This is a genomic window from Ferrimonas pelagia (assembly GCF_039543565.1).
Taxonomy (GTDB): Bacteria; Pseudomonadota; Gammaproteobacteria; order Enterobacterales; family Shewanellaceae; genus Ferrimonas; species Ferrimonas pelagia.
This window is the reverse complement of record NZ_BAABJZ010000024.1, coordinates 57,179-113,935: the sequence shown is the minus strand read 5'-3', so window position 1 is coordinate 113,935 and position 56,757 is coordinate 57,179. Positions and strand designations below refer to the sequence as shown.

The following is a 56,757-nucleotide window of genomic DNA, read 5'->3' as shown; positions in this document are numbered from 1 at the left end:
AAGTGCTGGCCACTTTACGCAATTAACATTTAATCCTAGAATTCTGAATTAAGTTTCAAGCGTTTTATCCTACTGAAAGGAATAATACTATGGCGCTGATTGGCAAGCCTAAGCCCGATCCAACTCTGGAGTGGTTCCTGTCCCACTGCCACATCCACAAGTACCCAGCGAAAAGCACTCTGATCCACGCCGGTGAAGAGTCTGACACCCTGTACTACATCGTAAAGGGCTCTGTCGCGGTACTGATCAAGGATGAAGAAGGCAAGGAGATGATCCTGTCTTACCTGAACCAGGGTGACTTCATCGGCGAACTGGGCCTGTTTGAAGAGCAGCCAGAGCGTACTGCCTGGGTGCGCGCGAAATCCCCGTGCGAGATCGCCGAGATCTCCTACAAGAAGTTCCGTCAGCTGATCCAGGTTAACCCTGACATCCTGATGAAGCTGTCTGCCCAGATGGCCAACCGCCTGCAGTCCACCTCTCAGAAGGTCGGCGATCTGGCGTTCCTGGACGTTGCTGGCCGCATCGCCCAGACCCTGCTGAGCCTGGCACGCCAACCGGATGCGATGACGCACCCAGACGGCATGCAGATCAAGATCACTCGTCAAGAGATCGGTCAGATCGTTGGCTGCTCCCGCGAAACCGTGGGCCGCATCCTGAAAATGCTGGAAGAGCAGAATCTGATCCAAGCCCACGGTAAAACCATCGTGGTCTACGGCACCCGCTAAGGCGCGTTGCTCGATCAGACAAAGGCACCCACTGGGTGCCTTTTTGCTATCTGAAACCAACTCGTCGGAGCTTATTACTGACCCAGCCCCGAACCTCGCTCCCGAACCTCGGCGCTAACGCGCGTCCGTTGACTCAAAGATCTTATCCGCCGACGCCGCCACAAAGCCGCTGTACAGCTCGCCGTCCGCTTGCGGGTAACGCCGGGCAAACTCATAGAAACAGGCCGGAATGTACAAGCTCGCGTCACTGAACGCCACGTCCACCTTGTCCGCCAGGGTTGAGGATTGCTCCAACAACACCTGAGGCGATCCCTTGATCTCGCCACCACTGGCATTGAGCGCAAAGCCCGCCGCCTTGAGCGCCGCATTGACCGACTCTAGGGTTTCAAACCGGGATAGGGCATTGACGTTGACCGTAAAGTGATTGGCCCGATAACCAAATGCCGCCAGCCAGGCTGCGTACTCACTCTCCGCCAGCAGCGCTTGATACTCGGCTTGAGACACCCGCCACACTGCACCGCTATAGAGAAAGTCATCCGCCTTGGCCGCCTCCGCTGGTAACTGCGCCACCAGCGACTTCACCGTACGCTGCAGCGCCTCGGAGCACTGCCCCAGCAGCAGCTCGGAGATAAACACCTTAGGCGCGCGAGGATCCGGATGCTCGAAATGACGAGCAAACAGTTTCTTCTGCTTAAACTCGTACTCGCCTTTGGCCTCATAGCCCAAGGCCAGAAAATGCGCCGCCAGCGCATCCAGACCGATCCCCGGCAAAGCGAAGGTACGAAAGGCGACGTGATCGTTAAGCAGCGCCTCACCGCCCCCGAGCAACCGGTGCACCTTGGCGGCCGACGGGCATTGCTGCAAGTAATCCTGCCACAGCGCTTCAAACAGGGAACTAACCGTGTGTTTCATCCATTGGACTCCTTGTCGTATGCCGAGGACTTACAGCGTCAGGCCGGGGGCGAGTGTGGCCGGCAGGCTGACCGCATCGGCCTCCATCGACGCCACCGGGTAGGCGCAATAATCCGCCGCGTAATAGGCGCTGGCGCGATGGTTGCCGCTGGCGCCAATGCCGCCAAACGGCGCCGAGCCTGCCGCGCCGGTGATCTGCTTATTCCAGTTGACGATCCCCGCCCGACTGCGCGGCAGGAAATAGTCCCACTCCTCGCGGCTGTCCGCCAGCAAGCCGGCGGATAAGCCAAAACCGGTGTCGTTGGCCAGCGCGATCGCCTCATCGAACGTGTCGTAACGCACCACCTGCAAAAGCGGCCCGAAGTATTCCTGATCCGGCAGCTTGGCAATGCCGGTGACGTCGATTATCCCCGGGCGGACTAGGCCGGTGCCCGCTTTGATCAGCGCCAGCGGCTCCAGCACCACACCGCCCAGCGCCACCAGGCTCTGCTGCGCCGCCAGCATGCCTTGCGCCGCTTCGGCCGAGATCATGCTGGCAATAAACGGCGCCGGCTCGGCGACGGGCTCGGCCACGCGGATCTGCGCCGTCGCTACCACCAGTTGAGCCAGAATGGCGTCGCCCTGAGCGGTGCGGGGCACATAGAGCCGGCGGGCACAGGTGCAGCGTTGGCCGGAGGAGATAAACGCCGACTGAATGATCTCGTGCACCGCGGCGGTTGCATCGGCCACCGCCCGCACAATGAGCGGATTATTGCCGCCCATCTCCAGCGCCAGGATCTTGCCCGGCTGACCGGCGTACTGCTGGTGCAGCAGGTGGCCGGTGCGGGAGCTGCCGGTAAAGAACAGGCCGTCGCTCCCCGGATGGGCCGACAGCGCCTTGCCGGTCTCCACCTCGCCCTGCACCAGGTTGATCACCCCAGCGGGCAGACCCGCCTTCTGCCACAGCTGCAGCGCCATCTCAGATACCTTCGGCGTCAACTCCGAGGGTTTGAGCACCACGCAATTGCCCGCCAACAGCGCCGGCACGATATGGCCATTGGGCAGATGCCCAGGGAAATTATAGGGTCCAAACACCGCCACCACGCCATGGGGCTTGTGCCGCAACACCGCGCGACCGGCGGGCAGCGCACTGCACTTATCGCCGGTGCGCTCCGCCTGCGCCTTGATGGACAAGTCCACCTTGCCCATCATTGCCGCCACCTCGGTGCGGGTCTCCCACAGGGGTTTGCCGGTCTCGTCGCTGATCAGCCGGGCCAGTGGCTCCTTGGCCTGCTCCAGCTCGGCCTTGAACGCCTGGATCACCGCGATGCGGGCCTCTAGGCCGGACAGAAACCAATCCAGCTGCGCCGCTCGAGCGGCGCGCACCGCGCTGTCGACCTGCTCGGCACTGGCGCTGGCACCCTGCCAGATCGTCTCGCCGTTGGCGGGATTGAGAGAAGTGAATGCGGCGCCCTGGCCGGCAAGCCATTCACCGTTGATCAAATGGGTCATGCGGGTTTCCTTACTGGCAGGGCGGCCGCCGTCAACGGCGGCAACACCATGGGGTTATAACGGCAGGATCCAAACCGGATCATCCACCTTAATGCCGAGACTGGCCAGGCTCTCCGCGCTCAAGCCAACCGGCCCGTCCGCTTCGGTGAGATGGACGGCGGCGCGGATCACCCGGTAATCCGGCAGACGGCCATTGCAGATCAAATAGTCGCCGGCCAAGTGTGGTTCATCGACCGCCTGGACAGGGCGGCGCTGCACCTGTTGCACCGCCAGGATCTGATCGCGCTGGCACTCGACCGTCGGGCCGGCATCGAAGATATCGACGTAATTGTTGAAACGAAACCCCTCGTGCTCCAGCAGCGACAGCGCCGGGGCGGTACTCTCGTGCACCTGCCCCACCACCGCCTGCGCCTCGGGGCTGAGCAGGTTGACGTAGATGGGGTGGCGCGGCATCAACTCGGCGACAAACACCTTATCGCCGATCCCGGTCAGGTAATCCGCGGTGGGAAAATCGATGCCAAAGAAATGGGTCTCCAGCCACTGCCAGAACGGCGAGCGCCCCTGCTCATCGGACACGCCGCGCATCTCGGCGATCACCGTGTCACCAAAGCGCTCAGCAAAAGCGGCCAACATCAAAAAGCGGCTGCGCGACAGCATCCGACCGATCTGATCCCGCCGCCATTGGGGCAGCAGGAACAGGGTGCACAGCTCAGAGGCGCCGGTGTAGTCGTTGCAGAGGGTGAGGATCTGCACCTCACGGCGGATCCCCAACCGCTCGGACACATGCACATCCTTGCCCAGACGGTAGTGGTAAAACGCATCGCTGCTGCCCACCGCCGCCTCGATCCCGCAGGTGCCCACCACCTTGCCGTCGTCCTCCAGCACCATCAGGTAGCCTTCGTCCCCCGGCTGGCTCACCGGTTTGGCAAAGCTGGCTTCACTGCGGGCGATCTTGCGCTTAAGCAGCGCCTCATCCACCGGCAGCGAAGTGAAACCGTGACCGGACGCCTTGGCGACCGCCAGCAGGGCCGAATAGTCCGCCTGAGCAATAGGCCGAATGATCAGCATCGGCTCAACCCTGTACGATCTGAGCCACCGCGCGCTCAAATCGCGCCAGCCCTTCCGCGACATCCGCTTCGCTGATCACCAGACTCGGCGCAAACCGCACCACGCTGGCACCCGCGACCAAGCACATCAGGCCGGCCTCGGCGCTGGCGATCAGGACGTCCCGCGCCCGACCCTGGTAGGCCTCACTGAGCTCGGCCCCCAGCAACAAGCCCATGCCACGCACCTCGTTAAACACAGCGTACTTGGCGTTGATCGCCTCCAGGCCCGCGCGAAACTGAGCCGAGCGCGCCTCCACGTTGGCCAGCACCTCGGGTGTGTTGATCACGTCGATCACCGTCTGCGCCACCGCGCACGCCAGCGGGTTGCCGCCGTAAGTCGAGCCATGGGTACCGACCTTCAAGCTGGCCGCCACCTTGGCGCTGGTCAGCATGGCCGCCACCGGGAAGCCACCGCCCAGCCCCTTGGCCGAGGTCAGCAGATCCGGCACCACGCCGAAATGCTCATAAGCATACAATTTGCCGGTGCGACCGGCGCCGGTTTGCACCTCATCGAAGATCAGCAGCGCGTTGTGCTTGTCGCACAGCGCCCGCACCCGCTCGATAAAGGCCTGATCGGCCGGGATGATCCCGCCTTCCCCCTGCATCGGCTCCATCATCACCGCACAGGTCTTGTCGCTGATCGCCGCCTCAAACGCTTCGATGTCGTTAAACGGCAGGTGATCGATGGCGCCCGGCTTCGGGCCAAAGCCGTCGGAGTAGGCCGGCTGGCCCCCGACGGTGACGGTAAAGAAGGTCCGGCCATGGAACGCCTGCTTAAAGGCGATGATCTGCTCTTTGCCCTCGCCGTAATGCTCCAACGCATAGCGGCGCACCAGTTTCAGTGCGGCCTCATTGGCCTCGGCGCCGGAGTTGGCAAAATAAACCCGCTCGGCAAAGGTGCTGTCGACCAAGGTCTTGGCCAGCTTCAGTGCCGGCTCATTGGTGAACACATTGGACAGGTGCCATAGCTGGCTGCCCTGCGCGTTGAGTGTCGCCACCATCGCCGGATGGCAATGGCCTAGGCTGTTCACCGCAATGCCACCGGCAAAGTCGACAAACTCGCGCCCTTCGCTGTCCCACACCCGGCTGCCCTCACCGCGCACCGGCACGATGTCGGCCGGGTTGTAGTTCGGCACCATCACTTCATCAAACAGAGCCCGAGTCACGCTGTTTTGCTCACTCATTACGCACATCCTCCCGCCGGGTCGACCGTTCCTCAACCCGAAGCAATCCATTATCTTTAACAACAAACCTTATAAAAACACACATCCGTAGTCAAAACGACGGCCTAAGGGGCATTTTCATAAGTTTTGCTTAACCATTCAGGCGAACACTCTACCGCAAAGCCATCCAGCCCACCGCCAAAACTTTTATTTTTCCTTAAATTACAAAGCAGTGAGGTTGATTGGTGTTTTTCCTCCGTGGACACAGCTCAGGGCAATTAATAAACAACGAAAAACATATATGCTCAGTTCGTGGCGTTCTATGCACAAAAAGAATTAATGAGGCACTGGCAAGTGAACGAGACACGGGAGCGCAGGGCTCCCGTGCCGTAAGCGGCTAGTTCAATGCACGCTCAAACAGCGCGTAGATCCGGCGGTACTCATCCAGCCAGCTGTAGGGCTGGCGAAAGCCGTGGGGCTCCACCGGATAGATCGCGGTTTCAAACATGGGTTTCTCCAGCTCGATCAGGCGCTGCACCAAGCGCACGCTGTCCTGGAAGAACACGTTATCGTCCATCACCCCCGACATGATCAGCAGCGGTTTTTCCAACCCCTCAGCGTGGTAGATCGGCGAGCTGCGCTGATAGGCCAGGTGATCCAGCTCTGGGGTATTGAGGATATTACTGGTGTAGCCGTGATTGTAGTGCGCCCAATCCGTCACCGGCCGCAGTGCCGCCCCCGCTTGGAACAACTCCGGCTGCTTGAACAGCGCCATAAAGGTCAGAAAGCCGCCATAGCTGCCACCATAGGTGCCCACCCGCTCGGGATCCACCGACGCGTTGGCCGCCATCCAGTGGATGCCATCGCGCAGATCCTCCACCTCCGGACGGCCCATGTCGCGATAGATGGCGGTGCGCCAATCCCGGCCATAGCCCTTGGAGCCGCGGTAATCCATGTCCATCACCACATAGCCTTGCTGAGCCAGCAGATTGTGGAACATGAACTCACGGAAGTAGCCGGAGAAGCCATAGTGGGCGTTTTGCAGGTAGCCAGCACCGTGATTGAAGATCACCGCCGGATAGCGTTTGCTGTCGTCATAGTCTTGGGGCAGATACACTCGGGCGTAGACAGGTTGGTCCTGATAACTGGAAGGCACCGCCACCACCTGAGGTGCCTGCCACGGATAATCCAAGAAGGCGTCACTGGTGGTGTGAGTCAGCTGCGTGGCCTCGCCGCCCAGCGCTTGAACGTACAGCTCCATCGGCCGGATCCGGCTGGAGTACTCCAGCAGCAGTTTCGACTCGTCCGGGCTCAGCTGAAACGTCAGCATCCCTTTCAGATCGGTCAGCTGCTCTGGCTCGCCACCCGCCGTCGCCACCCGAAACACCTCATACTGACCCGGGTGGTGCGGGTTAGCCTTGTAGTAAAGGTGACGCTTATCGGCGGACAGCACCGGCGTGCTTACCACCTGCTGACCGGTGGTCAACGCCCGCACCTTGCCCTGTCCCGTCCCGGCGCCGGACTTGAGATACAACTGAGAGTAACCGCTTTGCTCCGACAGGAAGTAGAGGGTGTCCGCGTCCAGCCAGCCGAAATCGTTGTAGGTGTAGTTGATCCAAGCCATGTCGTGCAGGCGGTGCTCGGTCACCAGTTTGCCTTTGGCCAGATCCACCGTCGCCAGCCAGCGATCCTTGTTGTCGATGGACTCCAACATCAGCGCCAGCTTGTCCTCCTGCTCATGCCACTGCGCCGCGCTTTGCGACCAGGTCCAATCCTGGATCAAACGGATGTCCCGCACTGCCTTCTCAGACACATAGGTCTCGCCGCGGGCCTCGGCGTTTTCACGCTTAACCGACGCCAGCACATCCTCGTCGTAACCCGGCAGCCCTTCGACCGTCACCGCCGCCTGAGTGCCTTTTTCCACATCCAGCACAACGAAACGCTGACCGGCCGGCTTGGCCTCAGCCACCCGGGCGCGCACCTTCACCGCATCCACGTAGCCGCGCGGATCCAGATAATTGGGCATGATGTCGTGCTCGCCGCGCCAACTGGCGTCCTTATCGGTCAAGGCCACCAGCAGGTAGCGACCGGAGGGCGACAAGGAGAGCTCACTGACGCGCTCCGCCTCCCCCAGATAGAAGGGCTCGGCCGCCAGGGCGGGATCCGCCGAGATCCGGGCTGTGCGCAGCGCCTGCTTCTCGTTGGCGTGGCGATAGCCCATGTCCACGTACTGGCTCAATTTGCGCTGCTCTGTGGCCAGATAGCCCTCCGGCGCCTGCGCCTTCGGGGCATTGTTCATGCTCAGCTGTGCCAGCAAGCGGCGCTGGCCGCCGTCCAAGGCGATGGTTTCCACCGCGTGTTCACGCCAGAACGCGATGCGGCCATCATTGAGAAAACGAAAGCCGCGGATCGCCTCAATATCCTGAGTCAGCTGGCGGATCTCCCCGGCCACCGACACAAACAGCTGACCTTCATACAGCCACGCCTTCTGGCTTCGATCCACATTGTATTGGCCCGGTTGGGACTGAGCGCTCCACTGCGCCAGCGCCAGTTTCTCCGGCGCGCCATCCAGTGCGTGACGGTAGCGATCCGCCAAGGGACTGCCGGAGCGTTTGCGCGCGTACAGCACCGAGGCGCTGTCATCGCTCCAATAGGCTTGGCTGACGCCCCGCCCCATCCAGTCGGGATCCGCCATGATCTGTTTCAGGGTTAAGGGTTGAGACGCCGCGATCGGAGCGGGCAGCGCAATCGTCGAAGCGGATGAGGCCGTCGCCGGGGAAGTGGGGACAGACTCGGTCTTCGCCACCGAGCCCACACCGGCACAGCCGAGCAGAGCCGTGGACAGACCAAAGGCCAGGAGCCGTGTTTTCATTATGATTCTTTCCGTGATTTTTCATTTGGTTGTTTGGCAAATGTTATATCACGGTGACAAAGGCAAACAAACGCCCGGGCGGCCATTGGAACCGGCGCACTTGTGTCGTTTCAATGACGCCCTGCGCCGGCGCAAACAACAAAGGCGGCCCAAGGCCGCCTTTGTGCTTCCTGCGCCGATCTTAGCCTTGCGCCATTTTTGTCACTTCGCGCAGCTGCGCCTCGCTCCAGTCAAACGGCGAAGCCAACGACAGCCACTCGCTTTCCAGCTCAGTCTCAATGCACATGGACTCACCGCTGATCGGATGGGTAAAACGCAATGCCTTGGCGATCAGCCAAAGTCGATTCAGTTCGAAATGACTGCGGAAGAACTTGTTCTGCTTGCCATCGCCATGGGTGGTATCGCCAATGATGGGGTGGCGCAGGTGGGCCATATGGCGGCGCAGCTGATGCTTGCGGCCGGTTTGCGGGCTGAGTTTGACCAAACAAAAACGGCTGCTGGGGTACCGGCCGGAGCTGAATGGGATCTCGGTATTGAGTAGCGGCGCGTAATCGGTGACCGCCTCCTGGGGTGGCTTGTCGGTGCGCGCCTTTTTGTCGGCGATGTCATCCAGCTCCACCTTCAGCGCGTAATCCAGCGTGGCGCTGTCGTGCATATGGCCGCGCACCAGCGCTACGTACTCCTTGCTCACCCGATGTTGTTCAAACTGCTCACACAGAGCACGGGCGACTTCCGAGCTTTTGGCAAACAGCAACACCCCGGACGTGGGGCGATCCAGCCGGTGGACAGTAAACACATGACAGCCGATCTTATCCCGGGTCAGCTGCATGGCGAAAAAGCGCTCCTTGCGCGCCAAATAGCTGCGATGCACCAACAGCCCTGCTGGCTTATGAATGGCCACCAGATGGTCATCTTCATATAACACCTCGATCTCCGGCGCCGGCTCCTCCCCCTCTTCGGGCTCACCCGGCTCAGACTCAAGCCAGGCGGCATCGGCGGGATCCACGCCATAGTGTTTCGATTGCGGATCTTGTGTCGTCATACTGCTGTGTCCATTAAAAAGAGGCTATCGAACCAATTACTTTGTAAGCCGACGCTTGGTAAGCCGAAGCTTTGTAAGCCAAAGATTTGTAAGCCGAATGTTTAGTAAGGCGGGCGCCACCGGGCCATCAGGGATCAGGCCGGCTTCGCGTGTTGCGTGAGAAAATTACCGAGCAGCGCCAAGCCCTGTTCAGTCAGGATCGATTCCGGGTGAAACTGCACCCCTTCGATCGGCAGCGTCTTATGGCGCAGTCCCATGATCTCCCGCGCGCCGCTGGGCGCTTGGCACCAAGCGGTGATCGCCAGACAATCCGGCACCGTGGCCGGATCCACCACCAAAGAATGATAGCGGGTCACGGTTAAGGGATCGGCCAGCCCAGCAAACACCCCGACGCCCTGGTGGTCGACGGCGCTGGTTTTGCCGTGCATCACCCGCTCAGCCCGCACCACCCGCGCGCCGAAATGCTGGGCGATGCTCTGATGACCCAGACACACCCCCAGGATAGGCAGTCGGCCGGCGAAGTGACCGATCGCCGCCAGTGTCAGCCCGGCCTGATCCGGATCCTTTGGTCCGGGCGAGATCACCAGATGATCCGGCGCCAGCCGCTCGATCTCCGCCAGCGTCGTTTCATCGTTGCGCCGCACCACCACCTGCTGGCCCAGTTGCTGAAAATACTGCACCAGGTTGTAGGTAAAAGAGTCGTAGTTATCGAGCATCAAGAGCATAAGTGAGGATCTGCAACGCGGGCCAAAGTGAAAGTGGCCGGATCCTATCAGATTTCGCCCCTCAGGGCAGGGCCAGGCCCACAACCGCCGGCTCAGTCCAGCGCAACCGAGGCCGCGACGTCGGCCCGCTCACCGACCGTAGGCGGATCACACGGGTAGGGCTCATCGCAGTCCTGCAGCTGCGCTTGCAGATCCCCCGCCAGCGCCCGATCCAGCGACTGGCCACAGCGCTCCACGATGATCAATGCCACCCGCTGGCACTGTGCGCTCAGGTTGGCGAAGTTCAACCAAACCGGCGCCGGCGTCGCCGCATTCAGCAGGTAGTACGCCGCCGGCGCCGCCCCTTGGGCATCGTCCCCCCAATCCACTTCCCCTTGCTGCCGGTAGCTTTCGACCGCGCCGTGCGCATCAGCCAAGTTGGTCCAGCGCGTGAAAGAGGAGGCCGAGTGGACGGCGTCATGGGCTTTGCGATTAAACCAAAGCGGCTCAGCACAGGTGGCTATCATGCCACGGGTCTGCGCCACCGCTTGGCTCCGATCAGGTGCGGGCTCCGCCAGTGACACATAGTAAGCCCCCCGCTCAAGGTTCTGGGTCGATGCCACGCCGCCCGGCACCGTATAACTCGGCTTCAAGTTCTGCGGATCCGTCAGTCCCCACTGGTACTCCCAGTAATACAAAAGCTTCAGCTGTGTTTGATAGTTCGGCTGATTGGTCACAACCCGATAAGAAGAGCTCTGATGGATAACAAACTTACCACCACAGAGCTCGATAATGGCGCTGTTGCCCTCCCTATCCGATATGGCCAAATGGATCATTGCGCTACGGGCCAACTCGGGCGACACCGCCTCCGGCACCCATTGCGCAATGATGCAGGGCGGCGTGGTGTCGTAGTACGCCACCGCCTCCGCCACATTGGCAAATCGGTCCAATAGGTGCTGCGGCCAACACAATGCCCCCAAGCAGTCCCGGCTGGCCGGAGTGACCGGCGCAAAGCTGGCGTCGCTGTCAAACAACGCACAGACCGTGAGCCCTTGATCATTGATCCCGTCGACACTGGCATAGCCCAGCTGTCGATCCCCCAGCATGGACACGATGCTGGCGTACTTCGCCCGCCATTTCAGTACTTGCCTGGACTTCAGCACCAGATCTGGGGATACCTGCTGCAGATTTGCCTGTGACAGGGTGCGCTGCGCTGGGGTCAAACCGGCCCGCCTTTCCCCGCGAGGCATGCGGTACAGATGGCAATTCAAGGGGCGAGCCCAATCCATATTGCGGCCGACCACGGCAAACTGACGATTTAAGTTATTGAGTATACGAGTGCACATTCGATCATCCTTGATAGCGGTGCTTGTTCTAACCTTGTCATAACTTAGTAGACAGACTCGACAGCAGGAAGCTTTCTCGTGTCACATACAGCGCCAACAGCAACAACCGCAGCGGATCATGCGTTTCGATCCCGGGTACTGATAGGGATCTCACTCACCACCCTACTGCTCTCCGGCCTATTGGGGGTGAGCAATGTAGGCCGGGGTGCCGCCGTGATCTATGGTGCCGTACAACTGGGCTATGCGGGCTTATCCGGCTATGTTTGCTGGGCTGCGATCAAACAACGATTGCCAAACTGGGTGGTCTACCTCTACGCGTTAACGCTGACCGGCTTGGTGCTTAGTGGCACAGCGATATCATCAATACAAGCCTACAACGTCGTTTGGGCGCTCACCCTGCCAACCATCAACTACCTGTTGTTTGGCCAGCGCATCGCCCTTCCCCTGTCCCTATTCGCCTTTGCGACCACCCTGTACACGTTAAGCCTGAAAGAGTTCACCTTCGGCACCCCACCGTTTAATAATTTGATGCTCTCTTATCTACTTGTCTGGGGGATCAGCCACTCCTATGAAGCCAATCGTGCCCGCAACGAGCAGCAACTACGCCGGCAGGCCCTCACCGATCCGCTGACCGGAATAGGCAATCGACTGGCCATGCAGCAAACCTTTGCCGAGTTACAACGCGCCCCCGCCAGCGCGGGCCTGGCACTACTACTGATCGACATCGACTGGTTTAAGCAGGTCAACGACAGCTTTGGTCACGAGGCGGGGGATACGGTGCTGAAAACATTGAGTCGACGCCTTACCCAGCAGGAGCCGGACAGCGCCCTGTTTCGCATAGGTGGCGAAGAGTTTTGCCTGTTTATGTACTCGGATAAGCCAGCAACGGTTGCCGCCAGAGCACGGCAATTGTGCGAGGTGATCCGCGCCACACCGATCACCACCCATACCGGCCCTATCCCCGTCACCATCAGTATTGGCGTAACGCTCAGCCCGCCGGAGCCAACGCTATCCATGTTATTGCGCGATGCCGATACCCAACTGTATGTCGCCAAGGGCGCCGGGCGGGATCAGATCAGCATGCTCGGCCTGGTCGAGACGCCCAACAGTCAAGCAGCGGCACATCAAGGTCGCCGGCGCGCACATCGCGACCAGTCCGTGTCCGGATCAAGCCTAGATGCAACCGCCACACCGGCTCGCAAAGCCGGCACCGGCTAAGCCGTAAACGCGCAGAGGGGTCCGCACAGCGCGAGGCCTCTCCCGACCGCTGCCCCTGTTCGCCCCTCGCATCCAACCTGCACCCTCTGACTTACGACTCCCTAGCCATCGCCCGGCTCAATTGCTCACGTAGCCAAGCATGGGCGGGATCATTGTGCAGGTTCACACTCCACAATAACGACATACCCAATTGGGGCATGGGCAGCGGCGCGTCGACGTAAGCAAAATCCCGAAACAGGTGATGTGCCATAAAACGCGGCAGTGTGGTGATCAACGCCGTCCCCTTCATCAGGCGTGCTAGCGCAGCAAAGTCTGGTGCGATCAGCCGGATCCGTCGCTGCCGGATCGAATGAAGCAACATCTCATCCACCAGGGTCGTCGGGTTGGGCCCCATCTGTACAATAGCGTGCGAAGCGTCAAAAAAGTCCTCCAGACTCTGCGGCGCCGAACGCACCGCCGGGTCAAAGAAGGTAACGTAGTCAGCCCCCGCCAGCGACATCGGCCGAACGTGGACATGCTGACTGTCCGGCACAAGATGGTCGACCTCGATGATCAGATCCACCCCATTATGAAGGCTGGCCTCCAAGGCCCGATGGTTGTGCCGCTGGATCTGAAACACACAGTTTGGTGCCCGCCGCAGCAACTCCGGCAGCACCGGCTCGATGCATTCCGCCAGACCCGCATGACTGCCCGCCAGAACGAAGTGGCGATCACTGTGCGCTGGCTCAAACATCGCCCCCTGCGCGATCCGCCGGATCTGTCGATGTGCCGGGCACCACGTACTCAGCACCTCCTTGGCCAGTGCGCTGGCGATCATCTGGCCACCACTTCGGGTAAAGATCGGATCATTAAAGCTTTTACGCAGCTTTTCCAGGCCATAACTGGCCGAGGACTGACTGATCCCCAGCGCGCTCGCCGCTTGCGACACCGAGCCGCTCTGCATGACCGCTTCCATCAACGCCAGATCCTGCAAGCTTAAGGCGCCAAAATCGGATTTTTTAATAGTCACTATCCGCCTTTCTCCATTGTGAGAGTGCGACGATGCGCGCTAAATATTCCCAACGCCATCATAGCCATCCGTGGTGCCAATGCGATCTCGCCCAGTGGAAACCCTCGAGATCTGCAGGCCCAACCACGAACCTGGCTCAGCCGGGCGACGCACCTGCAGATGGCGACGCAGGCCACAACATCTGACACTGAACAAGGAGCAACATCATGGGACGGATCACGCGCTTGACCACAACCGCCATCGCCTTAAGCAGCCTCACCTTCGGCGCCCAAGCATTTGACGCCGAGCACGGCGACTATTATCGCCACGCCAAAGGGGATGTCGTATTCCATACCTACACCACCCCAAATGCGATGGGAGCCTCTGCCGCGGTCGTCATTGAAACCCCCAATCAATTGATCCTGCAGGATGTGATGGCAACGGCGATCAATAATCAAGAGCTGCTGCGCCTGATCGCCAGCCTCGACAAACCGCTCAATCGCATCTACATCTCACACGATCACGATCATCACTGGTTGGGATTGGAAATGTTTGATGGCGTGCCTGTGTACGCCGCCAGCAATGTGCGCGCCAGCATTGAGATCAACGGCGAAAGTGCACTCAACAGCAACCGACAGCAATATGGTGGGGATGCCATTCCTTATCAGGCCACCGTCACGCCGCAGCATGTGCAAAAGCCCGGCAGCATCACCATTGATGGCGTCGAGATGGTATTCGGCACCCCCTTTATGGACATGACCGGGCCGGTCACCTTCATCGAGTTCCCGCAACAAAAGGTGTTGCTGCACCATCACTTGGCCTACGCCGACGTGCACATCCCGATGCCGCCAGCCGGTCCTCGGGCACAAACCCTCAAGCGCCTGCATGAACAAGGCTATGAGTACATGATCGGTGGCCACGGCACCCCCATGAATGGCGACGCCTTCTTTGCCACCACCACCCAATACTTCGATACGGTCGAGCGTGTTGTTGCTGATACCGATAGCCCGGAGCAAGGCATCAAAGCGATGAAAAAGGCGTACCCAGCTTGGGGGGCATTGCCTCTGCTGGAGATGATGATGCCGGCTAACTACCCTGCAGAAGACTAAGACACAGCGGCTAATGGGCGTTCATCTCGGCGCCCATTGGCTTATGCAACACTAATCAGAAGGCACGGCTTTCCGGTAAGTGTTGCGGCTAAGCTATCGGCTACGGCTGCCCACGTATCGCCCTTGCGCGGCTGAGACCAGGTCTACCCTTTCACTTGTGCGCGTCCACGCCAACGCGGTCCCTGCCTCCAATTGATTGCCAACTATTGGTTTGTTACCTTGCTCGCTCTGATAAGCGCAAAGCCCCAGTTGGCTGCCCATTTCGCCCCCCACGCTCCATCGATACAAAGCAGTGCATCATTTATGTCAACTTATCTCGCTGGTTTCACCTTAGGTCTGTCACTGATCCTAGCGATCGGCTCCCAAAATGCCTTTGTCCTCAAACAGGGCATTCGCAAACAACATGTGTTTGTTGTCTGCGTCGTCTGCGCCCTTTCTGACGCACTGTTGATCGGCTTTGGTGTGGCCGGGTTCGGCGCCATCGTCAATCAATTTCCGCAGATAGAGGTTGCAGCCCGCTACGGCGGCGCGCTCTTTTTGGCGATCTACGCGTGCTTGAGCTTCAAGTCAGCGCTGACGGTGGATCACGCTTTAACCACCCAGACACCATCGAATGACTCCAAGCTCAAAACGGTCGTGATGTGCCTGGCATTCACCTGGCTCAATCCCCACGTTTACCTCGACACAGTGGTGCTGCTGGGCTCAATTTCAACCCAGCATCATCCCAACCAAATGATGTTTGCGACAGGCGCGATCTCTGCCTCCTTGGTCTTTTTCTTCGCACTCGGGTATGGCGCACGGCACTTGGCACCGCTGTTTCAGCGCCCAAGAGCATGGAAGGTACTGGAGTGCGCTGTCGGTGTAACTATGGCCACCATAGCCCTGTCTTTAATTCTCTGATCCCCTTTGCCCAGCGGCCAAGCTGAGGGTACACAGACCGGATGTGATCGCGCCAGGGCTCACACTGCAGCATTGCCACATCCCCCTCCATCCACGTAACCTAAGCTGCCAAGAACTTACCTCCCCAGAGAACAACAAAGGAACGCTGCATGAGCTCAACTCCCTACCCCGTCGGCACGGAAGGCCAACCTTGGACCCTCCAGCACAAGCTCCAGTGGTTGGCACAAACCCAGCTCAAGCGCAGCTACGCCGATGAGGTGCTGGCGAAAGTGGAGGAGTTGGGGGAGCGCTTCGAGCGCATCAAGTACGGCGCGCTGCCGATCGATGCCGAGCGTTACCCGCTGTTTGCCCTGCGCAGTCACGATTGGCAGCAGGGCAAACCCAAGGTTCTGATCACCGGTGGCGTACACGGCTATGAAACCAGTGGGGTACAGGGCGCCTTGGCGTTTGTGGACACCCTTGCCGAGCGCTACGCCGATCACGTCGACTTGCTGGTGCTGCCCTGTATCAGCCCTTGGGGCTATGAAACCATCAACCGCTGGAACCCCAATTGCGTCGATCCCAACCGCTCCTTTATGCCGGACAGCCCATCCGAGGAAGCCGCGGCGGCCATGGCCTTGGTGGCCGCGCAGAGCGTTGACTGGCTGGTGCACCTGGATCTGCATGAAACCACGGATTCGGACCGCGATGAATTTCGCCCAGCGCTGATGGCACGCGACGGTAAGCCGTTCGATCTGGCCAGCGAACATATTCCCGACGGTTTCTATACCGTAGACGACACCGGCCGCAGCCAGCCGGCGTTTCAACAGGCGATCATCGAAGCGGTCAGTGCCGTTACCCACATCGCTCCGCCGGATGAAAAAGGCGAGATCATCGGCGCCGCCGTGCAACAAGAGGGCGTGATCCATTACGACAAGAAAACCCTGTTCCTGTGTGGCGGCATGACCGACGCCCCCTACGTCACCACCACAGAGGTCTACCCGGACAGCCCCAACGCCAACCCTGCGCAGTGCAATGCCGCGCAGATCGCCGCCATCATCGGTGCGCTGGATTTTGTCCTGGCCCAATAACCCCTGACCGCTCCGGGGCCGAGTCATGGCCCCGCTGCGCAACATCGCGCACACGGCCCCACGCGCCCCCCCCCCCCGCCTCTGCCCTTGCCGCTTCATCGTCATCACCAGCGAAAATGGTGCAGCAACGAATGCATAAAACATCACATAAATTGCATAAGTAGACAAATAATACTTGCGCACCCTGCCTTGGCTGTTATTATCCCCCCAACAAAGCATTGATATGCATATTTTAAGAATACATATTCATCGAGAGAGCAGTACGATGACAGAACAAGCCCTAGCGAAAAACACCGAACAGACCCAGGACAAGTCGGTGCACAGCACCCGCAACATCCTGATGTTTGCCCTACCGTCCCTGTTGGGGCTGATCTTCTTCTTGGCGCCACTGACCGTTGATGGCGACTTCACCTTTCCACTGGCACTGATGGCCTCCGGCCTGAAGAGTGTGCTGGGTGATGCCATCTTGCCGCTGGTGACCGGCGTGATCTGCGTGACCGCCCTGCTGAGCACCGTGGCCAGCCTGGCCAAGCCCAAGCTCTTCACCCAGTCGGCGCTATTGACCCGCCTGTTTGTGGTATCCACCCCATGGCTGGTGGTACGGATCCTCGGTGGCTTGTTCACCCTGCTGGCCCTCAACGAAGTCGGTCCGGAGATCATCTGGTCCGGCGACACCGGCGGCCTGGTATTGAATGACCTGCTGCCATCCCTGTTCGTCACCTTCTTCTTCGCCGGCCTGCTGCTGCCGCTGCTGCTCAACTTCGGTTTGCTGGAGCTGCTGGGCACCCTGATGAGCAAGATCATGCGGCCCGTGTTCCGTCTGCCTGGCCGGGCGGCGATCGATTGCCTATCCTCCTGGTTAGGTGACGGTACCGTCGGCGTGATCTTGACCTCCAAGCAGTACGAAGAGAAGAAGTACACCGAGCGGGAAGCCGCCGTGGTCGCCACCATGTTCTCCATTGTCGGGATCTCCTTCTCCCTGGTGGTATTGACGCAAGTGGGCCTGCAGAACTACTTCGTGCCCTTCTACGCCGCCATCTGCCTGTCTGGTTTCGTCGCCGCTGCGCTGATCCAGTACCTGCCGCCGCTGTCGTACAAGAAAGACGTCTACATCGATGGCACCGCACCAAACCGGGAAGATGAGCTGGTGCCAGAAGGCATGTCCGCCACCCGTTACGGCTACCAACTGGCACTGCAACGGGCCTCTCAGGTGAAGAGCCTGGGCAGTGTGGCCAAGCAAGGTCTGCACACCGCACTGGATATGGTCATTGGCGTACTGCCTGTGGTCATGGCCGTCGGCACCATCGGTCTGGTGATCGCCGAAGCCACCCCGCTGTTTGCCTGGTTGGGTGCGCCATTTGTGCCGGTACTTGAGTTGTTGGCCGTGCCACAAGCCGGTGAAGCGGCGCAGGCGGTGATGGTGGGCTTCACCGACATGTTCGTGCCATCCATCCTGGTCACCGGCCTGGAATCCGACATGACCCGGTTCATCATCGCCGCGCTGTCCGTGACCCAGTTGATCTTCATGTCCGAAACCGGCTCGGTGATCTTAAGTTCCAAGATCCCGCTGAACATCTTCGAGCTGATCGCCGTGTTCATCCTGCGGACCCTGGTGACCCTGCCCATCATCGTTGGTGTTGCTCACCTAGTGTTCTAAGTCTGCTAAACAAAAAACGCCCCGCAGCGTCTGCTGCGGGGCGTTTTTCTTGTCAGAGGGATAGCCCGCCGATTTACGCAAAGCCTTCCAGTACGATCTTGCCCTTGGCCTTGCCACTCTCCAGCAGTGCGTGAGCACGGCGCAAATTTTCCAGGTTAATGGCGCCAAAGTGCTGATCCAGCGTGGTCTTCACCAACCCCGCGTCCACCATCTCCGCAACCCGATTGAGCAGCACTTGCTGCTGACGTTTATCCTCGGTATCGAACATCGAGCGGGTGTACATAAACTCCCAATGCAACGAGATGCTCTTGCGCTTGAGCGCCAGCACATCAAAGGATTGCGGATCGTCGATCAGTGCCAATCGGCCCTGCGGCGCGATCACCTTCACGATCTCTTCGAGGTGCTGATCGGTGTGGGTCAGGCTGATCACATCATCCACCTGAGCAATGCCCGCCGCCGCCAGCTGCTCGGACAAGGACTGGTGATGGTTGATCACCCGATCCGCCCCCAACTCACGCACCCACTGCTGGGTCTCGTCACGGGATGCAGTGGCGATCAGGGTGACGTTGGTCAGGCGCTTGGCCAACTGCAACAACACCGAGCCAACGCCGCCCGCCGCGCCGATCACCAGCACAGTGCGCGGCGCATAGGCATCCGCCTTGTCCAGCTGCAGTCGATCAAACAACAGCTCCCAAGCGGTGATGGCGGTCAGCGGCAGCGCTGCCGCTTCGGCAAAACGGAGCGACTTAGGCTTGCGCCCTACCAGCGCCGAGTCCACCAATTGGAATTCGGCGTTGCTGCCCGGACGGGTCAAGTCGCCGGCGTACCAGACGGCGTCCCCAACCTGAAATTCGGTCACCTCGTCGCCCACTTCGGCCACCACACCGGCGGCGTCCCAACCCAGTACCACCGGCTCAGCGCCAGCCGGAACCGGACGCTGACGCACCTTGGTGTCGACCGGATTGACCGAGATGGCCTTCACCGCCACCAGGATATCGGTCCCGCTGGCCTGCGGACATGGCAGGTCAAGTTCGCTTAACTGCTCGACGCCGCCGGCCTGTGTCAAACCCAATGCTTTCATGCTGATCTCCTGTCGGACACCCAAGTCCGTTGATCTGTTTCGATACACCCATTCTAATTGCGTTATTATTTTGAAAAACCCTCAAGCCAAAGCAACTCTTTCAACGAGATATTGAAAATGAAAGCCCTGCAGGATCTGAAGATCTTCCTCCATACCGCCCAGCATGGCAGCCTCTCCGCCGCGGCTCGTCAGTTGGGGATCTCCCCCGCCGTAGCCAGTGCCGCGCTGAAACGGCTCGAAACCGAGCTGGGCACACCCCTGCTGATCCGCTCCACCCGCCAGCTGCGCCTGACCCAGCAGGGTGAAGCGTTTTTGCAGCACGCTCAGCAGGCCGTGGCCCTGCTGGAGCAAGGCATGCGCGGCCTGCAGGGCGAACAAGCCCAATTTCGCGGCGTGTTGCAACTGTCCGCGTCCTCCGGGCTGGGCCGGCACCAGCTGCAACCCGTGTTAGCCGCACTGCACCGAACCCACCCACAGATGACGCTTAAGCTGCAGATCAGCGACCGGCTGGCGGATCTCTATGCCCAGCCGGTGGACGTGGCGCTGCGCTACGGCGATCCGGAGGATTCGGATCTGATCGCCCAGGCCGTCAACCGCCACAACCGCCGGGTCCTGTGCGCGGCGCCCAGCTATGTCGATGAATATGGCGAGCCGGACAGCCTGGACGCGCTCAAGCAGCACCGCTGCTTAAGCTATATGTTGGCAAACAGTCACTATGATCGCTGGCGCATTGAGGAGGGCGGCAAACGCCACAGCATCAAGATCAACACAGTGCGCTACGCCGATGACGGCGATGTGGTGCGCCAATGGGCCTGCGAAGGCGCGGGGATCGCCTATAAATCCGAACTGGAGATCGCCGATGACGTCCAAGCCGGGCGCTTGGTGACGTTAAGCCCCGAGCGCTGGGGTGAGCCGGCCCCGCTGTATCTGATCAGCCCCGGCCGCCATCAGCTCACGCCCATTGTCCGTGAGCTGCATCAACGATTGCTGGCGGCATTGGCATGAGACCCCGAAGGCCAGAGTAAAGGTCAGTATCTCGCTGCTAGGGGTAAAGTCGAGGATCGAGATCTGGCCCCTTAACCCACCACATCCAACTCGCGACGCTTAAAGCGGGCGCCGCACGCTTCGACGATGGCCTGACAAGCATCGATGTCCACGCCTTCAAGTCCGTCGATGGCGGACACTTCGACACTGTCGATGTACTTCGGCGCCAACTCGATAAATTCGCGCACCGCGGCATACGAACCCTTCAACTTTGGTGCACAGTGTTTCAGGTAGGTGGCTTCATCCTGGGCATTGAGCGAAATGGAGAGCGCATCGACGCAGGCCGCCAGCTCCGGCAAAATATTGCGGCGGTGGAACAGATTGCCCAGCCCGTCGGTATTGAGCCGCACCCGGCCGCCGCGCGCCTTGATGTCCTTGGCCACGGTTAGCAGGGTATCCAGATTCAGGGTCGGCTCGCCGTAACCACAAAACACGTATTCATCGAAATCCTGCACCTTGCCCAATAAACGGAAGAGCTCCGCAGGCTTAGGCTGACGGTCCAGCGCCAACTGGTAATCATGCACCTGGGTGCTGCCGTTTTGCTTGGGGCAGAACTGGCACTGCAAGGTGCAGCGACCGGTGATATTAAGGTAGCGGCTGTTGCGGATATCGTAGACTAAGGTTGGCGTGCTCATGGGGACTCAATCAAGGAGAAGAGCACACCAGCCTACCGCCTATTGCCCACTCAGCAATGTCGCCCTATCGCCTTTATGACCCAGATCGCACCGCGCCGACTTTAACAGCAGGCGCAACTGCAGCAACGCGTCCAACTCCCAATTTTCTCCCTCCCTTACGAAGCTTTCTCTCTTACGCAGGCTCAGAGCGATGAGTGGATCGCAAAAGCAGAAACCGCAATCCATTTTCGGAAACTTTCCCACTATTAAGCACCAAAATAGCTGTTGGGTGTAGATAACCAATCGAAAAGGAATGCAGATGAAATCGTTCAAACTGCTGGGTTTATCCCTGCTGATCAGTGCCAGTTTTGCCACCCAAGCTGGCTGGGATGGCAACCCGCAAGGGGGGCTGGGACTGGTCAATGTTGATCCCAGCGGCCGTGCGCCCCTGACTGCGCTGATCGAGCTTAACGGCGCCCACAACGTCAGCGATGTCCGCATTCATGTGGCGGGCAAAGGGGAGGGTGGCGTGGCAATCGACTACCCAGTGCAGGACAACTCGGTGTTGCACTACGATGGCATTCCTGTGTTTGGCCTCTACCCGGATCACCTCAACCAAGTCACCGTCCACTATCAACTCGCTGGTGAGCCGCGCAGTGACCGCTACCAGATCCTGACCCAGCCGGTGTTCGGCCCATCAATCGACGGCAAGGTGCGTAACTATCCGGAAGTGCAGCCGGTGCACGTGGAACCTCAGTTCAAAGATCGGCTCTACTGGGTCAATCATCTGGTCAAAGAGAACACCAAGCCCATCGATCTGCAGTGGGGCAACGGCGGCGCACTGCAGTGGAGCTGGGCTCCAGTCAACTTCATTACCGACACCCAAGGCGAGGTACGCTGGTATCTGCCGCATCAGGCGGTTTGGGATCCCACCGATCCCAGCAAGACCGGCGCCTTGATGGGGGTCAAACAGCTGGACAACGGCGATGTGATCTTCGGTCAGGGTCAGCGCTACTACCGCATGGATCTGCTCGGCAATATTGTGTTTGATCGCGCCCTACCTCGCGGCTTTGCCGATTTCTCTCACGAGATCCGCGAGATGGACAACGGCCATATGCTGATGCGGGTGGCGCGCAAAAACTACCTGCGTCCAGACGGCGAACGGGTCACCACAGTGCGCGATCACATCATCGAGGTCGATGTCCACGGCAAGCTGGTGGAGGCGTGGGATCTCAACACCATTCTGGATCCACTGCGCGACGATCTGCTCAAAGGCGCGGATCGCGGCGCCATCTGCCTGAATCTGGATCTGGAGCATGCCGGTGAAGCGGTGATCATCGAGCCGGACGCGCCGTTTGGCGATATCCCCGGCGTCGGCACCGGCCGCAACTGGGCCCACGTCAACTCGGTCGATCACGATCCGACCGACGACAGCATCGTCCTGTCGGTCCGCCATCAGGGCATTGTGAAGATCGGCCGCGATAAGGAGGTGAAGTGGATCCTCGCCCCTGCCAAGGGCTGGCGCGGCGATCTGGCCGACAAGGTACTGACCCCACTGGATAGCAACGGCAACAAGCTGCGCTGCGCCACTGGTCACTGTGGTCCGGACTTCGAATACAGCTACATGCAGCACACCGCTTGGCTGGCGAAAGAGAAAGGCACTCTGATGACGTTCGACAACGGCGACGCCCGCAATATGCGTCAGCCGATGTTTAAGAAAGAGAAGTACAGTCGGGCGGTGGAATACAAGATCGACGAAGCCAATATGACGGTTTCACAGCAGTGGCAATTCGGCAAGGAGCGCGGCTACGACTGGTACTCCCCCATCACCTCCTCGGTCAACTACCAGGCCGATCGGGATACCCAGCTGATCTACTCCGCCTCCGCCGGCCTGTTTGAGAAAGAGATCCAACCATACTCCCTGCTGGAAGTCGGTTACGGCAGCGACGAGGTCAAAGTCGAGCTCAATATCTTGCCGATGGGCAAAGCAGAGCCCAGCTACCAAAGCGTGCTGATCGAAGCCGACAAGCTGTTTTAAACCCGGCTTCATCAACAAAAAACGCTCTCCATCTCTGTGGAGAGCGTTTTTTTGTTTGGGCTAGGGCAACCTCGGCTTGGGCGTGTCCTCAAAGAGGTGCTGCAGCGGCACCACCTCTTCGAGTTGGCTGTTGATATAGCCGCAAGCGCCACCGGAATAGAGCCAATGCTCACCGTGGCGAGTTGTCCCGCTCCCGGGACAACTCGCCACGACACACCTTGGCATGACCATCAAAGAAGTACCCAAACCAACGGTAATTGGTGGCCTTGACCACATCCATCATCGGGTTAAAAAGCACCACATGACCGTCCACTTCGGTGGCATCCACGCCGTGCTTAAATGGGCGACAGCCGTTGTCCGTGAGAAAAGCACTGCGGCGACCCAGACCATTTTGATTGATATCATACCAGCCGCGAGCAAACTCTGAGGTGGCCAGCATGCACGCCATGCCCGAGTCATTCCAGCGGATCCGCGCCAGAAGATCCGGTTCAAGTCGGAGCAATCCGGACGGTTCCAGCGCCCCACAGTGTTCGGCTTGAATGTCCGCTCCACCCCGCTCCCAATAGACACACGCCACGGGCTGCGCCAGGGCGGGCACAGCCAGCATCAGGGCAAAAGTCAGAACAGTCCATCGCCCGGCTCCCAAAACATCCATGTAAACACTCCGTTTAGCTCGGCCTATGGTGTCTCCCAAAGCCAAGCATTGCCCCTGCCAACAACCGGATAAGGAGCGCCCTTAGCCTCTCGCTAGCCTGCTCGACTGCCATTGGGCAGGGCCACTTCCGGCATCGCCAGGCAAGGGGTCAGCTTGTCGGCATAGCCGATATCAAACAGCATGCCCTGAGACAGCTCACCGGCCATCTTACGCTCCGGCAGATTGACCACAAACAGCGCCTGCTTGCCCGCGATCTCGGTGGGATCGTCCCGCTCCTGCTTGATCCCCGCCAGGATCGAACGTTGATGATCGCCAAAATCCACCATCAGCTTCATCAACTTATCGGACTTGGCCACTTCCGTCACGCTGACAATGGTGCCAACCCGGATATCCAGCTTGTCGAAATCCTCAAAGGTGATCGGATCTTTAATGGGTGCAGGTTGCATACCATTTTCCTTGCTCTACATAAGTGGTCAGTCAGTTTGCAACGCCCATGGCACTAGCTGCGTGACCGTGCCATCACAAAAAGAAAGTTTGGCTGAGTGGTCAACCGCTTATAGACCTCAGCATTGCGCTGGCGCAGCCGCTCCGTAGCCGTCCCCTCCTCCAATGCGGTGATCACAAAGCCATTGTCGGTCAACGCGCCGATCTGCTCGCTTAAGCTGCGGCGATAGAACACCACCTCCACCGGTTCTCCGACCGTATGCCAAGTGTCACAGATCGCCTCACGAGCATAGTAGTTGCCGCTGGGCGAGAGTTCGGCGTCCGCCACCGGGCTATGGGTGGAGAACAGCAGTCGAGCACCGGGTTTGAGCCCCCGGGCACACTCGGCAAACAGCGCGTGCTGATCGGCGATGTAGTGCACCATCAAAGAGCTCAGCACCAGATCGTAATGATCGTCGCGCTCCTGTGGCAGACCCAAGCTGATATCCTGGCCATAGCAGTGCAGATCGTCACGAGCGCCAAAACGCTGCTGTACCAGTTCCACCATGGGCTCGGAAACGTCGATCGCCGTCACCTCGGCACCGCGCGCCAGTAACTCGGCCACGTACTCACCGGAGCCGCAGCCCAAGTCCAGCACCCGAAAACCGGTCAGATCCCCCAGCGCCTTGTCCAGCATCGCCAGCGTGGTGGGCCGCTCATACTCGGCCCAGTACTTTATAAAAGCCGGTCGTTGTCTTTCACCGCCTCGGCGTAGGCTTTGGCGTGTTTACCGTACAACTCACTCATGCGCTGCGGCTGTCTTTTTCAGAGCGTAGCAAGCCATCGGCTTCGGCCTGATCCAACTTGCCCTCCAACACCTGCCACAGCGCCGGAATGCCCTTGCCAACCCGGCGGTTGACGTTAAGCACCATCTCCTTGGTGACATCGTGATTGCGCCAGCTGTGGCCGTCATCGTGCAAATTGTGCAGCAGCGGCGGCACCCGATCGATCGCCTTGGCAAACTGAGCATCGGCCGTTGCGCCGTCCTCAAACTCGCGCCACAGCTCCAGGTAGCCCTCGGCCACGGACTCCGGCAGCAGGCTCAGGATCCTTTTGACCCCATTCTCTTCCGCCAACTTATTCTCCGGCGTTTCGCTGGCGTAGATGATGGTGTCACCGGCGTCGATCTCGCCCAGATCGTGGATCAGCAGCATGCGGATCACCCGATCGATGTTAACCGGCTCGGCGGCAAAATCCTTCAGCATCAACGCACTCAAACACACATGCCAGCTGTGCTCGGCGGAGTTCTCGTAGCGCTTGAGGCCGACCGGACGGGTCTTGCGGTGAACGTCTTTGAGTTTTTCGATCTCGACCATAAAGTCGAGGATCAGCTGGATCTGGCTGTGCATGGTGACTCCCGAGGATCAAAACGGCCCCCATTCTAACGGAACTTGCCCCTTATCTACGCCTCAAATCGCCAAGGCGCTTGATCCGATCCCGCGCTAAGATCGTAAGGATAGGGCTCAACGTCACAGCAGTAGAGGGGAAGCGTTATGCAGATCACGCAGATCAAACCCGGCATGGTGATCGAGTGCCACCACGGGATCGCCACCGTCGTCGCCATCGATACCCACAACCACACGGTACTGATCGAACGCCAGGACAATCACGGCCATATCAGCGTCCCCGCCCGCGACATCGAGGGCGAGCCGAGGCTCGACTCAGGATACGACCGGGAATACTGAAGCCGTCCATAGCCACTTCAATGCAGGGACAAGGGGAGCTGTCCCTGCAGAGGCGATGCTAGCCGCTCAATTGCTGCAACGCCGCCAAGGCCCGCTCGGCCACGGCACTCTGCACAAAGATATGGTCGTGGTAGTAACCGGCCACCACGTTGGCGCTGATCCCCGCTTGGTTCAGACAGGCGGAGAAGGCCGCAGTCAGCCCCACCGCTTCCAAACTGGAGTGCACCAGCAGGGTGATCTGCCGATAGCTGCCCTCAAACGCAATGCCTGCGGCTTGGGCGCGCGCTTTAGGCAAGATCAACGTCAGCCCCTCGGGCTCTTGAAAACTGGCCAGCGGCGCCAGCGTCACGTACTGGCTCAAAGGCCCCGCCACCGTGCAAAACACAAACTCGCCGTCCATCAGCTGCGGCCGCATCGAGCGCAGCAGTACGTCCAGCTCTGTGATCCCCGCCATCGCTTGGCACTCCTCGGTCCGGTTACCCCAAAATGAGGGCCGCCCTTTACCCTAGCAGAGCCTGGCCGCCATCCAAGCCAATGCTCTGGCCATTGACGTAACGAGAGCCATCACTGCACAGCTGGACGACAAAACGGCCGATGTCCTGCTCGCATTGGCCCACTCGGCGCTGCGGGATCCCATCCAGGAAGGCTTGCGCTTCCTCCGGGTTTTTCTTCATCCACCAAGCTAGGCCCGGCGACTCGGCATGCGGCAAGATCACATTGGTGCGGATCCCCTCCTGGCCCCACTCGCAGGCCGCGGCCCGGGACAGCGAGCGGATCGCCTCTTTCACCGCTGCGTAACCGCCATAGCCGGCCATATCCCAGCGTTTGGCCGCCGAACTGGCCAGATTGACGATGCAGCCATCCCCTTTGAGGTGGGGATAGCACAGTTTCATCAACCGAAAGGTGGCCATGGGGCCGGACTGCCAGCCCGCCTCCAATGTCTCATCGCTCAATTGCTCCAAACTGCCCAGACACACCTCCTGGGCGTTATTGACCAAGATCTGAATGCCGCCGAAACGCTCCACCACCTGCGCCACGCAGTGCGCTAACGCATCCGCCGCTTTGACGTCGCACACCAGTGGCAGCGCTTCGCCGCCACGCGCGGCGATCAGCTCGCAGGTTTTTTCCAGCTTGCTCAAGGTCCGTCCCGTGACCGCGATCTTAACCCCCCGCTCGGCCAACGCCAGGGCGATCCCCTGTCCCACGCCTTGCCCTGCGCCGGTGATCAGCGCCACTTTCCCTGTCAGTTCACTCATACCCACTCCCTAGTTCAATGACTCGGCCTCAACAAAAAATGCCGCAAAGCCGTCGCTGGCCTCGACCAGTTTGCCCTGCTGGTAATCGAAGGTGAGCATGGCGAAACGGCCCAGGGCGATCACCTGTTCGCCCCGGCGGATCCGATACAGAAAATCACAGCCATAGCGGTGAAAATTGGCCACCGCGAACTCGCCGTTCAAAGTATCGAAGCAGCGCCCTTCGCCCAGCAACTTGAGCGACAGTTCGCCGTTGATCAACTGCTGGCCCAACACATCAAACCCCTGCAAGCCGCGCTGGTGAAAATAGCGCAGTGCGATCTCACCGCACAGCTCAACAAAGTGGTTATTACCGACATGATCGCCGCGATTCACCTGATTCGAGCCAATAAGGAACTCAGTCGTAAACAGCGGGGTGTCGGGGAAATCGATCTGGACGCGGGTGCTCATCCGCTCCTCCTAAAACCATCACAGAAAAAGAGGGCCGACCGCCTGTTCAATGCCAGGCTGGATCGACCCTAATGTGGGAGCTATTACAGTCGGACGTAGTCGGTCAAGCGGGCCTGACGCTGCGCCGCAAAATGCGCCCGGCACTGAGCTTCATCACTAAAGCTCGGCTCGGCGAAACGCTGCCAGCCATTGCCGCGACAGTCTGCCGCGCCCTGCTTGATCACCAGCACGCTCTGCGCCGCCGCTTTTACCTGCTCTGGCGTGAACGGCAATACCGCAAACTCCTTGCGGGCAAACTTGTCGGTCATATCCCGATAGTGCGGCGAGTCCGGGTTGGTGGAGATAGAGTACGCCAACACGCCCTGGGCCTTGACCCCGCGCGGGGTAAACTCGGTCACCATCAGCCAGCTGTAGCTGGACCCATCGATGTCGGGATAACCGGCGCTGCCCTGATAGCTGGCCTCCGCCTTGTTAAACACGCCGACGTTCTCCGGCCCGCCGTGCATCGGGATCTTAACCCCATCCTTGCTGGCAAACTGCAGATCGCCCAAACGTGCGTCCAGCGCAATGCCATCGGCATTCAAGCGCTTCACCGCTTTGGCCAGCGCCTCAAGCACCTTGGGGTTGTCCTGGGTGTCCAGGCCCCGTGGCGTGTTGAGGATGTCATTGGCGTCAAACGGCACCGCGTAGTTAAACTGCGGCGGCAACCAACGGTGCTTGTGCTTAAGCTTGGCGTCCTTGAGCGCCTCAGCGATAAATTCCCGGAACAGATGGGCGCCGCGACTGTCGAGGTTGTCGTGCAAGTCCCAACCGGCCAGCGCGTCACAGGCGGCGCCAAGCGACACGGCCTCGCCCGCCACAGAGACGGTGTCATTGGCCCGGCACAAGGTGACTAAATCATCCCGCAGCAGCTGCCCCGCCGTGTTCTGGTTGGACAGCATCAGCGCCTTCAGGCTGGTGAGATCAAACTTCTCACCCGCCGCCAGATGATTCTGGATCATCAACAAACCGGAGCGGGTACGCAGGCTGCGCTCGGTCCCCTGGGTGCCCAAACTCTGACGGAAGCCATCCAGCGGCTGTTTGGGGTTAGGCAACCAGTAGCTGTCGTTGGAGTTAGTGACGAAATCGCTGCGCAGCGCGTGAGGCTGTTCGCTTGGCCCCAGCAGGCCCGGCGCACTGGCGTCCTCGGCGTTACCCCAGTGACAAGCACTGCGGCTGCCATCCAGCGCCTTGCCGTAGAAGGCACTGCAGGTTTTGAGCTGCTCGTCGGTCAGGTTGGCCACCGGGCCCACATCGGCGTACAGCACTTCGCCGTGCTTATCGGCGGCGATCAAGTTAACCGGGGTAAACTGATACTTCTCCTGCGCGGCCTGCACGTCGCGCACGCTCCTGGCCTTGTAGTAATCCAGTGTGCCGCCCTGCATGCCGCGGGCGCCCTCGTCGGCGATGCGGATGGCGAAGGCGATCTGCTCGTTCCAGGGGAACTGGCCGATCAGATAGCCAAACTCGGTTTCATGGAACACATGATGGTGCGCGGCCAGTGTGCCGTCCGGCTGTCTCACCTGCACGCTCACCGGAATTTCCGTCATCGGCTTGGCCTGCCCATCCACCACATAGCTGAAGGGATCGCCGGGCTTAAGCGCCAGCTGATAGAAGCTAAAGCGGGTGGCGGTCGACACCGTGTTGGTCCAGGCCACATGCTCATTGGTGCCAAACCCCACGCTGGCGCGATCGATCGCGTTGGCGCCCAACACGTTCATCACCCCGGGAATGGTTTGATGCATCGGATAAAAGCGCCAGGACTCGTCCCAGTTCATGTGCGGATTGGCAAACAGCACCCCGCCACCACTGACGCTGCCCTCACGGCCGATGGCCACGCCGTTGGAGCCCTTATCCTCCAGGCTGGTGATCTCATCCACCGCGGCAAACATGCTGTCCAACGCCAAAGCGTCACTGCGCGCGGTCGGCGTCGAGGGCGGTTGCGCGCTGATCAGCAGATCGCGGAAATTGGGCAGGAAAAACGGCGTCAAGTGAATGCGCTTAACCAGCTCAGCACTGATCGGCTGCACCCACTCCGCGCCGGCGCAGCGCTTGTCCGGCCATTTCGCCTCTGGCGTGTCGATCAGATAGCGGTTGTAACCGGCGGCGTAGCCGTCGAACAGCGCCGCCATCTCCAGCGAGACTTGGGTGTCATAGCGGCCACTTTGGATGATCAACTGCTGCACCAGATCCGTGCCCAGATTGTTATCCTGAGGGCCAAAATATTGCGACAACTGGCCCTGATATTTCAGGAAGTTTTTCGCCAGGTGGCAGACATTATCCTGCGCCGCCGCATAGCCGGTGCCAAACCCCAGGCTGGCAAAATCCGGCGCTTCGATGTGGGGAAAACCGCCGGCGGTGCGGGTGATCTGCGCCTGATAGGTCGGCAACGGCGTCAGCTGCGTTGTCACTCGCACCGATTTATCCCCGAGGCAACCGGTTAATGCCGCGCTGGCCGCCAGCACGGCCGCCAGCTTGAAGGGGTGGATATGGATCATTGGATCTCTCCCCAAAATAGGTCACGGCGGCATTCGCCGGGGGTGTTATGGCAATGAGTGAAGTCCACGCCGGCTTGGATCATCAAAGCCGGGGGCTCGGCATCGACCGGCCCCGGGCCCGGCTTGGACAGCTCACTGCAACCGCCCAGCGCGATCACGCCAAGCCCCACAACTAGCTCGCGATAATGTCCGTTCATTTGGCCTCCCTGATGGCTTTCGTTGTGCTCTGATCCAAGACGCGGATCCTGACGGACTGACACGCCTCGCGAACGCAACCTGAGCTATTCGATAATGGCCGGATTGGCCTGGGCCGGTCCGCCCAACATAGGACGATGCGACGGTGGCTGGATGCCGCCCACATCGGTCACGCCCAGCTCTTGGGCCAGCTCGGCGGCAACCCACACCTGACCGCTGCGCTCGAGCAGATCGGCCTGCTCGGCCAGCGCGGCGATCACCCGGCCACCAAACTGGGGCGATTCCGCTGCCGCCGCCAGATCCGCGTACTTGTCCGGCTCGGCTTCGAACACCCGCTGGGTTCGCTCGGTCGCCACCAGCCCCAGCCACAAGGAGATGCAGCTGACGTTAAAGGGCTTGAGATCCACCGCCATGTCGGCGGCAAACTTGTCCACCGCCGCCTTGCCCGCGCCATAGGCTGGGCCGTGCATGTAGCAACGACCACCAAAGGAGGAGGTGTTGACGATCAACCCCGAGCCCTGCTCGCTCATGATCTTGGCGCCGTAGTAGCTGGAGACGTAGCTGGAGCGCATGCCGACATTGAGAATGTCGAGCATCTTCAGGCTCTTTTGGAAAAACGGACCTGGCTGGACCAGCTCATCCGGCAGGGCAATGGCGTTGTTGACCAACACATCGAGCCGACCGCTGTCCCGTTGAATTTGGCCAAACAGAGCTTCGACCTGGCCGTCGTCGGCGTGGTCACACACCACGGCAATGCCGCGTCCGCCGCTCTCTTGTCCGGCCTGATCGATCGCTTCGGCGGTGGCAAACACCGTGCCCGGCAGCGGCGCATCGCCCTCCTGCTGGCTGCGGCCGGTGACGTAGACGGTGTAACCCGCCTCGCCCAGCGCAATGGCGATCCCCTTACCTACGCCCCGGCTCGCGCCGGTCACGAGGGCGACTTTTGCTGCCCTGTTTTCTGCATAGTTTGACTGACTCATGCGACCGCCTCCGCTGTCTCAGAAATGCCCTTGGCGCCGCACTCGGCCTGGCGGGCTTGAATGTGATTGGCCGCCAGATAACCGAAGGTCATGGCCGGGCCGATGGTGGAGCCCGCGCCCGGATAGGTGGGCCCCATTACCGAAGCGGCGGTGTTGCCGATGGCATACAGCCCCTCGATGGCCGCACCGGACTCGTCCAGTACCCGCGCGTCCACGTCGGTCTGCAATCCGCCTTTGGTGCCGATATCGCCGGCGTCGATCCGCATGGCATAAAACGGCCCCTTGTCCAACGGTGCCACACAGGGATTGGGCTGCACATTGGGATCGCCGTAGTAGCGATCAAACAGGGATTCGCCTTTGCCAAACTCCGGATCTTTACCGACTTTGGCGTGTTGATTGAACTGACTCACCGTTTGCGTCAGTGCCGCCGGCTCGATGTCGATCATGGCAGCCAGCGCTTCCAGCGTGTCGGCTTTTTCGAAGCAGCTGCGATGGCGCTTGGACAGCGCACTGTCGGGCTTGGCGTAGCCGGGAATGAGTGGTCCCGCCGGGTATTTTTGGCGGAAGGTGGCATCAAACACCATGTAGCAGGGCACGCCGCCGTTGCCGGCCTTATGCGACTTGTACATGGCATAGCCGATGTCGTTATAGGGCGCACCTTCGTTGACGAAGCGCTTACCGGCACTGTTGACCAAGATACAGCCGGGCAGGTTACGCTCGACAAACACCGCCCGTTGCTTCTCTTCGCCGGGCACATGCACCGTCGGTGCCCACCAGCTGTGCTCCATCAGCGCCGTGGCCGCGCCCTGCTGTTGACCGGCGACGATGGCATCCCCGGTGTTGTGCAACGGAGTGGCGCTCCACTGAGCTTGGGTCGGCTGCGGCAGGTACTGCTCGCGCATCTTCTGGTTGCGCTCAAAACCGCCAGCGGCCAGCACCACGCCGTGACGTGCCTGGATCCGCTGGCTTTGACCGTTTTGCTGGATCACCACGCCGATCACCTTGCCGTCCTGTTTCACCAGCTCGGTCATCGGGCTACCCAACCAAAGCGGAATGCCTTTCTGCGCCATTGCATGGCGCAGCGCACCCACCAGGGCGTTGCCCAGACACAGGTAGCGATCGCGTTTGGACTTGCCACGCCAGCGCAGATCTTTGTAGTAGCGCCAAAGGATCTGCAGCGTCACCTTAAGCCAGCCTTTGCCGCGGCACATCAGAATGCGCGCCTCTTTCATCCCTAGCGACATGCGGCCCATCATCAGGGTGCCCGGCGAGGGCTCGCGCAGGTTGTGGAATTCCGCGCCGAGCTTGGCGGCGTTAAACGGCTTAGGATCCATCGAGCGATAGCCCGGCATGCCGCCTTTCAATTCTGGGTAGTAATCCGTGTATTCCGATTGCGCCTCAAAATGGACGTCGGCATCATGGCGCAGGTAATCCACCATGCGGGTGGCGTTGGCGACATAGGCTTCGATCCGGCCATCCTCATTGATGGCCTCATCCTGCCCCTCCTCACGCATCACGGTTTTGATGTATTCGATCGCCGCGGCGTCGCTGTCCTGTCCCCCCAACGCCGTAATGCGATGGTTATTGGGCACCCAAATGCCGCCGCCGGACACCGCCGAGGTGCCACCGTACTGATCGCTCTTCTCCAGCACCAGAACCTCCTGGCCCAGATCGTTGGCCCGCAGCGCCGCCGTCATGGCACCGGCGCCGGAGCCCACCACTACCACATCGACACTGTGATCCCATTGCTGCTGTTGCTGGGTTTGATCCTTCATGTTCAAGTCCTTCGATCCTTATACGTGGTAGCCGCCATCGACGACGATGATCTGGCCTGTGGTATAGGCACTGCGTGGGGACGCCAGAAAGGCAACAGCTTCCGCCACCTCTTCGGGCTGGCCAAAGCGCGGCAGGCACAGGCTGGCTTTGACCGCCTGCTGCCACGCTTCATCAAAATGGGCCTCTTTCAGGCGCAGGAAAATGCCGGTTTCGATCACCCCGATCGCCACCGAGTTGGCGCGAATGCCGAAGCGCCCCTCCTCCTTGGCGATCCCCTGGATCAGCGATTCGATCGCCGCCTTGGGCGCCACCGAGAGCATGTCTTTGGGCGGGTAACGAAACAGGCCCGCCGAGCTAACGTGGACGATGCTGCCCCCAGACTCGCGCAGATGGGGCAGCGCGGCGTGAATGGTTCGGTAGAAACCGTGCAAGTCCGAGGCGATCACCCGCTCAAACAGCGCCGGTGAGGTGTCGCCGATGTACTCCTGGGGAATGTCGAAACCGGTGGCAAACACGATGCTGTGAATGCGGCCGTGGCGTTCGGTCAGATCCGCCAGCAGCGCGGCGATGCGCTCGCCGTCAGCCATCGCAAGTTGATGCGCCTCGGCGCAGCCCCCGGCGCCGCTGATCGCGGTCACCACCTCATCGGCCCGGACCGCATTGCTGTTGTAGGTCAGTGCCACCTTGCTGCCACCGTGGGCCAGTCGCTGGGCGATCACCGAGCCGGTGCCGCCACTGCCGCCAAGCACCAGAGCGATCCCATCAGTGGGAAACTCCGCCATAAAATTCATTGATCTATCCCAATCTGTGGCCGACGTTTTATGAAATCGAGCGGCAATATCCATACCCCCATCGTCGTTCTCCAAAGGGAAAAAATAATCGTCTAAAGGGACTAGCGCGGCAGGGAATAGCGGAACGTCTAACTGAGCGAAAGGCGCTGCCAAAACGGGATTGGCGAGCGACAAAAAAAAGCGGGCGCCCATATGGCGCCCGCTCCCTGTGCTGACACTGGAGGTGACTTAAAACCCGCCCTTGAGCGACACGCAGCGCACCCCGCCGGGCAACGCCATCGACGGCACGCACAGGTTGCAGTGATCGCACTGATTGGGGTAGCTGGCGCCGTCGGCAGAGGCCTTGTTGATCATCTCTGGATCGCGGATCAACGCCCGGCCCATGGCGACAAAATCAAAGCCCTCGTCCATCGCCCGCACCATGCTGTCGCGGCTGGACACCCCGCCCAGATAGACCAACGGTACCGACACCGCTTCGCGCATCTGCTTGGCCTTGTCGAGAAAATAGAGCTCTTCAAACTTGGAGGGGCGGAACAGCTTGGGCCCGCCGATCTTCATCATAAAGGCCATCACCGGGTTCTTTTCGGTCTGGATCATCTGCTTAAGCGGACTGCCGCCACGGAACAGGTACATCGGAGTGCGGGCGGTGAAGCCACCGCTCATGACAATGGCGTTGATCCCGGCCGTTTCCAGCAGCTTGGCGCACTGGATCGAGTCCTCGATCTTAATGCCGCCACGGAAGCCGTCGGCCAGATTGAGCTTGGACAGGATGGGGAAATCTTCGCCCACCGCTTTGCGCACCGAGGCCAACACCTGCAGCGGCAAGCGCATGCGGTTTTCCAGGCTGCCGCCATATTCGTCCGTGCGTTTATTGGAGTAGGGGCTGATGAACTGACTGAGCAGATAGCCGTGACCCATGTGGATCTCCACCGCATCGAAACCGGCCCGCTTGAGCAGCGCCGCGGCGTCATGGTATTCACCCAGGGTCTTCTCAATGTCGGCATGGGACATGGCGCCACCGATCGGCAGTCCGGAGAAGGCGCCATAGTGATTGAAGGTCACGCTGGGTCCGCGGGGGCGGGGGATGTTCTTCGGCTTATTGCGCGAGAAGAAGCCGCAGTGGGACAGCTGGCCGGAGATCTTACCGCCCTCGGCATGCACCGCATCCGCCAACTGCTTGAGCCGATCGAAAATGCCTTCGTGCATCCACATCTGATCTTCAAACGTCAGCCCGTCCGGCGATACGCCGCAATAAGCCACGGTGGTCAGCGCCGCGCCCCCGGCGGCGATCCCGCGGTGGTGTTCGATCAGCGCATCGCTCGGGATCCCTTTGGGCGTCATACCCTCAAAGGTCGCGGTCTTGATCACTCGATTGCGCAGGCTCGCCCCTGCAAGCTGGACCGGTGCAAACACATTGGCCGCGGCTTTTGCCTGATTCATGATGCAGTTCCTTCTAATGCTAAGGCGCCAAAGGCGACAAATTCTTCCACTTCCATGTCATACCCGGAGATCGCCGTGAAGCTGACCGGATCATTGAGCAAGCGCAAGCGGCGCACCTTCAGATCCCGCAGGATCTGTGCGCCCACGCCCAGGGTGCGGTGTTTAAAATTGGGCGGCGTCGGTAGCGGCGCCGAAGGCTGGGCATAACGCGCCAGTTGACCCAGCACGGCCTTGGGGCTCTCCTGCGCCGCCAGCAGCACCAGCACGCCACTGCCCGCCTCGGCGATCGCCTGCAAGGCCCGGCCCACGTCCCATTGCTCCGGGCCGCTGTCGGAATGGGCGCCCAGTAAGTCACGCACCAGTTGGGCCGACTGCACCCGCACTAACACAGGTTGGTCCGGCTCTATCTCGCCCTTGATCAACGCCAGATGCAGTACGCCTTTGTACTTATCCTCATAGGCCACCACCTCAAACTCGCCGTATTTGGTGGGCAGCACGTACTGCGCATCGCGCCGGATGGTGCCTTCGTGCAGCAAGCGGTGGTGGATCAGATCGGCAATGCAGCCAACGGCCAATCCGTGCTGACGCGCAAACGCCAGCAGCGCCTCGCCCTGGGCCACCTCCCCCTCATCATTGAGGATGGAGACCACCACGCCGCCCTCTTTCAGGCCCGCCAGCCGGGTCAGATCGCACGCCGCCTCCGGCGCCGCCGAGCAGCTCATCACGCCACCGGGCTGGGCCATCACCGGAAAGATATGCCCCGGCTGCACCAGATCTGCCGGGCCAGCCCCCTCGGCCATCGCCGCCTCGATGGTGCGGGCGCGATCGCCGGCGGAGATGCCGGTGGTCACGCCCTCGGCGGCTTCGATGGAGACGGTAAAATTGAGCCGGTTGGGCGAGCGGCCCGCCGCCATCAGCGGCAGTTTCAACTGGGCACAGCGCGCTTCATCCAGCGCCAGACAGATCAAGCCGCGGGCCTGATGGGCCATAAAGTTGATGCTCTCGGCATTGGCCTTTTCCGCCGCCATCAGCAGGGCGCCTTCGCTGCCCGGCTGGGCCTCGTCCAGCAACACCACCATCTCACCCCGGCGGATCGCCGCGATCATCTCTACGGCACTGTTCAGTTCCATCGCATGACCCAAAGTTGCCCAATATTAATCAACAATTTGGCCCCGAGGCGAAGAAAAAGCATCGTCCGATAAGACGACTCAAAAGTCGCCAAAGCCACTCGCAAGTCCAAGCAGTTAAAGGCAATTACCCCACCAGTTGTAGGCCTATTAATCGCTTAACCTTACGCAAGTGCATGCAACCTTGAACCTAAGCTAAACCAAGCCCAAATCGAAGTTGTTGCAATATTGCACAAGTTTGAACAAGCCGTATATCCTAGGCCCGATAACAAGGAAGATGACCACAATCCGGAACAGTGGTGGATAACTATAATGATGATTACCAGCCAAGCCCCGATCGGTATCGATAGCTTCAGCGGATTAATCGGCACCCTCTATCAAGGCCTCGAAGACGACATTCCGTGGAAGCAATTCCTGCGACAACTGCAAGATACCATGGGAGCCAAATTTGCCACCTTTATCCTGCGCCCGCCCAGCCATGAGCTCGATGGCCTGATCCTCAGTACCGGCCGTCCCACTCAGGATGCGATGGCGTCCTACAACAAACACTTCTACGCGCTCGATCCCTTTGTCGGCGTGCCCAGTGGCCACGTGGTCACCCTCGATGAATTCATCCCCGAGCATGAGCGGGAAAGCTCCGAGTTCTTTCGGCTCTATCTGGCGCCCTTGGATGTGTACCACATCGTCGGCACCGACATCATCACCCCGGATGGGGCCACCTGCAGCCTGCGGATCAGTCGGGGCCAGGATGGCGCGCCATTTGCCGCCGACGATAAAGCCCTGCTGAAGATGTTCATTCCCCATATCGAGCGGGCGGTGAAGATCCACATGCAGCTCAACCGCATCGAGACCGAGCGTAAGCTGTACGCCGGTGCGGTTGATCAACTCGCCGTCGGCACCATCATCCTCGATGAGAAGGGCAAGGTGCTGCAGACCAATCAGGTGGCGCAGGAGTTATTGGCGGACAAGGATGGGCTTAAGCTGGTCAACGGCACCCTACAGGTGGGCAGCAGCCGCGATACGCTGACCTTCCGTCAGATGATCAAACACGCCACCGAAGCGCTGCACCACCATCGACCCGGCGTGGTCGAGGCGCTGCGCATTCAGCGCGCCTCCGGCGCCTCGGATCTGGGCATTGTGGTGCGCTCCATCCCCAGCGCCGACTGGAACGAAGGCAAGCAGCAACCCGCCGTGGTGCTGTTTGTGTCCGATCCCGACCGCAAATCCCGCGCGCCGCAGGAGGTGGTCAAGGCCCTGTTTGACTTCACCCCGGCCGAGTCGCATCTGGCGATGTTGCTGGCCAACGGTCTCACCCTAGATGAAGCCTCGGAGGAGCTCTCCATCAGTCGCAATACCGCCAGGGCCCATCTGCGCTCGATCTTCTCCAAGACCGGCGTCACCCGCCAAACCATGCTGGTACGGCTGATCTTGCGTAGCGTCGCGACACTGGGCTAAGCGCCCCTCGGCCACGTCGGCCTGCCCCAGCGCGATGTGGCCCGGCTCGACGTGACCGTCGTGCCGGGCGTCCTGACGAGGAGCGCGCCCTAACCTTTGATCTACAACAAACTCAGACCAAAGTCAGGGCAAACGCTCACCCCCATCGTCTATTAGGACGATGCCGCTATCTGGCCGGGCGCCAAAAATGGGACACATAAAACGCCCTAGCACCCCCAGGGACAGATCAGCAAACGGAGCATGAGCATGAGCGCAACCCATCGTATCGAAGCCCAACCCATTCCAGAGCGTTTCGCCCGCGGCTGGCACTGCCTGGGCCTGGCCGACAAGTACAAAGACGGACAAGCCCACACCCTCGAGATCTTTGACACCAAGCTGGTGTGCTATCAGGGTGAGGATGGTCAGTTGCGGATCCTCGATGGCTACTGCCCGCACATGGGCGGCGACTTAAGCAAAGGCTGCATCGAAGGCAACTCCATTCGCTGCCCGTTCCACGACTGGCGCTGGGACGCCGACGGCAAGTGCGATGACATCCCCTACGCCAAGCGCATTCCGCCCCGCGCCAAGATCAAATCCTGGCCCATCTGCGAAGAGAACAAGCTGCTGTTTGTCTGGCACGACGTCGAAAACAACCCGCCCATCCCAGAGCAAGCGATCCCGCGCATCGAGCAAGTGTTTGACGATAGCTGGGCCGAGTGGGAGATCGCCGAGTTGGAAATTGGGATCAACTGTCGCGAGCTGGTCGACAACGTCGCTGACAAGGCGCACTTCGGCCCAGTGCACGGCGCGCCGATCCGATCCTTCAGCAACATCTTCGAAGGCCACATCGCCACCCAGATCATGGAAGGCAAGAGCGAGCGTCTGGCCGAGCAGGGCGAGATCCGCACCGAAGCCACCTACTACGGTCCCTCTTATCAGATCACCCAGATGACCGGTGAGATGGATGGCCAACCCATCCACTCCATCCTGCTCAACTGCCACGTGCCGATCGATCAAGACAGCTTCCAACTGCGCTATGGCGTACTGGTGCAGAAGGTGCCCGGCCTGAGCGAAGCAGAAAACCGCGAGATCGCCGCCGCCTACGTGCAGCTGGCCCGTGAAGCCTTCTACGAAGATGTGGAGATCTGGGACAACAAGGTGCGGATCGACAACCCCATCCTGTGTGACGGTGACGGTCCGGTCTATCAGCTGCGCAAATGGTACGATCAGTTCTACACCGATGTGGCCGAGTTGACCGGCGATGAAAAGACCCAACAGGTGTTTAAGGCCGACAACTTCAACGCCGTCTGATCACGCCTCCTCGACTCACTCTCGACGACAAAGCCCCGCATTGGCGGGGCTTTGTTGTTGTGCGACTCAGTCTTGGTAACCCCAAGGGGCCGGCGGTGGCGTGACCGGTTTGGTCAGATCAAAATCCACCTTGAAATCACGACCATCCCGGGTCAAGTGATAGACAAACTTCTCCGGGTAGATCTGCATATGCCAGGTGTTGCCGTTGGACTGAGGGAAGCCCAGCTTGGTGAACAGATCTTTGGAGTAATCATCGGCCGGGAAGCGCTGATAGGTCGCATAGCCCCGATCCGGCGTATGACCCCCATACATGGTGGACTCGTCGTTGGAGCCGTCTTCATGGCGATGGTCATGCTTAAGCAGAATGCCGGCGCCGGTTTGGGTCAAGATCCAAGTGCGCGAAGCGTTATCGCCGACATGAAACGGAATGTGGATCTGATCCTCAGCGCACTGTCGCACATGCATCACCAGGCGGTTTTCGCTGAAACCATCCCCGTCTTTGGCACCGGAAACGACGATCCCCTCATACGCCTTACCGCAGTGCGCGCGAATATTGTCAAAAAACGCCACCTGCTCCTTTACCGTGGTGGTAAAGGGGACGCCGCCGGCGACGTCGGCCACAGAGGCACAGCCGGTAGTGCTGACCAAACTTGCACAAAACAATGAAAATACTGCGTTCTTTTTCATTCTTGTTCTCCTTATAAGGAGCAGAACTATAAGCGGAGCAGATCCAACCGGGCAAACCGTCCCAATAGCGGATCACACCACCGAGACGGGCCAGGGAAGCACAGTAACGCGCAAACGCAAAAAAGACCCCGGAGGATCCCCGGAGCCAAGCCGAACTGAAGAACAAAACGGCGTTTGACCGGGTTGGGCGGTCAAGGCCGTGCTGGCCTGAGGTGCTCAGGCCAAACAAAGCGTTTCGCTAGGTTTTGCGGATCAACGGCCACAACACCTCTTCCCCGGTATCGAGGTTTTTCACCGGCAGACCAAATCGCTTCTGGTGGGTGCGGGGAATGTAGGCGGTTTTGAAAATCACGTCCCACAGAAACAGTGAGGTGGTGTAGTTGCCGGTGAGGCGACCGTGGCGGCCCATACCATGGTGGGCGTGGTGCGTATCCGGCGTCACGACGACGCGTTCAAACACCCACCAAAAAGGTCGGATCCAGCGGTACTCAAGCAGCTTCAGATCCCAGCGATAGGGCAGATGGGTATAGACGCCGATAATGAAGGTCATGATCACGAACGGCCAGTAGGCGCTCATCAAACCGAAGTAAGCGGCAAACGCGCCAATCCAGGTCTGTGGGCGCAGGAAGGGCCAGAAGAAGTTGTAACGAAACAGTATCAGAAAGCCCATTTTATCCGAGCTGTGATGGGCACGGTGCAGCTTCCACAGCCACTTCTTTTCATGACTCCAGCGATGCAGCCAGTAGAAGCAAAGCTCCTCCACCGCCCAGATCAAACAGAATGCCACGGCCACATGCATACCTGACAAGCCGCCGGCCATCCCCGGAAACAGCCAAGCAAACATCAGACCGAAGGAGACCCCCAATAAACGGCCTGAGATGGCCTGGCCCAAAAAGCCGCCCAGAGTTTTCCAGTAATCTTTGCCCTGCCACTGCCAATCTTTGCGGTACAGCACAAAGCGCTCCAGCGCCAAGCCCACGACAAAAGTTAACACGACAATGGCCGTGACCATCAGTTCCCAATTCATTGCAACTCCCTGCTCATCTCTCGGTTCGAACGCGACATTGGAACCGACACTTAAATTAAATTTCACCAAGTGGTTAAATAGAACTTAGAGAATCACTCAATCGGTGTCAACCATACTCACCCATGTTTTTATCCGGACGAACAATAAAAACAGAACAAATCAGCCTACTTGCGTGATAGCCTTAGACTCATGACAGTTGAAACCAAGAAAGTACGTCAGCACGGCAGACTCACCCAAAGTGACATTCTGGACAAAGCCGAAGTGCTGTTTGCCCGGGAAGGCGTCGCCCGGGTGTCTCTGCGGGAGATCAACAAGGCCTGCGGGATCAGCCAAGGGGTGATCCACTATCACTTTGGTGGTCGCGATGGCTTGATCAAGGCCTTGTTGGAGCGGCGCTTCCCGGCACTGACGCGGCGCCGACAGCAATTGGTGCAAAGCTTACTGATCGACAATCCCAAGCTCGCCATTGGCGATGTACTCGAGGTGTTAGGCCGGCCCTTGGCCGAGTTATCCATTGAGGGGGGCAAAGCCGGAAACCGCTTTGTCCAAGTGCTGGTGCAACTGCATCAGGAGCGCAATCCTGTGTACAGCCAGATCGCTGCGCAGCAGATGGGCACCTTGGGGGTTCACCTGCTCGATCAGATGTATAAGATCCTGCCTCATCTGGCAAAGAACCAGGTGGAGTACCGGTTGCAGATGGCTCACAGCGCCCTGTTTATCGGCCTGACCCAATTGCATGACGCCCCCTACCCTTGGCAACAGGGCTTAATGGATAAGCCGCTCTCACCCGAGCAGCGCATGGACGATTTAATAGCAATGTTAGCGGCCGGTTTCGAAACCGAGTCCTGAGCTCGATGATTGGTGACGTGACTTAACGCACGCCCCCTCAGGGCGCCACTTGTTGGCCGCCAAGCCCTGTGCAAAACTGGAATGCTGTCTGGAACGCCAGCAGACGCCCCCATGGGCGACACTGACTTGGAACAGCCTATGTTTTATCCCAGCACCCTACCCAACCGCCATCGCCAGTTTATCGAGCGAGCCCTGCCACAACTCCAGTCGGATCCTCGCCTGGTCGGTGTGGCCGCCTCCGGCTCCTATGCCAACAACACTCTGGATCCCTTCAGCGATCTGGATCTGGTGATCGCCGTTGAACCTGAACATTTCGATTCGGTAATGCGCGATCGCAGCCAGATAGCCGCAAAATTGGCCCCAGATGAGCAACTGCTCGCCCACTTTACCGGTGAGCACGTCGGCGAACCCCGTCTCGTGATCGGCCTTTACCTGGATGCGGGAGCGGCCCCGTTGCATGTGGATCTGAAGTTTGTCCAGGTCCAGGACGCGGCGGTGCGGGTCGATGAGCCCTGCATTTTGTGGGCCCGGGACGAGCGCCTAGCCCAGGCGCTGGCTCAGGGCGAAGGCCGCTACCCTCGCGCCGAGGCGCAGTGGATAGAGGATCGCTTCTGGATCTGGGTCCACTACGCCGCCACTAAGATAGGCCGCGGTGAGTACTTCGAAGCGTTGGATTGTCTTGGTTTCCTGCGCGGCCAGGTTCTGGGCCCGCTGGCGCAGCAAGATGCTGGCTTTGAGCCCTGCGGAGTGCGCAAACTGGAGCAGCAGGTGCCGGAGTTTGCCATGAAACTGCAAGGCACAGTTGCACTGTGCGACGCACAATCACTGGTACGCGCAACCCGCTGCGCTGCTGAGCTCTATCAGTCGCTGCGCAGCGATCCTGTCTGTATCAATGGCGCCGCCCAACAGGCTGCCCTGGCCTATCTCGACGCGCTCGGGCAGGACTGAACGGCAAGTTTGAAAATGAAACGAAAAAACGGCCTCCGAAGAGGCCGTTTTATACTCCCTGTTTGACGTTTGGGAAGGAGAAGGACAGGGAGCGTCGTACTCGTGCCGGCGCGATCAGAGCGCCGCTTCAAGCTGAGGCAAGGTCTCGAACAGATCCGCCACCAGGCCGTAATCCGCCACTTGGAAGATCGGGGCGTCCTCATCTTTGTTGATCGCCACGATCACCTTGGAATCTTTCATCCCGGCCAGATGCTGGATCGCACCGGAGATCCCCACGGCGATGTACAGATTGGGCGCCACGATCTTACCGGTCTGACCCACCTGCATGTCATTGGGCACAAAGCCCGCGTCCACCGCCGCACGGGAGGCGCCAACCGCGGCCCCCAGCTTGTCGGCGATGCCATCGAGCAGGGCAAAGTTCTCGCCGTTGCCCATGCCGCGACCACCGGAGATCACCACCGACGCGGCGGTCAGCTCGGGGCGATCCGACACCGCCAACTTATCTTCAACATGGCGGCTGCTGCCGATATCATGGGCCGAGCCGATGCTGTCGACCGCACCGCTTCCCCCCTCTGCCGCGACCGCATCAAAGCCGGTCGCCCGCACGGTGATCACCTTGATGGCGTCCTCCGACTGCACCGTGGCAATGGCGTTGCCCGCGTAGATAGGCCGGGTAAAGGTGTCGGCGCTCTCGACGCTGATGATCTCAGAGATCTGATTCACATCCAGCCCCGCCGCGACCCGCGGCGCGATGTTCTTGCCGTTGCCGGTCGCCGGGAACAGGATGTGGCTGTAGCCACCGCCCAGCTCGGTCACCAAGGCGGACACGTTCTCCGCCAGTTGGTGCTCATAAGCTCCATCTTCCGCCACCAGCACCTTGGCCACGCCCGCGGCTTGGGCGGCTTGCGCTGCCACCGCCTGACAATTGCTGCCCGCCACCAACACGGTGATCTCGTTGCCGATCGCCGCCGCCGCGGCCAGGGTATTTAACGTCACCGGCTTCAATTCGGTGTTGTCGTGCTCTGCAATAACCAATGTGGTCATAACTCAATCCTTTTGCTGTGCGCCGCATCTCGCGCCGCGTTCCGATCCGTATTCCCAGCGGGCTTACAGCACCTTGGCTTCGTTCTTCAGCTTGTCGATCAGCTGCTCTACGCTGTCCACCTTGATGCCGGCACTGCGGCTTGGTGGGTTATCGACCCGCAACGTCTTCAGCTTGGCGGTTACGCTCACGCCCAGATCCTCAGCGCTGATCACCTCCAGCGGCTTACGCTTGGCCTTCATGATGTTCGGCAGAGAAGCATAGCGCGGCTCATTCAAACGTAAGTCAGTGGTCACTACGGCGGGTAGGCTCAGCTCCAGAGTCTGCAGGCCCCCATCGATCTCACGGGTTACCGTAGCCTTGTCGCCGTCGATCACCACTTCCGAGGCAAAGGTGGCCTGAGGCAGACCGGCCAACGCCGCCAGCATCTGGCCGGTCTGGTTGTTGTCTGAATCGATCGCCTGCTTACCCAGCAGGATCAGGCCGGGCTGCTCCTTCTCCACCACCTTGTTCAGCAGCTTGGCGATGCTGAGCGGATCCATCGCCCCATTCACCTCAACCTGGATGGCACGGTCGGCCCCCAACGCCAATGACGTCCGCAACTGCTCCTGACACGCCTTATCACCGATGGACACCACCACCACTTCCGTCGCTACGCCCTTCTCTTTGAGGCGCACCGCCTCTTCCACGGCGATCTCACAGAAGGGGTTGATGGCCATCTTGGTGTTGGCCAGATCCACATCGGTGTTGTCGGACTTCACCCGCACTCGAACGTTGTAATCAATTACGCGTTTTACCGCGACCAGTACTTTCATCGCTACCACCTGATTGTCTGTTGCGTTGCGATCTGCGCAGACAGTGCGCATCCATGACGCAGGAAAGATGAACTCATTTTGTGATCATCAACACACTTTGCCAATGACCAGATGGGCCAATGCAATAAACATAATCGGCCACTCAGGTTTACAGCAGGGGCAGAGCGGGGGGATCAAAACCGCGGAGCACACCCATAAAAGTAAGCGCTCACACACGCGCCATCACGCATCCAGTAAGTCGGCGCGGTACTCACCCGGCGTCTGGCCGGTCCACTGACGAAAGGCGCGGATAAAGGGGCTGGGATCATCAAAGCCCACCAGATTGGCCACGTCGTGGATAGACAATTCCGGACAATTGAGGTGATCCCGCGCCGCCTCGCAGCGGCAATCGTTTTTTAACTGGGAGTAACTGGTGCCCTCTTCGGCCAGATGACGGCGCAGGGTGCGAACCGACAAGCCGAGTTGCTCGGCGACCCACTCCAGTCCGGGCAGTGGTCGGCTGAAATCCCGGCCAAACAGGGCGCGGATCCGCGCCGAGATGGAGCTGTCACCATTGACCATCACCAGCAATTGATAGGGCGCCGTCTTCAAAAAACCACGCCAGGCCGACTCGCTCTGAACTAGGGGCAGGGACAGCCAATGGCGCTCAAACGTCAGCCGGTTCTCGCTCTGGTTGAAGCGCAGCGGGCACTGAAACACCAGCTCGTAATCCTGCGGATTGGGCTGCTCGGCAAAGGTAAACCCCGCCTGCAGCAAGGGCAGGCGCCGACCGATCATCCAGCTCATAAAGTGATGCCAGATAGACAGCGAGGTGCGGATCACCGTGGGCGATCCCGTCGACACCACCTGCGTCAGCGTATCCGCGGGCAGGCTATCGAGCGCGACAAAGTGCAACACGGCAAGCTCGCCCTGCAACTGGATCTGAGGTTTGATCCTGGGCCCCTTGCAGATCTCATAGAAATCGCTGCAGCGCCGTAACGCCTCACCCAAGGTGGCGCAGTGCTCGATGCAGTGGCACATCATGCGAAACATGCCGTTGGGGATCTTACCGCCGGTCAGCATGCCAAACGATTCGTCCTGCGCCAGATCGATCAGCCGCTGATAGAGCCGACCGAACGCCCGCACCGACAGGGCACGCTGCTCCAGCAACGCCTGCTGCGACAAACCGCAGGCCGCCAACAACGCCGGCACGTCATAGCCTTGTTGCCGAGCGTGATCCAGCAACACCTCGATGTAATCCATCGACACGGTTTCCTGCTTGTTCATGGCGACTCCTTTGCCCTGCCCGCCTCTAGCTTCTCGGTTCTAGGCTCTGGGCGCAAGGGCGCGGGCATTGAAGACACCGGGCCCGGCTCGGCCCGCACCGGCATACAGCAACCGCCTCGCTGCGGCGGGCAGCGAAACCTCACGCCGCACAACAAACAAAAAAAAGCCCACCGGGTTGCCCCGGCAGGCGATGATCTCTTTATGCATTCTCAACAATAAAGAGCCAATGTTCACGACGACAAGTCCTGGTTATGAAGAAAGATGCCCATCTCTCTTCATAGCCATATCGGTAAATACCGACAGGATCATTAAACGACGTCTTAAACCCCGTCACATCGGCAAAGTGGACTAACCAGTTTGTTTGGATCTGGGCCAAAAAAAAACCGACTTGCCGCCCGCAGCAATACTCGAGGATCAGCGGTCCAGATACAGATCCCGATACAACTGCTCGCACTCGGGATCCACTTTGTAGTGCTCAAAATCGGTCACGCCCCGCTCTCTTAACAGGGCTTCATCCACCAAAGACTGGCCACTCAGGCTTTGATCGTCCGTGGTGAGGATCGCCAGCGCCGCATCCGCCATGATGGCCGGAGTTCGCGAGCGCTTGAGCAGCTTAGGATCCAGCGCGTATTCAATGGCGGCGGTGGCGATGGTGGTTTGCGGCCACAGCGTGGTGCAGCTCACCCCATCCGCCTTGAGCTCCTGTGCCAGCCCAAGCGTCAGCAAGGTCATGCCATATTTGGTCAAGGTATAGGGCGCATAGGGCCCGAGCCAATGCGGCGCCAGATTGATCGGCGGGGACAGGGTAACGATATGGCCATTGGCCGACTGCTTAAGATAGGGGATCGCCGCCTTGCTGCACACCAAGGTGCCGCGGGTATTGATACTGTGGATCAGATCGAACCGCTTGATCTCCGTGTCCTGCACCGACGACAGCTGAATGGCACTGGCGTTGTTCACCAGCACATCGATGCCACCAAAGTGCGCCGCAGCATGTGCCATCGCCGCCGTCACCGCCGCCTCTTCCCGCACATCCAGCTTAATGGCTAAGGCCTGGCCTCCCGCGTCCTCCACCTCTTGAGCCACGCTATGGATGGTGCCCGCCAGCTTAGGATGTGGCGTGTCGGACTTAGCAGCGATCACCACATTATTGCCCTGGCGCGCGCACGCCAAGGCGATCTCCCGGCCGATACCGCGACTCGCTCCCGTAATAAACACCGTCGTTTTTGCCACTGTTGTCATCGCCATGCCCTCTTATTTTTCCTCACTGTACTGCGGCTCGCCTTCGGCGCAGCACAATCGCCCATATCGACCAAAATCAATGAATTGCGCTCAGTTATCACGCTTGCTCAATTGCTCCCGTTCCCCTAGGGTAAAGATAACATCCCATTAACACGAAGTGGTCACCCATGCCCGCCGTCGCCCGTCCCATTCCACGCCTGATGCTGCAGTCCGCGGCCTTAGTCTGCGTCGTACTGGCCCTAAGCCTCACTACCTTAGCGCAGGCTGCCACCCCCTTCTACGGGCCGAAATACTTGCCCAAATTCGTCACAAGTGAACGACTGGAGCTGCAAACGCACGCCGATCACTGGCAGCTCACGATCAGCCACCTGCGCAGTCGATGGCAGAGGATCGATCGCATCAGCGTCCATCAGGATGGCCAACTGCTCAGCCAAACCGAGCAAACACCGCAGCGGCATTTGGGGGCATTTCATCGCCCAACCAGCGCCCACCTCAAGGTACAAAGCGCCGTGCTGCCGCTGCCGCAACAACGGCTCGATCGCCAGCGCCCGGTTACCCTCACCCTGTCTGGCCCGCAGGGGCAATGCAAACACACCGTCATGCTACAGCCTTGAGTCGAGAGTGCGCTGAGTCACATTTTGGAGCTAGCTCACATCCTCCCTACGCCAAAGCCTGCCACCACGCAGGAACCGTTACCCTAGAGCCCCCTTCCTCAAGCAAGGCTCTATAACGCTGTGAAAACCTTCCATTATCTTCCCGCTGTGCTGGCACTGACCGGCACTTTTCCCCTGCTGGCCACCGAATTCAACCCAGAATTGGGCGGCTCGTTGCGCGCCAATTACAACTTTAAGCAATACAACGCCGAGCATCGGGATACGCTTGGGGAGCTCAGCTTTAACATGCTGGAGTTGAAGATCAGCGACCGCTTTGCCGACGATACCTGGGGGATCAACGCCAGCTACCGCTTTATGAACGGCTACGATTACCTGCGCTACGGCTACATCTACTACAACCTCAGCCCAGACTGGCAGCTGCAGGCGGGGATCGTCGATAAGCCCTTTGGCAATATCAACAACGCCTCCAACAGCTGGTGGTACAGCATCAACTACTACGTTGGGTTTGAGTCCGATCCCGATGCGGGCATGACCGCGCTGTACCATAAAGATCAACACCGACTGGAGCTGGGCCTGTTTAAGAACGCCGAATACCAGAATGGCCGCGGCTTAACGGCGGACATCATCTCCGGCGAGATCGGCAGCCAAACCTACCACAACCAAGAAACCAACCAACTCAACCTGCGTTACAGCTACTTTATGGAGCAAGGCGAGTGGTCGGCGATCCTCGGCAGCTCGCTCGAGCTGGGCCAGATCTACAACACCGAATACCGGGAAAACGGCGATCGCTACGCCATCGCAGCCCACGCCGATCTCAGCTATCAGGACTGGAACCTGCAGCTGCAAGCGCTGCACTACGACTACCGCCAGTTCGATGAAGGCGGCGCGTTCGATGCCAGCCGCATCGGCATGGGCATGGTCAACAGCGCCTTTGAGATCACCAACCGCGCTCAAGTCTACAGCGCCAATATCGCTCGCAGCTTCGACACCCGCATCGGCCGACTCAAGCTCTACAACGACTACAGCCACCTCGTCGCAGACAGCGGCAACCCAGCGCACCAAGACACCCGCCTTAACGTCACCGGCGCGTCACTCTCCTATGAGAAGTTCTTCCTCTATCTGGATCATATCTACGGCCACAATCTGGTGTGGACCAACGGCGATGGCGATAACCACTTGGGCCTGCCCCAAAGCGGCAGCGGCTGGGGCCGTCAGATCAACCTTAATATCGGTTACTACTTCTAAGTAGCGCATACCACGGTGTCGGGTGGCCGGTGACGCGTGTTAGCCCCCCGACTCGCTGCCCTACGGCGTGTTGGCTATTAGGGCGGTGACGGCTGCGCCGTGGGCCTGCATCGCTGAACCATAACCCGTAGTCGCGTTGGCGACGGCAAGGAGAGGGGCTCCGCCCCTCCCCACTCCCCTTTATCTCCCTTCGTCGCTACGCTCCTCGAAGTCGACGGAAGATCAAAAACGGCGTTGCTGGTCAGTTCCGTGTGCCTACGCCCGGCTTAATCTTCGCTTACGTCGTGCTCGGGCCGACACGCTTGGAGATCGTCATCGTTCAAAAGCGAAGCCGACCCGTCGTCTTCACGATGACTCCGCCAAGCTCCCTGTCGTCCCTCCCCCAACAACACTCAGCGCCGGACTTGGTGGAAGTTCAAGGCCGCTTTCGCCCCTAAGCGCAAAGCAGGCTTTGGAGACTTCAATCACTCTGACTTGAACCCTTGAACCCGGACTAAACGAACCTAACCCTTTGATCCAGAACCGTGAGTAGAGTAGACAAACACACTTTCAGCACTTGAACAGCTTTTGCTCGATCGTTAGGGTAATGAGCTTTGGAATCAAAGAGGTGCATACGATCTCGTGTCACTCCGCAGCCGACGGTGGCGCAGGCTCGCCGACACACCGTTTCAATAGCTAAGCCATCACCTAAACGCCGGCTCAATCCTAGTTCAAAACTGATCAGGTCAATAAACCCGCCAATGTCCCGCAAATTCCACCATTCTCTGCTTTTTTCCCTGGTGCTTGCTGTCACTTCACTACCTTGCCATGCCGGTAAGCTAGGTGACTTCGAAAAAAGCATCGGCAAGCAATCCGATAGCCCGTCAAAACCTGACGATTCCAGATCGTCAAAAACCTCCTGCGACGAAGACAGCCTAAGCCTAATTCTTAGCTGTTTGGCGGCCGAACTGGTCTTCGAGATCGCCACGGAATTGCTTATTACCGGGGGGCATTATAGTTTTCAGCGAATCAGCAACACCGATACCACCGAGTCTTCTGTGCACTATCGCCGTCCCGGCGAGGCGGTGATCCCCTTTATCCGCTGGGATCTCGACAGTACCCGGGTCGCCTCCAACCTCGACTCTAGCGATCATCGCATTGAGGCAGGCTATGGGACACTGGCCATGGGCTACAGCCAGAGACGCTTTCGGGAAACAGAGCCCGATGACACCCTCGAAATCCGTCAACTATACGGCCTGTACCGTATGTCCCTTGGGCCTTATGTCGAGTTTGATTTGGGCATGGGATCGCAACAGGTCAAAGGCCAGCAGCATCAGTCCCATTTTTTTGCTACCACGCCGCTGCTGATCCATACCTCCGAGCGATTTGGCTTTGAATTCCGTCCCGCCTGGGGCGGTGGGATCCAAAGCTACGACATCAGCTTGCTTGTTAAATCCAGCTATGGATCTTTAAAGCTGGGTTACAAGGCCCTGAGCACTCGGAGCGAGTCGCTGAATGGGCCCTATCTCGGGTTTGCCTTGCACTATTGAGGAGTCAAGAAAGCAATTATTTAAACACCCATGATTTAGGTGAAAGCATTTATTAAGACACCCATGATTTAGGTGAGCTCCTATAAAGCATTCATAGCCTGCACCTTAAGCATTTAGGTGCTCCCAAACGGCCTCAAAACTGTTGGCCTGCTTGGCTTTTGACTGCTGGGCCCGGTGGCAGTTAGTTGCAATGAAATCAATTGCCCAACTCAAGTCAGCCCGTAGCTGACTTAAAGATTTGGATGCCAGTGACTTCATCACCGGCTCGAACCAGCCTTGAGTGGACTTGGCAATTTTCAACATGGATAGGCGCATGTTCAGCCGCTGTTGCGCTACGCGGCCAATGAAACGCTTGACCAGCCATTTATTTAGACACCCATGATTTAGGTGAGCTCCTATCAAACCAGCTACGCTTTGTGGACATTCAGATTGGAGCACAGCATGGCAACCGCGCGGCGATCGCAAGTCAGTTTGCAGGACACCCCCTACTATCACTGCGTTACACGCTGTGTTCGGCGCAGCTATTTGTGTGGTGATGACCCATTCACCGGCAAACATTTATTTAGACACCCATGATTTAGGTGAGCTCCTATCAAACCAGCTACGCTTTGTGGACATTCAGATTGGAGCACAGCATGGCAACCGCGCGGCGATCGCAAGTCAGTTTGCAGGACACCCCCTACTATCACTGCGTTACACGCTGTGTTCGGCGCAGCTATTTGTGTGGTGATGACCCATTCACCGGCAAAAGCTATGAGCATCGCCGCGGCTGGGTAGATAAACGGTTGCTGGCACTCAGTAGCGTATTCGCCATCGAACTGTGTGCCTTTGCCGTGATGAGTAATCATACCCATGTGGTACTTCGGGTCGATCGTAAATTGGCGTTGAGTTGGACCGTTGAACAAGTGTTGAAGCGCTGGCATAGCTTGCACAAAGGTACGCTACTCACCCAGGCTTACATGGCGACAGAGCGACGGAAAGAGCTCAGCGATGGACAAATCGACATCGTGCTGAAAACCGCCGAGCAGTACCGACAACGGTTGTTTGATTTGAGCTGGTTTATGCGTAGCCTCAACGAGTTTATCGCCCGTGAAGCCAATCGAGAAGATGGCTGTACCGGTCGGTTCTGGGAAGGACGTTTCAAGTCTCAAGCCCTACTGGATGAAGCAGCAGTGTTATCTTGTATGGCCTACGTCGACCTCAACCCCATTCGCGCTAAGATGGCGCAAACACCCGAGCAATCCAATCACACCAGCATTCAGCGGCGTATTCGCGCAGCAATATCCGGCAAACAGCCACCCGAGCTAGCCCCATTCACCGCTCCGGACAACAGCGACATGTCGCAAGGGTTGGCGTATGCCGTTGATGACTATTTGGAGTTGATTGAACACACTGGCCGCATCATTCGTGACGACAAACCGGGCCACATCCCCGACTCGTTGCCCGAGTTGCTCCAACGCCTGCAGATAACCCCCACCAACTGGCTAAAGCTAACCACCGAATTTGAACGAAAATTTACCCGTGCCGCAGGCCGAGAAGCCGCATTGCGAGACTTTGCCGAGCATACCAATCACCAACGTGCGCACGGCATTGCCGCAGCCAGAGACCTGCTAAATAGCGCTTAGGCCGACACGACACCCCGCCCTAACACCCAACGCCTTCACTGGATAGCGCGTTACGGCCAATGTTCACTTATCCACCCAAATGATGCTGACATTTCCCGCAAAATACACAGCGTTACTGTTTTACCTCTGCTTTAAGAGGGCTTTTCCCTGAGGGAAGAAGCGGCTTGAAAGAAAATGCCATCAGGTATTTAAGATGGGTGTATTTTTAATTGGTGTCTTTTTAATTATTTGTACTATACGTAAAGCTTTGTCCTATGCTAACGGCATTAAAATTTGAAGGGTTAGATATTAACATTTTTGCCGTAAAATCAGCCGCCATACCAAATGGCCTTTTACTTATAGGACGTTGAAAGCTAACCCCATCATCAAGTTGAGTATTTAAATAATCGAGCGCCAATTCATTGCATTTATTTACCCATTGCACATTTTTACCAGCGCTCTCATTTTTTGGACTACATGACAGAGTAATTAAGTTTGGTTTGTGCTCTATGACAAACTGAACTAACTCAGTGTTCGTTGGTTTATCCTTGTCAATTTGCACTTGCGATTCAGTTGAGCTACACCCAATTAAAAAGGCACTTAAAATAAATGTCCAATATTTCATATCAACTCCATTTAAAAACATAACGTTTATTACGAAGCCATGGCACGTGAATCCAGTTTAGAGAGCCGTGACTTTTATTTGTCGGAATACGCACTTTCACAGGCCATGGCTTCTGTTCACGTCTTATCTGCTCACGTCGTTATAGCGCTTACATCCTTGTTCTTAAAAGCACTTTTACACAATCGCTCTTTGATGTCCAAAATCAGGAGCCAGTCCAATTTTGTCGTAAAAGCACTCGATATCCATACAGCATGTGATTAAACCCAGACCAATTCCGCAAGAGCGTTTAGGATGCACATTGGTGATAGCTTTATCGTATAACCCTCGCCCATTCCGAATGACTCCTTTTCGCGCCAAAACCGCCATAGCAATTCAGAAAACCACAGGGCTGCTTTTAAAAATCTAGAAACCTCCCCCATCACCCAACCCGTGCTGAGTGCAGTGAGGCAGCGGCCGACCGGGAGCTTGGCGGAGCCCTGTTGAAAGCGGCTGGCCGCTTTTGCCTTTAAAACAGGGCGATCTCCAAGCGTGTCGGCTGCGAACGAACGATAACGAAGCTAAGGCACGCCAAAATCCGGGCCACGCGGCTTTGCTCTGCCGACTTCGAGGAGCGCAGCGACGAAGGGAGGTAAACGGGGTTGTTAGGGGGCGGAGCCCCCTGGCCTGCCGTCGCCAGCGCGACAAGAGGACTGGAGTACAACTCCGGAACCAGCACGGCGCAGCCGACAACACCGGCCGTGCGACCATCATAGAATCCCAAACGACCGCGACGCAGTCGCCAACACCTAAGCCGGGCGGCCAGCACAAAACCCCAAACGACCGCGACGCAGTCGCCAACACCAAAGCCGTGCGGCCAGCACAATAACCACAAACCAGCCACGCCGCAGGTGTACTCAGTCCGGAAATTCGATGGAGACGTCAGCAGACATAGGCCGCCCCTGGCACGCCAAGGTCCACCCCTCCTCCACCTCTTCAGGGGAGAGCACATCGTTGACGTTGAGCGTCACTTCGCCACGCTTCACCTTGCACATGCAGGCGCCGCAGAAGCCCTCTTCGCAAGAGCGCGGGGCGTCGATCCCCGCCTTGGTGATGGTCTGCAGTAAGGTATCGCCGGGCTCATAGTCGAGCTGGTGCACTTCGTCATCCAGTGTCACTTCGATGGAGCTGGCCTCAGTCTCCGCCGCAGCCGCCTGGGCCATGGCTTCGATCTCCGCCGCTTCCTTAGGATCTTGAGGTGAAACAAAGCGCTCCACATGGATCCTCGCCTTGTCTTCGCCTCGGGCCAGCAGGGCGGTTTCCACTGTGTCCATAAAGGGGCCGGGGCCACAGATAAAGAACTCGGGGTTACTGCTGCCTGCGACCAGCTGAGTCACCTGGGGGCCGCTCAGGTAACCATGGATGGAATCAAGCAGATGGACGATCTCCAGCCGCTGCCAGTTCGCCTGCATCAGCGCGCGCAGCTCGGCGTTGAACACGACGCTTTGATCGTCGCGGTTAGCGTACACCAGTTTGATGTTGCGCTGCGTCGTGTGCAGCGCGGTCTTGAGAATGGAGATCACCGGGGTAATGCCGGAGCCACCGCCAAACAGCACGATGTCGCCGTCGTCACTCTCTTTGCCAAGGTGGAACAATCCGGCCGGTGGCAACACCAGGATCTCATCCCCGGCCTGCACCTGATCGTTGATCCAATTGGAGATCCGTCCGTCCACCACCCGCTTGATGGTGACCTTGTGCTCGCTCTCCGTATCCGGCGAGCTGGCCAGCGAGTAACAACGGATCAGCGCCTGTTCGCCGTAGGGGACTTTCAGGGTCAGAAACTGCCCCGCCTTGTATTGGAAGGCCGACTTGAGTGCCTCGGGAATGGCAAACACCACGGATTTAGTATCATGGGTTTCCTCGATCACTTTCTCGACCGTCAGGCGGTAGTAGCCGTTCTCTTCGACCACCGGCGCGGTCGCCAACGTCTGTGCTTCGCTCATCACGCTCTCCTTAAAAGTCGCCAACGGTGTGGGCATTATCGATCTTCAACTCGGCGCCGTTGATAAAGCGGGATTCGTCCGAGGCCAGATAGAGCACGAAGTTGGCGATCTCCTTGGGATCGCACATTCTGGCATCGGCCCGCTTGCCCGCCTTGATCATCGCCGCGGCTTCCGCCTCGCTGCGTGGCTTGGGCACCTTGGCGCGCAGCGCCTGGGTCATGGGGGTGTCGATCCCGTCCGGATGGATGCTGTTGCAGCGGATGTTGTAGCCGCGCTCTTTGCAGTGCACCGCAACGTTGCGGGTCAGTGCCGCCACCGCGCCTTTGGAGGCGGAGTAAGCGCAGAACTGACTCATGCCGTGGATGGCCGCCAAGGAGGACATATTGATGATGGCCCCGCCGCCGGTCTCCTTCATCGCCAGAATGGCGTACTTACACCCCAAGAAGTAGCCATCACTGTTGATGGCATTGACCTTGCGCCACACCTCCAAGGAGGTTTGTTCGATGTTGGCCGCCACCAGAATGCCGGCGTTGTTGACCAGCACATCCAGCTTGCCAAACGCCTTGAGGGTCTGCTCGATCAACCGCTGCCAGCTGTCCTCGCAGCTGATGTCATGGCGGACAAACAGCGCCGCCTCGCCCAGCTCGGCCGCCAGCGCTTCGCCCGCCTCAACGTTGAGATCGGCGATCACCACTTTGCCGCCCTCGGCCACCAGCAGTTTGGCATCCTCCCGCCCGACGCCGCTGGCGCCACCAGTAATGATGCTGACTTTCCCTTGCACTCGTCCCATGACAGGTATTCCTTCTGATCGTTCGAATTAAGCTGCGCTGCTTTCAGCGCAAGGTTTGGCCGTTTCGCCACGACGCTGGGCCGCCACGTGGGCGCCAGCACGGCGGCCGGAGAAAACGCAATCGGCAATGGAGATCCCGCTGACGTAGAGATTGGAGGCCACGCCAACGGCGTTGCGGCCCGCCGCGTACAGGCCCGGGATGATCCGCTCCTCCTGATCCAACACCTGACCGCTGTGCTCACACACCTTCAATCCGCCCAATGAGATCATCGGGCAGGGGAAGGTGGGGCTATCGAACGAGACGTTGATCCCGTAATAGGGCCCCTGTGCCATCGGCTTGAGAAAGGCAGGGGATTTACCGAATCGGTCGACGCATTCGCCCCGCGCGGCCGCGTTGTAGCTGTCCAGCTCCGCCCGCAACGCCGCCTCCGGCAGCTTCATCCGCTTGGCCAACCCTTCGATGCTGTCCGCCTTCTTGGCGTTAAGAAACAGGTTCATCAGCGCCGGTAGGATCTGAAAGCTCTGCGCCTTGCCGGGCACACACTGCTTCAAGGCTTCGGCGCGTTGCGCGTGGTTGATCACCAGATAGGCGCGGCCGTCATTGTGCTCACACATCTCATGGCCGAGCTTGGCGCCATACACCTCTTCATTGCAGTAGCGCTCGCCGGCGCCGTTGACCACCATGCCCTGCGCCCAGGCCAGCGGCGGATTGATAAAGCGCCAGGCGCTGAATTTGTCCATTCGTGCCAGGGCGCCACCGACACTGTGGCCTAGGCCGATGCCGCTGCCATTGCAGCCAGTGGTTCCCAGTGGCAAGCCCTTGCGGTATTTGTCGTTGTAGCGCTCCACCATCTTGCGATTAAAGGCAAAGCCGCCCGCACTGAGCACCACGCCGTTACGGGCACAAATGCGCTGGATCTGACCGTGCTGCCGCTCCAACGCCACGAGCTTGGCGCGCAGCTTAAACGCCCGCCTTGGGCTGTACAGGTGCAGCTTGCCGATCAAGGCCGACAGCCACTTGTGCTGCAGGCTGATCCAGCCTGCGGGCAGGGTACGCACCTCCACCCCGATCACCCGATCATGGGCGTCGGTCAATAGGCATTGCACCTCGGTTTGGGTTTGCAACTTGACGCCCTTCGCGGCGGCGGAGGCCCTCAACGCCCGAAACAACGCCTGACCGGACATGCCCGCGCCCTTGACACGGTGCCCCCGCGGCGCCGGCGTGGCCTTATCTTTATACCCGCCCACCGCCTCGTTGCCGGAGTAGTACAAATAGTATTGATTGGTGGGGTAGGAGG

The 56,757-nt window shown here is 59.3% G+C and carries 53 protein-coding genes and 1 pseudogene (1 of these 54 running past the window's edge); 17 read left to right on the top strand and 37 right to left on the bottom strand.

Annotated features, from left to right (window positions below; all coding sequences use genetic code 11):
* The first annotated feature begins 89 nt into the window (after window positions 1–89).
* A complete protein-coding gene (gene crp, locus ABEA08_RS09265) occupies window positions 90–725 on the top strand; it encodes a cAMP-activated global transcriptional regulator CRP (protein WP_345335022.1) in 636 nt (211 codons plus the stop codon).
* A 114-nt stretch (window positions 726–839) separates the two neighbouring features.
* Here crp and ABEA08_RS09260 read toward each other — a convergent pair whose 3' ends face one another.
* The 8 genes from ABEA08_RS09260 to ABEA08_RS09225 all read right to left on the bottom strand — a co-directional run bounded on the left by ABEA08_RS09260 (window position 840) and on the right by ABEA08_RS09225 (window position 11,361).
* On the bottom strand, window positions 840–1,637 hold the full coding sequence (locus ABEA08_RS09260) for a DUF1338 domain-containing protein (protein WP_345335021.1): 798 nt from the start codon (window positions 1,635–1,637) through the stop codon (window positions 840–842).
* A gap of 30 nt (window positions 1,638–1,667) precedes the next feature.
* Entirely contained in the window at window positions 1,668–3,128 is a 1,461-nt protein-coding gene (gene astD / locus ABEA08_RS09255; RefSeq protein WP_345335020.1) for a succinylglutamate-semialdehyde dehydrogenase, read from the bottom strand.
* Between the two features lie 54 nt (window positions 3,129–3,182).
* Window positions 3,183–4,196, bottom strand: a complete 1,014-nt coding sequence (gene astA / locus ABEA08_RS09250; protein ID WP_345335019.1) for an arginine N-succinyltransferase — start codon at window positions 4,194–4,196, stop codon at window positions 3,183–3,185.
* 4 nt (window positions 4,197–4,200) lie between these two features.
* Complete coding sequence (locus tag ABEA08_RS09245) at window positions 4,201–5,418, bottom strand: aspartate aminotransferase family protein (RefSeq protein ID WP_345335018.1); 1,218 nt, start codon at window positions 5,416–5,418, stop codon at window positions 4,201–4,203.
* Window positions 5,419–5,794: 376 nt separating this feature from the next.
* Window positions 5,795–8,269: a S9 family peptidase gene (locus tag ABEA08_RS09240; RefSeq protein WP_345335017.1), complete on the bottom strand. Its 2,475-nt coding sequence runs from the start codon at window positions 8,267–8,269 to the stop codon at window positions 5,795–5,797.
* Between the two features lie 181 nt (window positions 8,270–8,450).
* Window positions 8,451–9,311 (bottom strand): tRNA pseudouridine(65) synthase TruC, encoded by an 861-nt coding sequence (gene truC, locus ABEA08_RS09235; RefSeq protein WP_345335016.1) that lies wholly within the window; start codon window positions 9,309–9,311, stop codon window positions 8,451–8,453.
* A 134-nt stretch (window positions 9,312–9,445) separates the two neighbouring features.
* Window positions 9,446–10,036: an anthranilate synthase component II gene (locus ABEA08_RS09230; RefSeq protein ID WP_345335015.1), complete on the bottom strand. Its 591-nt coding sequence runs from the start codon at window positions 10,034–10,036 to the stop codon at window positions 9,446–9,448.
* Between the two features lie 92 nt (window positions 10,037–10,128).
* Window positions 10,129–11,361 (bottom strand): linear amide C-N hydrolase, encoded by a 1,233-nt coding sequence (locus ABEA08_RS09225; protein WP_345335014.1) that lies wholly within the window; start codon window positions 11,359–11,361, stop codon window positions 10,129–10,131.
* 78 nt (window positions 11,362–11,439) lie between these two features.
* On the opposite strand from ABEA08_RS09225, the gene ABEA08_RS09220 reads away from it, so the two are divergent.
* Window positions 11,440–12,579, top strand: a complete 1,140-nt coding sequence (locus ABEA08_RS09220; protein WP_345335013.1) for a GGDEF domain-containing protein — start codon at window positions 11,440–11,442, stop codon at window positions 12,577–12,579.
* A 91-nt stretch (window positions 12,580–12,670) separates the two neighbouring features.
* On the opposite strand, the gene ABEA08_RS09215 is transcribed toward ABEA08_RS09220, so the two are convergent.
* Complete coding sequence (locus ABEA08_RS09215; protein WP_345335012.1) at window positions 12,671–13,588, bottom strand: LysR family transcriptional regulator; 918 nt, start codon at window positions 13,586–13,588, stop codon at window positions 12,671–12,673.
* A 206-nt stretch (window positions 13,589–13,794) separates the two neighbouring features.
* Between ABEA08_RS09215 and ABEA08_RS09210 the strand changes: the two genes are divergently transcribed.
* From ABEA08_RS09210 to ABEA08_RS09195, 4 genes are all read left to right on the top strand, one after another.
* Complete coding sequence (locus ABEA08_RS09210) at window positions 13,795–14,676, top strand: MBL fold metallo-hydrolase (protein WP_345335011.1); 882 nt, start codon at window positions 13,795–13,797, stop codon at window positions 14,674–14,676.
* Window positions 14,677–14,895: 219 nt separating this feature from the next.
* Window positions 14,896–15,576 (top strand): LysE/ArgO family amino acid transporter, encoded by a 681-nt coding sequence (locus ABEA08_RS09205; protein WP_345335010.1) that lies wholly within the window; start codon window positions 14,896–14,898, stop codon window positions 15,574–15,576.
* A gap of 149 nt (window positions 15,577–15,725) precedes the next feature.
* The gene (locus ABEA08_RS09200) at window positions 15,726–16,646 is read left to right on the top strand and encodes a M14 family metallopeptidase (protein WP_345335009.1); all 921 of its coding nucleotides are present in this window, start codon (window positions 15,726–15,728) and stop codon (window positions 16,644–16,646) included.
* 265 nt (window positions 16,647–16,911) lie between these two features.
* A complete protein-coding gene (locus ABEA08_RS09195) occupies window positions 16,912–18,303 on the top strand; it encodes a YjiH family protein (RefSeq protein ID WP_345335008.1) in 1,392 nt (463 codons plus the stop codon).
* Window positions 18,304–18,376: 73 nt separating this feature from the next.
* Here the strand turns inward: ABEA08_RS09195 and ABEA08_RS09190 are convergent, their stop codons facing one another.
* Window positions 18,377–19,384: a zinc-binding alcohol dehydrogenase family protein gene (locus ABEA08_RS09190; protein ID WP_345335007.1), complete on the bottom strand. Its 1,008-nt coding sequence runs from the start codon at window positions 19,382–19,384 to the stop codon at window positions 18,377–18,379.
* A 117-nt stretch (window positions 19,385–19,501) separates the two neighbouring features.
* Between ABEA08_RS09190 and ABEA08_RS09185 the strand changes: the two genes are divergently transcribed.
* Window positions 19,502–20,389, top strand: coding sequence for a LysR family transcriptional regulator (locus ABEA08_RS09185; protein ID WP_345335006.1), 888 nt, complete (start codon window positions 19,502–19,504; stop codon window positions 20,387–20,389).
* A 71-nt stretch (window positions 20,390–20,460) separates the two neighbouring features.
* Here ABEA08_RS09185 and ABEA08_RS09180 read toward each other — a convergent pair whose 3' ends face one another.
* Complete coding sequence (locus ABEA08_RS09180) at window positions 20,461–21,063, bottom strand: TatD family nuclease-associated radical SAM protein (RefSeq protein ID WP_345335005.1); 603 nt, start codon at window positions 21,061–21,063, stop codon at window positions 20,461–20,463.
* A 298-nt stretch (window positions 21,064–21,361) separates the two neighbouring features.
* Here ABEA08_RS09180 and ABEA08_RS09175 point away from each other — a divergent pair, with 298 nt between their 5' ends.
* Window positions 21,362–23,080 (top strand): aryl-sulfate sulfotransferase, encoded by a 1,719-nt coding sequence (locus ABEA08_RS09175; RefSeq protein ID WP_345335004.1) that lies wholly within the window; start codon window positions 21,362–21,364, stop codon window positions 23,078–23,080.
* A gap of 169 nt (window positions 23,081–23,249) precedes the next feature.
* Here ABEA08_RS09175 and ABEA08_RS09170 read toward each other — a convergent pair whose 3' ends face one another.
* The 15 genes from ABEA08_RS09170 to ABEA08_RS09100 form a co-directional block, all read right to left on the bottom strand.
* Window positions 23,250–23,735 (bottom strand): hypothetical protein, encoded by a 486-nt coding sequence (locus ABEA08_RS09170; protein WP_345335003.1) that lies wholly within the window; start codon window positions 23,733–23,735, stop codon window positions 23,250–23,252.
* Between the two features lie 92 nt (window positions 23,736–23,827).
* Window positions 23,828–24,181 (bottom strand): tRNA-binding protein, encoded by a 354-nt coding sequence (locus ABEA08_RS09165; RefSeq protein WP_345335002.1) that lies wholly within the window; start codon window positions 24,179–24,181, stop codon window positions 23,828–23,830.
* Between the two features lie 53 nt (window positions 24,182–24,234).
* On the bottom strand, window positions 24,235–24,855 hold the full coding sequence (locus tag ABEA08_RS09160) for a class I SAM-dependent methyltransferase (RefSeq protein WP_345335001.1): 621 nt from the start codon (window positions 24,853–24,855) through the stop codon (window positions 24,235–24,237).
* A 106-nt stretch (window positions 24,856–24,961) separates the two neighbouring features.
* Window positions 24,962–25,567 carry an HD domain-containing protein gene (locus ABEA08_RS09155; protein ID WP_345335000.1) on the bottom strand — a complete coding sequence of 202 codons (606 nt, stop codon included), beginning with the start codon at window positions 25,565–25,567 and terminating at the stop codon, window positions 24,962–24,964.
* Between the two features lie 120 nt (window positions 25,568–25,687).
* Window positions 25,688–25,834, bottom strand: a complete 147-nt coding sequence (locus tag ABEA08_RS09150; RefSeq protein WP_345334999.1) for a hypothetical protein — start codon at window positions 25,832–25,834, stop codon at window positions 25,688–25,690.
* A gap of 127 nt (window positions 25,835–25,961) precedes the next feature.
* Complete coding sequence (locus ABEA08_RS09145) at window positions 25,962–26,357, bottom strand: ACT domain-containing protein (protein ID WP_345334998.1); 396 nt, start codon at window positions 26,355–26,357, stop codon at window positions 25,962–25,964.
* 46 nt (window positions 26,358–26,403) lie between these two features.
* Window positions 26,404–27,159 carry an SDR family NAD(P)-dependent oxidoreductase gene (locus ABEA08_RS09140; RefSeq protein WP_345334997.1) on the bottom strand — a complete coding sequence of 252 codons (756 nt, stop codon included), beginning with the start codon at window positions 27,157–27,159 and terminating at the stop codon, window positions 26,404–26,406.
* A 9-nt stretch (window positions 27,160–27,168) separates the two neighbouring features.
* Window positions 27,169–27,606 carry a thioesterase family protein gene (locus tag ABEA08_RS09135; RefSeq protein ID WP_345334996.1) on the bottom strand — a complete coding sequence of 146 codons (438 nt, stop codon included), beginning with the start codon at window positions 27,604–27,606 and terminating at the stop codon, window positions 27,169–27,171.
* An 83-nt stretch (window positions 27,607–27,689) separates the two neighbouring features.
* The gene (locus ABEA08_RS09130; RefSeq protein WP_345334995.1) at window positions 27,690–30,143 is read right to left on the bottom strand and encodes a penicillin acylase family protein; all 2,454 of its coding nucleotides are present in this window, start codon (window positions 30,141–30,143) and stop codon (window positions 27,690–27,692) included.
* The gene (locus ABEA08_RS09125) at window positions 30,140–30,340 is read right to left on the bottom strand and encodes a hypothetical protein (RefSeq protein ID WP_345334994.1); all 201 of its coding nucleotides are present in this window, start codon (window positions 30,338–30,340) and stop codon (window positions 30,140–30,142) included. Before ABEA08_RS09125 ends, ABEA08_RS09130 begins: the two co-directional genes overlap by 4 nt.
* A gap of 84 nt (window positions 30,341–30,424) precedes the next feature.
* On the bottom strand, window positions 30,425–31,318 hold the full coding sequence (locus tag ABEA08_RS09120; protein ID WP_345334993.1) for an SDR family NAD(P)-dependent oxidoreductase: 894 nt from the start codon (window positions 31,316–31,318) through the stop codon (window positions 30,425–30,427).
* Window positions 31,315–33,093 carry an FAD-binding protein gene (locus tag ABEA08_RS09115; RefSeq protein ID WP_345334992.1) on the bottom strand — a complete coding sequence of 593 codons (1,779 nt, stop codon included), beginning with the start codon at window positions 33,091–33,093 and terminating at the stop codon, window positions 31,315–31,317. Before ABEA08_RS09115 ends, ABEA08_RS09120 begins: the two co-directional genes overlap by 4 nt.
* An 18-nt stretch (window positions 33,094–33,111) precedes the next feature.
* A complete protein-coding gene (locus ABEA08_RS09110; protein ID WP_345334991.1) occupies window positions 33,112–33,885 on the bottom strand; it encodes an SDR family NAD(P)-dependent oxidoreductase in 774 nt (257 codons plus the stop codon).
* Window positions 33,886–34,113: 228 nt separating this feature from the next.
* Complete coding sequence (locus tag ABEA08_RS09105) at window positions 34,114–35,325, bottom strand: NADH:flavin oxidoreductase (RefSeq protein ID WP_345334990.1); 1,212 nt, start codon at window positions 35,323–35,325, stop codon at window positions 34,114–34,116.
* Window positions 35,322–36,455 carry a 3,4-dihydroxy-2-butanone-4-phosphate synthase gene (locus ABEA08_RS09100; protein ID WP_345334989.1) on the bottom strand — a complete coding sequence of 378 codons (1,134 nt, stop codon included), beginning with the start codon at window positions 36,453–36,455 and terminating at the stop codon, window positions 35,322–35,324. Before ABEA08_RS09100 ends, ABEA08_RS09105 begins: the two co-directional genes overlap by 4 nt.
* Before the next feature lie 309 nt (window positions 36,456–36,764).
* Here ABEA08_RS09100 and ABEA08_RS09095 point away from each other — a divergent pair, with 309 nt between their 5' ends.
* Entirely contained in the window at window positions 36,765–37,907 is a 1,143-nt protein-coding gene (locus ABEA08_RS09095; RefSeq protein WP_345334988.1) for a helix-turn-helix transcriptional regulator, read from the top strand.
* A 246-nt stretch (window positions 37,908–38,153) separates the two neighbouring features.
* The gene (locus ABEA08_RS09090) at window positions 38,154–39,197 is read left to right on the top strand and encodes a 3-ketosteroid-9-alpha-monooxygenase, oxygenase component (protein WP_345334987.1); all 1,044 of its coding nucleotides are present in this window, start codon (window positions 38,154–38,156) and stop codon (window positions 39,195–39,197) included.
* 66 nt (window positions 39,198–39,263) lie between these two features.
* On the opposite strand, the gene ABEA08_RS09085 is transcribed toward ABEA08_RS09090, so the two are convergent.
* The gene (locus tag ABEA08_RS09085) at window positions 39,264–39,884 is read right to left on the bottom strand and encodes a hypothetical protein (RefSeq protein ID WP_345334986.1); all 621 of its coding nucleotides are present in this window, start codon (window positions 39,882–39,884) and stop codon (window positions 39,264–39,266) included.
* 238 nt (window positions 39,885–40,122) lie between these two features.
* A complete protein-coding gene (locus ABEA08_RS09080; RefSeq protein WP_345334985.1) occupies window positions 40,123–40,911 on the bottom strand; it encodes a sterol desaturase family protein in 789 nt (262 codons plus the stop codon).
* A gap of 189 nt (window positions 40,912–41,100) precedes the next feature.
* Here ABEA08_RS09080 and ABEA08_RS09075 point away from each other — a divergent pair, with 189 nt between their 5' ends.
* A complete protein-coding gene (locus ABEA08_RS09075) occupies window positions 41,101–41,760 on the top strand; it encodes a TetR/AcrR family transcriptional regulator (protein WP_345334984.1) in 660 nt (219 codons plus the stop codon).
* 138 nt (window positions 41,761–41,898) lie between these two features.
* The gene (locus ABEA08_RS09070) at window positions 41,899–42,708 is read left to right on the top strand and encodes a nucleotidyltransferase domain-containing protein (protein WP_345334983.1); all 810 of its coding nucleotides are present in this window, start codon (window positions 41,899–41,901) and stop codon (window positions 42,706–42,708) included.
* A gap of 114 nt (window positions 42,709–42,822) precedes the next feature.
* On the opposite strand, the gene ABEA08_RS09065 is transcribed toward ABEA08_RS09070, so the two are convergent.
* The 4 genes from ABEA08_RS09065 to ABEA08_RS09050 all read right to left on the bottom strand — a co-directional run bounded on the left by ABEA08_RS09065 (window position 42,823) and on the right by ABEA08_RS09050 (window position 47,079).
* Window positions 42,823–43,752, bottom strand: coding sequence for an electron transfer flavoprotein subunit alpha/FixB family protein (locus ABEA08_RS09065; protein WP_345334982.1), 930 nt, complete (start codon window positions 43,750–43,752; stop codon window positions 42,823–42,825).
* 63 nt (window positions 43,753–43,815) lie between these two features.
* A complete protein-coding gene (locus ABEA08_RS09060) occupies window positions 43,816–44,565 on the bottom strand; it encodes an electron transfer flavoprotein subunit beta/FixA family protein (RefSeq protein WP_345334981.1) in 750 nt (249 codons plus the stop codon).
* Between the two features lie 222 nt (window positions 44,566–44,787).
* Window positions 44,788–45,831 carry an AraC family transcriptional regulator gene (locus ABEA08_RS09055; RefSeq protein ID WP_345334980.1) on the bottom strand — a complete coding sequence of 348 codons (1,044 nt, stop codon included), beginning with the start codon at window positions 45,829–45,831 and terminating at the stop codon, window positions 44,788–44,790.
* A gap of 414 nt (window positions 45,832–46,245) precedes the next feature.
* On the bottom strand, window positions 46,246–47,079 hold the full coding sequence (locus ABEA08_RS09050; protein WP_345334979.1) for an SDR family oxidoreductase: 834 nt from the start codon (window positions 47,077–47,079) through the stop codon (window positions 46,246–46,248).
* A 161-nt stretch (window positions 47,080–47,240) separates the two neighbouring features.
* Between ABEA08_RS09050 and ABEA08_RS09045 the strand changes: the two genes are divergently transcribed.
* From ABEA08_RS09045 to ABEA08_RS09035, 3 genes are all read left to right on the top strand, one after another.
* Window positions 47,241–47,687 (top strand): hypothetical protein, encoded by a 447-nt coding sequence (locus ABEA08_RS09045; protein ID WP_345334978.1) that lies wholly within the window; start codon window positions 47,241–47,243, stop codon window positions 47,685–47,687.
* Window positions 47,688–47,807: 120 nt separating this feature from the next.
* Window positions 47,808–48,932 (top strand): hypothetical protein, encoded by a 1,125-nt coding sequence (locus ABEA08_RS09040; RefSeq protein WP_345334977.1) that lies wholly within the window; start codon window positions 47,808–47,810, stop codon window positions 48,930–48,932.
* A 1,037-nt stretch (window positions 48,933–49,969) separates the two neighbouring features.
* Window positions 49,970–50,461, top strand: a complete 492-nt coding sequence (locus ABEA08_RS09035) for a hypothetical protein (RefSeq protein ID WP_345334976.1) — start codon at window positions 49,970–49,972, stop codon at window positions 50,459–50,461.
* A 105-nt stretch (window positions 50,462–50,566) separates the two neighbouring features.
* Here ABEA08_RS09035 and ABEA08_RS09030 read toward each other — a convergent pair whose 3' ends face one another.
* Complete coding sequence (locus ABEA08_RS09030; RefSeq protein ID WP_345334975.1) at window positions 50,567–50,764, bottom strand: hypothetical protein; 198 nt, start codon at window positions 50,762–50,764, stop codon at window positions 50,567–50,569.
* Window positions 50,765–50,902: 138 nt separating this feature from the next.
* On the opposite strand from ABEA08_RS09030, the pseudogene ABEA08_RS09025 reads away from it, so the two are divergent.
* A pseudogene (locus tag ABEA08_RS09025) lies at window positions 50,903–51,016 on the top strand (transposase); the annotation flags it as partial.
* Between the two features lie 80 nt (window positions 51,017–51,096).
* Entirely contained in the window at window positions 51,097–52,086 is a 990-nt protein-coding gene (locus tag ABEA08_RS09020; protein WP_345334974.1) for a transposase, read from the top strand.
* Window positions 52,087–52,306: 220 nt separating this feature from the next.
* On the opposite strand, the gene ABEA08_RS09015 is transcribed toward ABEA08_RS09020, so the two are convergent.
* From ABEA08_RS09015 to ABEA08_RS09000, 4 genes are all read right to left on the bottom strand, one after another.
* The gene (locus ABEA08_RS09015) at window positions 52,307–52,690 is read right to left on the bottom strand and encodes a hypothetical protein (RefSeq protein WP_345334973.1); all 384 of its coding nucleotides are present in this window, start codon (window positions 52,688–52,690) and stop codon (window positions 52,307–52,309) included.
* An 893-nt stretch (window positions 52,691–53,583) separates the two neighbouring features.
* Window positions 53,584–54,669 (bottom strand): 2Fe-2S iron-sulfur cluster-binding protein, encoded by a 1,086-nt coding sequence (locus ABEA08_RS09010; protein WP_345334972.1) that lies wholly within the window; start codon window positions 54,667–54,669, stop codon window positions 53,584–53,586.
* 10 nt (window positions 54,670–54,679) lie between these two features.
* Window positions 54,680–55,459 (bottom strand): SDR family oxidoreductase, encoded by a 780-nt coding sequence (locus tag ABEA08_RS09005; protein WP_345334971.1) that lies wholly within the window; start codon window positions 55,457–55,459, stop codon window positions 54,680–54,682.
* A gap of 27 nt (window positions 55,460–55,486) precedes the next feature.
* Window positions 55,487–56,757: the 3' portion of an FAD-binding protein gene (locus ABEA08_RS09000; protein WP_345334970.1), read on the bottom strand. 421 nt of this gene lie beyond the right edge of the window; only the last 1,271 of its 1,692 coding nucleotides appear in the window; the start codon falls outside the window, past its right edge — the gene reads right to left on this strand; it ends in the stop codon at window positions 55,487–55,489.

Excerpts from the sequence above, each read along its gene's own strand:
- crp (WP_345335022.1), top strand. The coding sequence starts at position 90 with ATGGCGCTGATTGGCAAGCCTAAGCCCGATCCAACTCTGGAGTGGTTC.
- ABEA08_RS09260 (WP_345335021.1), bottom strand. The coding sequence starts at position 1,637 with ATGAAACACACGGTTAGTTCCCTGTTTGAAGCGCTGTGGCAGGATTAC.
- astD (WP_345335020.1), bottom strand. The coding sequence starts at position 3,128 with ATGACCCATTTGATCAACGGTGAATGGCTTGCCGGCCAGGGCGCCGCA.
- astA (WP_345335019.1), bottom strand. The coding sequence starts at position 4,196 with ATGCTGATCATTCGGCCTATTGCTCAGGCGGACTATTCGGCCCTGCTG.
- ABEA08_RS09245 (WP_345335018.1), bottom strand. The coding sequence starts at position 5,418 with ATGAGTGAGCAAAACAGCGTGACTCGGGCTCTGTTTGATGAAGTGATG.
- ABEA08_RS09240 (WP_345335017.1), bottom strand. The coding sequence starts at position 8,269 with ATGAAAACACGGCTCCTGGCCTTTGGTCTGTCCACGGCTCTGCTCGGC.
- truC (WP_345335016.1), bottom strand. The coding sequence starts at position 9,311 with ATGACGACACAAGATCCGCAATCGAAACACTATGGCGTGGATCCCGCC.
- ABEA08_RS09230 (WP_345335015.1), bottom strand. The coding sequence starts at position 10,036 with ATGCTCTTGATGCTCGATAACTACGACTCTTTTACCTACAACCTGGTG.
- ABEA08_RS09225 (WP_345335014.1), bottom strand. The coding sequence starts at position 11,361 with ATGTGCACTCGTATACTCAATAACTTAAATCGTCAGTTTGCCGTGGTC.
- ABEA08_RS09210 (WP_345335011.1), top strand. The coding sequence starts at position 13,795 with ATGGGACGGATCACGCGCTTGACCACAACCGCCATCGCCTTAAGCAGC.
- ABEA08_RS09200 (WP_345335009.1), top strand. The coding sequence starts at position 15,726 with ATGAGCTCAACTCCCTACCCCGTCGGCACGGAAGGCCAACCTTGGACC.
- ABEA08_RS09195 (WP_345335008.1), top strand. The coding sequence starts at position 16,912 with ATGACAGAACAAGCCCTAGCGAAAAACACCGAACAGACCCAGGACAAG.
- ABEA08_RS09190 (WP_345335007.1), bottom strand. The coding sequence starts at position 19,384 with ATGAAAGCATTGGGTTTGACACAGGCCGGCGGCGTCGAGCAGTTAAGC.
- ABEA08_RS09185 (WP_345335006.1), top strand. The coding sequence starts at position 19,502 with ATGAAAGCCCTGCAGGATCTGAAGATCTTCCTCCATACCGCCCAGCAT.
- ABEA08_RS09180 (WP_345335005.1), bottom strand. The coding sequence starts at position 21,063 with ATGAGCACGCCAACCTTAGTCTACGATATCCGCAACAGCCGCTACCTT.
- ABEA08_RS09175 (WP_345335004.1), top strand. The coding sequence starts at position 21,362 with ATGAAATCGTTCAAACTGCTGGGTTTATCCCTGCTGATCAGTGCCAGT.
- ABEA08_RS09170 (WP_345335003.1), bottom strand. The coding sequence starts at position 23,735 with ATGGATGTTTTGGGAGCCGGGCGATGGACTGTTCTGACTTTTGCCCTG.
- ABEA08_RS09165 (WP_345335002.1), bottom strand. The coding sequence starts at position 24,181 with ATGCAACCTGCACCCATTAAAGATCCGATCACCTTTGAGGATTTCGAC.
- ABEA08_RS09160 (WP_345335001.1), bottom strand. The coding sequence starts at position 24,855 with ATGCTGGACAAGGCGCTGGGGGATCTGACCGGTTTTCGGGTGCTGGAC.
- ABEA08_RS09155 (WP_345335000.1), bottom strand. The coding sequence starts at position 25,567 with ATGCACAGCCAGATCCAGCTGATCCTCGACTTTATGGTCGAGATCGAA.
- ABEA08_RS09150 (WP_345334999.1), bottom strand. The coding sequence starts at position 25,834 with ATGGCCGTGATTGTCCTGGCGTTCGATCAGTACCGTGTGGTTGTGGGT.
- ABEA08_RS09145 (WP_345334998.1), bottom strand. The coding sequence starts at position 26,357 with ATGGCGGGGATCACAGAGCTGGACGTACTGCTGCGCTCGATGCGGCCG.
- ABEA08_RS09140 (WP_345334997.1), bottom strand. The coding sequence starts at position 27,159 with ATGAGTGAACTGACAGGGAAAGTGGCGCTGATCACCGGCGCAGGGCAA.
- ABEA08_RS09135 (WP_345334996.1), bottom strand. The coding sequence starts at position 27,606 with ATGAGCACCCGCGTCCAGATCGATTTCCCCGACACCCCGCTGTTTACG.
- ABEA08_RS09130 (WP_345334995.1), bottom strand. The coding sequence starts at position 30,143 with ATGATCCATATCCACCCCTTCAAGCTGGCGGCCGTGCTGGCGGCCAGC.
- ABEA08_RS09125 (WP_345334994.1), bottom strand. The coding sequence starts at position 30,340 with ATGAACGGACATTATCGCGAGCTAGTTGTGGGGCTTGGCGTGATCGCG.
- ABEA08_RS09120 (WP_345334993.1), bottom strand. The coding sequence starts at position 31,318 with ATGAGTCAGTCAAACTATGCAGAAAACAGGGCAGCAAAAGTCGCCCTC.
- ABEA08_RS09115 (WP_345334992.1), bottom strand. The coding sequence starts at position 33,093 with ATGAAGGATCAAACCCAGCAACAGCAGCAATGGGATCACAGTGTCGAT.
- ABEA08_RS09110 (WP_345334991.1), bottom strand. The coding sequence starts at position 33,885 with ATGAATTTTATGGCGGAGTTTCCCACTGATGGGATCGCTCTGGTGCTT.
- ABEA08_RS09105 (WP_345334990.1), bottom strand. The coding sequence starts at position 35,325 with ATGAATCAGGCAAAAGCCGCGGCCAATGTGTTTGCACCGGTCCAGCTT.
- ABEA08_RS09100 (WP_345334989.1), bottom strand. The coding sequence starts at position 36,455 with ATGGAACTGAACAGTGCCGTAGAGATGATCGCGGCGATCCGCCGGGGT.
- ABEA08_RS09095 (WP_345334988.1), top strand. The coding sequence starts at position 36,765 with ATGATGATTACCAGCCAAGCCCCGATCGGTATCGATAGCTTCAGCGGA.
- ABEA08_RS09090 (WP_345334987.1), top strand. The coding sequence starts at position 38,154 with ATGAGCGCAACCCATCGTATCGAAGCCCAACCCATTCCAGAGCGTTTC.
- ABEA08_RS09085 (WP_345334986.1), bottom strand. The coding sequence starts at position 39,884 with ATGAAAAAGAACGCAGTATTTTCATTGTTTTGTGCAAGTTTGGTCAGC.
- ABEA08_RS09080 (WP_345334985.1), bottom strand. The coding sequence starts at position 40,911 with ATGAATTGGGAACTGATGGTCACGGCCATTGTCGTGTTAACTTTTGTC.
- ABEA08_RS09075 (WP_345334984.1), top strand. The coding sequence starts at position 41,101 with ATGACAGTTGAAACCAAGAAAGTACGTCAGCACGGCAGACTCACCCAA.
- ABEA08_RS09070 (WP_345334983.1), top strand. The coding sequence starts at position 41,899 with ATGTTTTATCCCAGCACCCTACCCAACCGCCATCGCCAGTTTATCGAG.
- ABEA08_RS09065 (WP_345334982.1), bottom strand. The coding sequence starts at position 43,752 with ATGACCACATTGGTTATTGCAGAGCACGACAACACCGAATTGAAGCCG.
- ABEA08_RS09060 (WP_345334981.1), bottom strand. The coding sequence starts at position 44,565 with ATGAAAGTACTGGTCGCGGTAAAACGCGTAATTGATTACAACGTTCGA.
- ABEA08_RS09055 (WP_345334980.1), bottom strand. The coding sequence starts at position 45,831 with ATGAACAAGCAGGAAACCGTGTCGATGGATTACATCGAGGTGTTGCTG.
- ABEA08_RS09050 (WP_345334979.1), bottom strand. The coding sequence starts at position 47,079 with ATGGCGATGACAACAGTGGCAAAAACGACGGTGTTTATTACGGGAGCG.
- ABEA08_RS09045 (WP_345334978.1), top strand. The coding sequence starts at position 47,241 with ATGCCCGCCGTCGCCCGTCCCATTCCACGCCTGATGCTGCAGTCCGCG.
- ABEA08_RS09030 (WP_345334975.1), bottom strand. The coding sequence starts at position 50,764 with ATGTTGAAAATTGCCAAGTCCACTCAAGGCTGGTTCGAGCCGGTGATG.
- ABEA08_RS09020 (WP_345334974.1), top strand. The coding sequence starts at position 51,097 with ATGGCAACCGCGCGGCGATCGCAAGTCAGTTTGCAGGACACCCCCTAC.
- ABEA08_RS09015 (WP_345334973.1), bottom strand. The coding sequence starts at position 52,690 with ATGAAATATTGGACATTTATTTTAAGTGCCTTTTTAATTGGGTGTAGC.
- ABEA08_RS09010 (WP_345334972.1), bottom strand. The coding sequence starts at position 54,669 with ATGAGCGAAGCACAGACGTTGGCGACCGCGCCGGTGGTCGAAGAGAAC.
- ABEA08_RS09005 (WP_345334971.1), bottom strand. The coding sequence starts at position 55,459 with ATGGGACGAGTGCAAGGGAAAGTCAGCATCATTACTGGTGGCGCCAGC.